Annotated in this window: 32 protein-coding genes and 1 pseudogene (2 of these 33 cut by a window edge); 25 read left to right on the top strand and 8 right to left on the bottom strand. The window is 70.6% G+C overall.

The window, feature by feature from the left end:
* Window positions 1-373, bottom strand: partial view of an ABC transporter permease gene (locus KBZ10_RS09055; protein ID WP_210986994.1) — the start only. Its footprint begins 629 nt before the window's first position; only the first 373 of its 1,002 coding nucleotides appear in the window; its start codon is at window positions 371-373; its stop codon lies off the left edge, out of view.
* Between the two features lie 14 nt (window positions 374-387).
* The gene (locus KBZ10_RS09050) at window positions 388-2,130 is read right to left on the bottom strand and encodes an ABC transporter substrate-binding protein (RefSeq protein ID WP_210986993.1); all 1,743 of its coding nucleotides are present in this window, start codon (window positions 2,128-2,130) and stop codon (window positions 388-390) included.
* A 249-nt stretch (window positions 2,131-2,379) separates the two neighbouring features.
* On the opposite strand from KBZ10_RS09050, the gene KBZ10_RS09045 reads away from it, so the two are divergent.
* Window positions 2,380-3,846, top strand: coding sequence for an aminopeptidase P family protein (locus KBZ10_RS09045; protein ID WP_210986992.1), 1,467 nt, complete (start codon window positions 2,380-2,382; stop codon window positions 3,844-3,846).
* A 162-nt stretch (window positions 3,847-4,008) separates the two neighbouring features.
* On the opposite strand, the gene KBZ10_RS09040 is transcribed toward KBZ10_RS09045, so the two are convergent.
* Window positions 4,009-4,716, bottom strand: coding sequence for a GntR family transcriptional regulator (locus KBZ10_RS09040; RefSeq protein ID WP_210986991.1), 708 nt, complete (start codon window positions 4,714-4,716; stop codon window positions 4,009-4,011).
* 486 nt (window positions 4,717-5,202) lie between these two features.
* Between KBZ10_RS09040 and KBZ10_RS29260 the strand changes: the two genes are divergently transcribed.
* Complete coding sequence (locus KBZ10_RS29260) at window positions 5,203-5,802, top strand: hypothetical protein (protein ID WP_247702062.1); 600 nt, start codon at window positions 5,203-5,205, stop codon at window positions 5,800-5,802.
* Between the two features lie 203 nt (window positions 5,803-6,005).
* Here KBZ10_RS29260 and KBZ10_RS09030 read toward each other — a convergent pair whose 3' ends face one another.
* From KBZ10_RS09030 to KBZ10_RS09010, 5 genes are all read right to left on the bottom strand, one after another.
* Window positions 6,006-7,427, bottom strand: a complete 1,422-nt coding sequence (locus KBZ10_RS09030; protein ID WP_210986990.1) for an aldehyde dehydrogenase family protein — start codon at window positions 7,425-7,427, stop codon at window positions 6,006-6,008.
* The gene (locus KBZ10_RS09025; RefSeq protein ID WP_210986989.1) at window positions 7,424-8,425 is read right to left on the bottom strand and encodes a proline racemase family protein; all 1,002 of its coding nucleotides are present in this window, start codon (window positions 8,423-8,425) and stop codon (window positions 7,424-7,426) included. The genes KBZ10_RS09030 and KBZ10_RS09025 overlap by 4 nt, the downstream gene beginning before the upstream one ends.
* 16 nt (window positions 8,426-8,441) lie before the next feature.
* Entirely contained in the window at window positions 8,442-9,044 is a 603-nt protein-coding gene (locus tag KBZ10_RS09020; protein ID WP_247702061.1) for a dihydrodipicolinate synthase family protein, read from the bottom strand.
* A 468-nt stretch (window positions 9,045-9,512) separates the two neighbouring features.
* The gene (locus tag KBZ10_RS09015; RefSeq protein ID WP_307847301.1) at window positions 9,513-12,092 is read right to left on the bottom strand and encodes a collagenase; all 2,580 of its coding nucleotides are present in this window, start codon (window positions 12,090-12,092) and stop codon (window positions 9,513-9,515) included.
* 337 nt (window positions 12,093-12,429) lie between these two features.
* Window positions 12,430-14,034 (bottom strand): aldehyde dehydrogenase (NADP(+)), encoded by a 1,605-nt coding sequence (locus tag KBZ10_RS09010; RefSeq protein WP_210986987.1) that lies wholly within the window; start codon window positions 14,032-14,034, stop codon window positions 12,430-12,432.
* 108 nt (window positions 14,035-14,142) lie between these two features.
* On the opposite strand from KBZ10_RS09010, the gene KBZ10_RS09005 reads away from it, so the two are divergent.
* The 23 genes and pseudogenes from KBZ10_RS09005 to KBZ10_RS08895 form a co-directional block, all read left to right on the top strand.
* On the top strand, window positions 14,143-15,309 hold the full coding sequence (locus KBZ10_RS09005; protein WP_210986986.1) for an FAD-binding oxidoreductase: 1,167 nt from the start codon (window positions 14,143-14,145) through the stop codon (window positions 15,307-15,309).
* On the top strand, window positions 15,306-15,560 hold the full coding sequence (locus tag KBZ10_RS09000; RefSeq protein WP_210986985.1) for a (2Fe-2S)-binding protein: 255 nt from the start codon (window positions 15,306-15,308) through the stop codon (window positions 15,558-15,560). The genes KBZ10_RS09005 and KBZ10_RS09000 overlap by 4 nt, the downstream gene beginning before the upstream one ends.
* Window positions 15,553-16,983 carry an NAD(P)/FAD-dependent oxidoreductase gene (locus tag KBZ10_RS08995; protein WP_210986984.1) on the top strand — a complete coding sequence of 477 codons (1,431 nt, stop codon included), beginning with the start codon at window positions 15,553-15,555 and terminating at the stop codon, window positions 16,981-16,983. The genes KBZ10_RS09000 and KBZ10_RS08995 overlap by 8 nt, the downstream gene beginning before the upstream one ends.
* A gap of 13 nt (window positions 16,984-16,996) precedes the next feature.
* Window positions 16,997-17,893: a dihydrodipicolinate synthase family protein gene (locus KBZ10_RS08990; protein ID WP_210986983.1), complete on the top strand. Its 897-nt coding sequence runs from the start codon at window positions 16,997-16,999 to the stop codon at window positions 17,891-17,893.
* Between the two features lie 2 nt (window positions 17,894-17,895).
* Entirely contained in the window at window positions 17,896-18,897 is a 1,002-nt protein-coding gene (locus tag KBZ10_RS08985) for a proline racemase family protein (protein WP_210986982.1), read from the top strand.
* 419 nt (window positions 18,898-19,316) lie between these two features.
* Window positions 19,317-20,471 (top strand): branched-chain amino acid ABC transporter substrate-binding protein, encoded by a 1,155-nt coding sequence (locus tag KBZ10_RS08980; RefSeq protein ID WP_247702060.1) that lies wholly within the window; start codon window positions 19,317-19,319, stop codon window positions 20,469-20,471.
* Window positions 20,472-20,546: 75 nt separating this feature from the next.
* Complete coding sequence (locus tag KBZ10_RS08975; protein ID WP_210986981.1) at window positions 20,547-21,446, top strand: branched-chain amino acid ABC transporter permease; 900 nt, start codon at window positions 20,547-20,549, stop codon at window positions 21,444-21,446.
* Window positions 21,446-22,546, top strand: a complete 1,101-nt coding sequence (locus KBZ10_RS08970; protein WP_247702059.1) for a branched-chain amino acid ABC transporter permease — start codon at window positions 21,446-21,448, stop codon at window positions 22,544-22,546. The genes KBZ10_RS08975 and KBZ10_RS08970 overlap by 1 nt, the downstream gene beginning before the upstream one ends.
* Window positions 22,543-23,382: an ABC transporter ATP-binding protein gene (locus tag KBZ10_RS08965; protein ID WP_307847300.1), complete on the top strand. Its 840-nt coding sequence runs from the start codon at window positions 22,543-22,545 to the stop codon at window positions 23,380-23,382. Before KBZ10_RS08970 ends, KBZ10_RS08965 begins: the two co-directional genes overlap by 4 nt.
* The gene (locus KBZ10_RS08960) at window positions 23,379-24,092 is read left to right on the top strand and encodes an ABC transporter ATP-binding protein (protein ID WP_210986979.1); all 714 of its coding nucleotides are present in this window, start codon (window positions 23,379-23,381) and stop codon (window positions 24,090-24,092) included. Before KBZ10_RS08965 ends, KBZ10_RS08960 begins: the two co-directional genes overlap by 4 nt.
* Before the next feature lie 3 nt (window positions 24,093-24,095).
* Window positions 24,096-25,139, top strand: coding sequence for a proline racemase family protein (locus KBZ10_RS08955; RefSeq protein ID WP_210986978.1), 1,044 nt, complete (start codon window positions 24,096-24,098; stop codon window positions 25,137-25,139).
* Window positions 25,136-26,068, top strand: coding sequence for an ornithine cyclodeaminase family protein (locus tag KBZ10_RS08950; protein WP_210986977.1), 933 nt, complete (start codon window positions 25,136-25,138; stop codon window positions 26,066-26,068). The genes KBZ10_RS08955 and KBZ10_RS08950 overlap by 4 nt, the downstream gene beginning before the upstream one ends.
* A gap of 91 nt (window positions 26,069-26,159) precedes the next feature.
* Window positions 26,160-26,358: pseudogene (locus KBZ10_RS08945) on the top strand (IS1380 family transposase); the annotation flags it as partial.
* A 193-nt stretch (window positions 26,359-26,551) separates the two neighbouring features.
* On the top strand, window positions 26,552-27,382 hold the full coding sequence (locus KBZ10_RS08940) for a 4'-phosphopantetheinyl transferase superfamily protein (protein ID WP_210986976.1): 831 nt from the start codon (window positions 26,552-26,554) through the stop codon (window positions 27,380-27,382).
* Between the two features lie 37 nt (window positions 27,383-27,419).
* Window positions 27,420-28,169, top strand: a complete 750-nt coding sequence (locus KBZ10_RS08935) for a thioesterase II family protein (RefSeq protein ID WP_210986975.1) — start codon at window positions 27,420-27,422, stop codon at window positions 28,167-28,169.
* Between the two features lie 192 nt (window positions 28,170-28,361).
* The gene (locus tag KBZ10_RS08930) at window positions 28,362-28,925 is read left to right on the top strand and encodes a DedA family protein (RefSeq protein WP_210986974.1); all 564 of its coding nucleotides are present in this window, start codon (window positions 28,362-28,364) and stop codon (window positions 28,923-28,925) included.
* A 119-nt stretch (window positions 28,926-29,044) separates the two neighbouring features.
* Window positions 29,045-29,368 carry a winged helix-turn-helix domain-containing protein gene (locus KBZ10_RS08925; RefSeq protein WP_247702058.1) on the top strand — a complete coding sequence of 108 codons (324 nt, stop codon included), beginning with the start codon at window positions 29,045-29,047 and terminating at the stop codon, window positions 29,366-29,368.
* Window positions 29,365-29,634 (top strand): hypothetical protein, encoded by a 270-nt coding sequence (locus KBZ10_RS08920; RefSeq protein WP_210986972.1) that lies wholly within the window; start codon window positions 29,365-29,367, stop codon window positions 29,632-29,634. Before KBZ10_RS08925 ends, KBZ10_RS08920 begins: the two co-directional genes overlap by 4 nt.
* A gap of 117 nt (window positions 29,635-29,751) precedes the next feature.
* The gene (locus KBZ10_RS08915; RefSeq protein WP_210986971.1) at window positions 29,752-32,088 is read left to right on the top strand and encodes an MMPL family transporter; all 2,337 of its coding nucleotides are present in this window, start codon (window positions 29,752-29,754) and stop codon (window positions 32,086-32,088) included.
* 191 nt (window positions 32,089-32,279) lie between these two features.
* Window positions 32,280-32,498 carry an MbtH family NRPS accessory protein gene (locus tag KBZ10_RS08910; protein WP_210986970.1) on the top strand — a complete coding sequence of 73 codons (219 nt, stop codon included), beginning with the start codon at window positions 32,280-32,282 and terminating at the stop codon, window positions 32,496-32,498.
* Window positions 32,499-32,592: 94 nt separating this feature from the next.
* Entirely contained in the window at window positions 32,593-53,004 is a 20,412-nt protein-coding gene (locus KBZ10_RS08905; RefSeq protein ID WP_210986969.1) for a non-ribosomal peptide synthetase, read from the top strand.
* Window positions 53,001-54,329, top strand: coding sequence for an MFS transporter (locus tag KBZ10_RS08900; RefSeq protein WP_307847296.1), 1,329 nt, complete (start codon window positions 53,001-53,003; stop codon window positions 54,327-54,329). The genes KBZ10_RS08905 and KBZ10_RS08900 overlap by 4 nt, the downstream gene beginning before the upstream one ends.
* A 132-nt stretch (window positions 54,330-54,461) precedes the next feature.
* Window positions 54,462-57,671, top strand: partial view of a non-ribosomal peptide synthetase gene (locus tag KBZ10_RS08895; RefSeq protein WP_210986967.1) — the 5' portion only. It continues 1,893 nt past the right edge of the window; the window shows 3,210 of its 5,103 coding nt (coding positions 1-3,210); its start codon is at window positions 54,462-54,464; its stop codon lies off the right edge, out of view.

Below are 57,671 nucleotides of genomic sequence, written 5' to 3'. Positions count from 1 at the left end.
CGACGCGGGCGAAGAGGTCCCGCCCGGTGACGGGTTCCACTCCGAGCCAGTGGTCGGCGCCGATCCCGCCGAACGAGCCCTTGGGCAGCCCTCCGAGGTAGGGGTCGATGGCGTGCTTGTCGAACTCGGTCGGAGACCAGCCGCCGAGCGCGCTGATCAGCGGTGCGGCGGCGGCCATCAGGGCGAAGAGGACGACGACACCGAGGGCGAGCAGTGCGCCGCGGTCACGTCGTACCGCGATCCACGCGGCGCGCCAGGGAGCCCGGCCGGCGGGTTCGGGCGCCTCGGGAGTGCCGAACGCACCCGAACCCTCGTGGGCCGGGGCTGGGGACCGCCCGGCGAGGCGCCGGGCGGTCTTCAGCGGGCTGGTCATGGCAGTGCGGCTCCTCAGCCCTGGCTCTTGTCAGGGTTCTTGAGGCCGATCACCGCGTAGTCGAACTGACCGGTCCACATCGGGTGTCCGAAAGCGCCGGCGACGTTGCTGCCGGCCAGAAGGGGCTTGCGCTCCCAGAGCAGGGGGACGGACGGTGACTTGGCCATGATCTGGGCGTCCAGCTCGATCCAGGCCTTGTTGGCCTCGGTGGGGTCCCCCATGTCGGCGATCTCGTCCATCCGCTTCATGACCTCTTCGTCGCGGAACTGGGCGTAGTTGCCCTGGTTGCCCTTCTCCTTGATGGTCCGTCCGTCGAAGATGAACGGCAGGAACGTGGAACCGGAGGGGTAGTCGGGGCACCAGCCGCTGATGGCCATGTCAGGCGCGTTCTTGGTGTCACCGATGGTGTCGTAGTAGACCGACGGGTCCACGGCCTGGATCTTGACCTCGATCCCGGACCGGCTCAGACTCTCCTGCAGCGCCTCGGCCCTGGACTTGTCCCCGGTGGAGACGGTGAGGGTGGTCTTGAAGCCCTTCGGTTTGCCGGCCGCGGCGAGCAGCTTCTTCGCCTTCGCCGGGTCTCCTCCGGGCTCGACCCGGAGCACGTCGGACTTGTTGCCGGCGGTCAGCGACGGGGGCAGGTAGGCGGTGGCGACCTCGTTGAGGGCCGGGCCGCCGTTGGCGGTCATCTGCCCGTCCTTGTCGACCGCGTACTGCATGGCCTCGCGCACCTTGGGGTCGTCGAAGGGAGCACGTGAGGTGTTGAGGTGGAGCATGTCCGTGCACCCGGTCAGCTCCGCGGTGAGCCGCTTCCTGGTCTCCTTGTTGCTCAGCACCTTGGACACGCTCGCCGGCTGCATGTCCGCCCACTCGACGGCTGAGGCGTCCGCGCCCTGACTGGCGATGATCCGGTCGTCGATCTGGCCGCCCTTGAAGCCCATCTTCACCACGATCTTGTCCGGGTACGCCTTGCGGACGGAGTCGGTGCCGGGATCCCAGTGCTTGTTGCGGACCAGCACCATCTGCTTGCCCCTGTCGTAGCGGGCGATCTTGTAGGGCCCGGAGGAGAACGGGCGCAGGTCGTACTGCACGCCCTTCTCCCTGGACTCCGGTACGGGGGAGAACGTCGGCAGGGTCACGGTGTAGGAGAACTCCGCGACAGGGCGCTTGAGACGGAAGACGAGAGTGCGGTCGTCCGGCACCTCGATCGACTTCAGGTGCTTGCCCTTGAGCGGTCCTTGGTACCCCTCCGTGTCAGCGAGGTACTGCTGGGCGTAATCCGGGCCGCCGGTCAGATCGGGAGAAAAGGACCGCTCAACGTTGTATTTGATGTCTTCGGCCTTGACGGGGCTTCCGTCTTCGTACTTCAGCCCTTTCTTCAACGTAAAGGTCCACACCTTTCCCCCCTCGGAGGGCTTGCCCAGATCCGTGGCCAGGTCCGGGACGATCTCGCTGCCCGCCGCGCCCGGCGCCGCCTTGAAAGTGGTCAGGGTCCGGTACAGCAGGCGGACGCCGAAGTCCATGTTGGGCATCACCCAGTTGCGGGCCGGGTCCAGGTGGGAGAAGTCCTGGTTGGACAGGACTGTCAGCGTGCCGCCCTTCTTCGGGGTTCCGCCGATGACACCGGCGGCCCCGGGGCCCCGTCCGTCATCACTGGTTTCTCCGCCGGAGTCGTTGCCGGTGGAACAGGCTCCCAGGCCGAGGACCAGGGAGGTCGCGAGCGACGCCGCCAGGGCGACGTGCATGCGTTTGGTCATATGCCACTCCGTTGTGGATGGACCAGGTGGGTCCCGAATGCGCCCGGCGAGTACGGGCCGGATCCTCGATGTCTGCTCTCGAGGCCTGGCCGGTAACATAGTAATGTAAAATTACACTGGCAAGGGGGGTGAAGGGCTCGTTACGCACCTGTGTCCGGCGCCTCTCCCCCGCCCGTGAACAGGGGCGATGCCGACTTCCGCGGCCCTCTCGCCTGCTACGGGCCACACTCCCAACCAAGGAGCGATCCTATGACCGTGCCTGTTGCCCGCCTGAACACAGGCAGCCACGACATGGCGGTCTCCCCCGCCCTGGAGGCCTTCATGAGCACCGCATGGGCGCCCTCGCCGCTGGCACCGGACATCCGCGTACCCGGCTACAACGTCACCGGCGGACGACGCACGAGCCTGTCCGCGCGCTTTCCCGGGGAGCGGCTGCTGATACCCGCAGGTGTGCTCAAGGTGCGTTCCAACGACTGCGATTACCGCTTCCGTCCGCACAGTGCCTACGTCTGGCTGACCGGCCTCACCGGCGAGGACCAGGCAGGAAACGTCCTGGTCCTGGAGCCCGCCGGAGCCGAGGGCCACGAGGCGGTGCTCTACCTGCGTCCGCGCTCGCCACGCGTGGGAGACGAGTTCTACCGCGACCGCCGGTACGGCGAGTTCTGGGTCGGCCGCCGGCCCGACCTCGAGGAGGCGGCAACCATGACCGGCATCACCTGCCGGCACGTGGACGACTTGACGACACTGCTGGCCGGCGCCCAGCCCCCGACCCGCATGGTGCGGGGGGTCGACGGCTCGCTCGACTCACGGTGCGGGCGCAGTCTCCCGGGAAGCGCCGAGCACGACCGCGACGCCGAACTGGCGACCTGCCTGGCCGAGTTGCGACTGGTCAAGGATCTTTGGGAAGTCTCCCAACTGCAGCTCGCCGTTGACCACACCACCACCGGCTTCGAAGAGGTGGTCCGCGCTCTCCCCCGGGCCCTGCGGCATCCTCGCGGTGAACGGTGGATCGAAGGGGTCTTCAACCTTTGTGCCCGGGCGGAGGGCAACGGCACCGGTTACGACACGATCGCCGCGGCTGGAGCACACGCCTGCGTCCTGCACTGGATCCGCAACGACGGTCCCCTGGCCCCCGACCAGTTGCTGCTGCTCGACGCCGGAGTGGAAACCGACACCCTCTATACAGCCGACATCACGCGGACGCTGCCGCTGTCCGGGCGCTTCTCGAGTGTGCAGCGTGACGTGTACGAGCTGGTACTCGCCGCGCAGGACGCCGGAATCGCGGCGCTGCGGCCGGGCGCCCGGTTCCGCGACTTCCACATGGCGGCCATGCGCGTGATCGCCGAAGGGCTGCACGCATGGGGTGTGCTGCGGGTCCCCGCGGAGGAAGCGCTCGCCCGCGACAACGGTCTGTACCGCCGCTACACCCTGTGCAGCAGCGGGCACATGCTCGGTCTCGACGTGCACGACTGCGCGAAAGCCCGGGCGGAGGTGTACCTGGACGGAGTCCTGGAGGAGGGGCAGGTACTCACCGTGGAGCCCGGCCTGTATCTGCAACCCGATGACGAGACACTGCCCCTGGAACTGCGCGGCATCGGGGTCCGCATCGAGGACGACCTCGTGATCACCGCTGACGGCGCGCACCTGATGTCCGGGGCGCTGCCCCGCAGTGTGGAGGCCGTGGAGGAGTGGATGGGCTCCCTGCTCGACGCATGACGCACACCGGTGCGGCCGACTCCGGCAACAGGCACACCTCATACACCTGACAAGCCGTGCCCGGTCGGAGAGCCCAGACGGCGCCGCGTGAAAACCACTTCTCGCGGCGCCGGCTTCCCCTCCGGCACCCGGCAGTTCCCGTACAGATGTGCCGACGACGTTCTAGCGGCTGGGCAGCCGGAGCGCGCTGCGCTTGTCCGCCTCCTGCTTCCCCGCGGCCCACAGGGTGCGCACGTGACCGAGGTGATGACGCATGAGTTCCTGAGCGCCTTCGGCGTCGCCGCTGAGCATGAGATCCAGTAGCCGGATGTGTTCTTGCGCCGAGTCGACCAGCACCCCGGCCTGGTCGAGTTCCGTCAAACCGTAGAGCCTGGAACGCTTGCGCAGGTCTCCGACCACCTCAACCAAGTGGTCGTTCCCGGTCAGGGAGAGCAGATCGAGGTGGAATCGGCGGTCAGCCTCAAGGTAGCCGATGAGGTCGTGCTCACGGGCGGCAGCCACAATCTCTTCCGCCTCCGGGCGCAGCGCTTCGAGCTGTTCGGGTTCGGCGGTGGTGGTGATCAGTCCGATGGTCGGGATCTCGATGAGTCTGCGGATCTCGGTGTAGTTGTCCAGGTCCCGCTCAGTCATCTCCGTGACGCGGAATCCCTTGTTGCGGATCGCTTCCACCAGGCCCTCACGAGCCAGGTCGAGCATGGCTTCGCGGACGGGGGTGGCCGAGACACCGAACTCCGCCGCGAGGGTTGGAGCGGAGTAGACGACACCGGGGCGCAGTTCCCCTGCGATCAGAGCAGCGCGCAGGGCGTGGGCCACCTGGTCGCGCAGGTGCTCCTGAACCGAAATGATCTTGCGTGGCTTCAGGTGAGCCATAGCAGTCCCCTTCACGGCGTGGCGAGCGGACACGGAGTGCAATGTCACGTTTCCCTGATCTTACCGCGTGTTGTCCAGAGCCGAAGAGGCCGGGCGGGCCGTGTGGAACGGCTCCGGCCCGGGCTGTGTTCCCGATCCGGGTGAGGCGCCGTGGGTTCCGTCCGGCAACGGCCGGCTCGCCCGTCGGGCCTGCCCCGAACGCGATGGCGGCAGCACCGGAAGCGGCAGCCCGGACAGCGTCGGCAGAGCGCGGTCTCCGTCACGACCTCTTCGGCCACCGCTGGCCAGGTCTCAGGAGACGGGCACTCCCGGAGACCCACGGTCAACGCCAAACCGAAGACCCAAGGCTGCACACGGCCGCCGTCCTCGCCGTCCGCCGACCCGTCGCCGGAGACGGGCGCCACCGTGCCAGGACTCATTCAAGATCAGACATCCGCCCACCGGGCGTGACCCCGTTCGCCCACCAAAGCCCCAGGGGGGAAGACCATGCACCACACTCGCACCGTCGCGGCCGCTGCTCTGGCCGCCTTCTTCGCCGGCAGTTGCGCCCCCGCCACCAAGGCCGAGGAGCCCTCGAGCCGCGCAACCGCCAGTGCAGCCTGCACCGACGACGTGTTTGACATGCTCATACGCAGCCTGAACGGCGAGGATGCCGGTGACAGCAGACCTCAGTCCTGTACTGACCTCACGGACGAACAGTGGAGGAAACTCATCAGCGAGCAGGCGGACAAGGCGCTCGACGCTTCCACGGACCGGTCCGCCGTAAACACGCCCTCCAGCGGCCGGGAACGGTCACAGCTTCCAGAGGTCGTCTTCAAGGTGTGGGGCAGCGCGGCATCCGGGGTGACCACCACCTACGGTTCCGACGCCAAGAACCTCGGCAGTACCGAACTGCCGATGACCAAGAGAGTCGCATTCGACCCGGATGCCGTGTATTACCAAGTCAGCGTCCAACTCGCCCACAGTGGGGGAGACATCCGCTGCTCCATCACCATCGACGGCCAGACAACTGCTGACCATGCGAAAGGCAGCTACGAGGTCTGCTCAACCCAGCTGAACAACCTCGGCAGCAAGGGATGGGGATGAGATGCCTCGGCTCGGCCGCGCCCGCGGCGGCAGGGGCGCGCCCGGCCTCGATCGTCTCATCGTCCGATAGGCCCGCTTCACCGCTGGGCCACGCCGGTGACCTGGGCCCGGGCCGGCGGGAAAGACCATTCCCTCGGCCCAACTGGTGAGCCTCCGGAGCGGGGGCCGCCGCATATTCGGACGCCCCCGCCTCGGATCGGCCGTCACCGCTCGGATGCACCGGGCAGCAGGAAGACCGTCTGCTGCCCGGTGTAGAAGTCCAGGGCAGCCCGCCCCTGTTCGCGGGGACCGTGGCCGGGTCCTTCTGTTCCCCCGAGGGGAAAGGGGAGGCCGACACCGCTCGTCGGTGCGTTCACACCGACCATGCTGGTCTCCAAGTGGTCGCTACCGTACAACGCGGACTCCAGGTCGGTGGTGTGCAGTGAGGCGACCAGACCTGGCCGTCCCGCGTTGGCCAAGTGCACCGCCTGCTCAAGGCCGTTCGCCTCCTGCAGCACGGCAATGGGGCCGAAGACCACGTCCTCGAGCAGCTCATGGCCGTCCGGTACCGCTTCGAGAAGCGTGGGATTGACATACCACCCGCTTCTGGGGGCGGCATGCCCGTCGGCACCGCCCGCGAGCACACGCGCGCCCGCAGCGAGAGCGCTTATCCGCATTTCCGCGACCCGGTGGCGGGCGGCAAGGGAGATGACCGGACCACAGATCGTGGAAGTGCAGCCGGGGTCGGCTGCCGGCATGGCGCGAAGCCGTTCGGCCAGGGCCTCACGCAGTGGCTCACGCGCTGATCCGACGGCGATCACCCGGCTGGTCGCCGTGTATTTCTGCCCGGCGTACCCGGCGATGGCCGTCGCTATGTGCTCAGCGGTCCGGGGGATGTCCGCGTCCGGCAGAACAATCGCCGCGTTCTGCCCGCCCATCTCGGCCTCCACCGGGATACCGCATGCGGTCGCGGTGCGGACCACGGCTTTGCCGTCGGCGGTGGACCCGGTGAACGACGCCACGTCGGCCAGGTGCACCAGGGCCTCGCCAACGCGCGGACCGCCCGGAACGACCCGCAGCAGGCCGCCGGGGAGCACCTCTCCGAGGGCTTCGGCCAGGCGGAGCGCACATGCAGTGGCTTCCGGGGCCGGTTTGAGAATGACCGCGTTGCCGGCCGCAAGTGCCGGAGCTGCCTTCGAACTGGGAATGGCCAAGGGGAAATTCCATGGCGTGATCAGCCCTGCCGTGCCGAGGGGGCGCTGCCGGGTCAGCAGCACCCCCGGGCCAGCCGCAGGCTCGTGCAGAGCGCCGGAGGGCTCATGGATCTGGGAGTAGTACCGCCAGATCGACACGGTGTCGGCGAGTTCGGCACGGGCTTCGGCAAGTGGCTTCCCGACTTCCCGGATCACAAGACCGGTCATCTCGTCAGCGGCGCGCTCGATCGCGTCAGCGGCCTTGCGCAATACCTCCGAGCGGGCGGCCGCCCCGGCGGCGAGCCACTCCGCCTGGGCCTCCCGGGCGCGCATCACCGCTTGTATGACGGCTTCCTCTCCACAGCCGGGGAACTCTATGACGATATCGGACGGGTCGGCGGGGTTGCGTGAGGTGAAAACCGCGGGATCCGCCGGGGTCGCCTGGGGGGTCACAGCAGGAAGCCTTCCGGGAAGGGGTCTGTCGGGTCGAGGAAGAACTGGGCGGTGCCGGTGACCCAGGCGCGCCCGGTGATGGTCGGTACGACGGCGGGCAGGCCGGCGACTTCCGTCTCTTCGACGAGCCGGCCGGTGAAGGACGTACCGAGGAATGATTCGTTGATGAAGTCGCGGTGGAGTGGCAGTTCGCCGCGTGCATGCATCTGGGCCATGCGCGCCGAAGTCCCGGTGCCGCAGGGTGAGCGGTCGAACCACCCCGGGTGAATGGCCATGGCATGCCGCGAGCGGACCGCGCCCGAGTTGGGCGCCAGCAATTGCACGTGGTGGCACCCCTTGATGGCGGGGTCCTCCGGGTGAACTGGCTGGTCCACGGCGTTGATGGCGTTCATCACGGCCAGCCCGGCCCGGAGGATGTCGTCCTTGCGAGTCCGGTCGAAGGGAAGCCCGAACTGCTCCAGCGGCAGAATCGCGTGGAAGTTGCCGCCGTAGGCGAGGTCGTAGGTGATGGGGCCGTACCCGGGGACGTCGGCCGTCCGGTTCAGGCCGGCACTGTATGAGGGCACGCTCCGCAGGGTCACTGCCCGCGCAGCGCCGTCTTCGACCCGCACCTCGGCGACGACCAGGCCCGCCGGAGTGTCGAGTCGTACTTCCGTCACCGGCTCGGTCACCGGAACCATGGACGTCTCCACCAGTACGGTGGCGACCCCGATGGTGCCGTGTCCGCACAGCGGCAAGCAGCCGGACGTCTCGATGAAGAGCACACCCCAGTCGGCGTCCTGCCGGGTGGGTGGCTGCAGAATCGCCCCGCTCATCGCGGCATGACCTCGCGGCTCGTACATCAGCAGCGTCCGCAGAGGGTCCATGTGCTGCAGGAAATGGGTGCGGCGCCCGGCCATGGTGGTTCCCGGGATCGTGCCGACTCCCCCGGTGACGACGCGGGTGGGCATGCCCCCGGTGTGGGAGTCGACGACGTGGACGATGCGGCGGCTGCGCACGTGGCGGCTCCTTCTGTCAGCTCAGGCCCTCGGCGAGGAGCTTCTCCGTAACGGCGCGCACGGTGTCCCGGTCATGGGATGGCAACGGGGACCGCGGGGGGCGGCACGGGCCCCCGCGCAGGCCGGCGACGTCCATCGACAGCTTGACGGCTTGGACGAACTCGGGCCTGGAGTCCCAGCGCAGCAGGGGGTGCATGGCCCGGTAGAGCGGAATGGCCATCTCCAGGTTCCCCGCCGCGGCAGTGCGGTAGAGGGTGGAGCATGCCTCGGGCAGGGCGTTCGGGAACCCTGCGATCCACCCGACCGCCCCGGCGGCCTGGTCTGTCCAGCGGCGCGCCTCGGCGCTTCCGTACGCAGCGACGCCCGCCATGACGCGGGCACCGTCGCCCGCGGCTTCCACCGCGGTGGTCACGGGACGTCCGCGTTCATCGTCGCTGAGAGTCTGGTACTCCCCCAGCGAGCCGTTCGGGACGACACCGTCGCAGCCGGAGTCGATCAGTTGCCGCACATGCTCGGCGTACGCCTCGAAGTCGACCGAGAGGTCGGCACGCAGCGGGGTCGCCGTAGCGACCATGACGCCGTGCCAGGGGCGGGTGCGGCTTCGCTGAGGGATGGTCATGACTCGCTCCAGGTATGGGGCAGCAGTTCCCCGGCACCGCTCCGAGAAGGCGGCCGCGGGGCCCTGTGAGGTCGGTGGGGCGGCTCGGAGGTACCGGTGGTCGGATCACCGAGCGGGTCGGGGTACGACAGGGCACGCCGGATTCGGTCCATCGGGCACTTCGCTGCCTCCAGCGGCCGGGCAGGCCATGGGGGAACGCACAGTTGGCCCCGCGCCGGCTCGTACCGACGTGCGCGAGCAGTCCCGCCCGGCATGCGCTGCGTCCTGCGCACACATCGCGCCCAGCGGCACCCGCTACACAGCGTCCACCATCCGCCCCTCAGTAATATGTCACATGTTTCACAGTGGACCAAGGACCCACCCCGGTCGGAGCGCAGCCCGGGCGGGCAGCGGCGCGCCGAGGGCCGCTGCCCGCCCGGGTTCACCGGGCAGGAGTTGTCGTCTTCTCCCGCGCGCTCCGGGCGAGGCTCAGTACTCGGACTTGACCGTCACCCCTCCGAAGTCGTCGACGGCGGCGACACTGATGTAGTTGTAGCCCTCCGGGGGGTTGGCGATGGTCAGTGTCTCGCTGTTGCCGGGACCGGTGGACCTGCTGGTGTAGCTGCTGGTCGTGGCCCAGGTGCTGTTGCTGTAGTAGAGGTCACCGTTGCCCGTGCCGCCCGAAGAGGTGATCTTGAGCTGCTGGGTGCCCGCCGGGACGTAGACGTACAGGTAGGCGTAGTTGCCCGCGGTCGCCGACAGGTTGCTGCGCTTGCAGTTCCGGTCGAGTTGGCGGGTGTCGCCGCCGGTGCACTCGGGGACGGTGTCGCCCCCGCCGACGGCGACGCTCTGCGTTGCGGTGTTCGGAGCACCCTTGTCGTCGGTGACCGTGAGCTTGACGGTGTAGGTGCCGGCCGACGTGTAGGTCTTCGACGGGTTGGCGGCGGTCGATGTGGTGCCGTCGCCGAAGTCCCATGACCGTGAGGCGATGGTGCCGTCGGAGTCGGTGGACTTGTCGGTGAAGGAGGCCGTCATACCGCTGACGGCGACGGTGAAGGCGGCCGTCGGGGCCTGGTTCCCGGGCGGGTTCGTGCTGCCCCCGCAGTCGCCTGCCGCGCACGCCGACAGCCAGCTGTACCAGTCCGCGTCGTAGCGGGAGCCGATACTGCTGGTCAGGTACGTCCGTGCGGCGCTCCAGTTGCCGGTGCGGTAGTAGCCGAGGACGGTGTCCGCCTCCGCGCGGTGGGACTGGAGCATGTAGCGGACGGCGAGGTAGCCCCACCGGTAGATGCGTGTCGTGTCGTGGCTGTAGGTGGTGTCGAACAGGGTGCTCAGCGCGTAGGTCCGGCGGCCCGCCTCGGTGATGGCCGCGTCGTACCGCACGTTGCGGTAGGAGTAGGACACGTACTCGGCGAAGCCCTCGATCCACCAGATGGTGGGTGTCGAGACGTTGGACGTGAAGTCACCGTGCATGTTGAAGCGGCCGTCGAGGTAGTGCGTGTACTCGTGGTTGAGGTTCCAGATCTCGAATGCCGGCCTCAGCCATTCGGCTTCGTAGGCGATGAACCTCGGCTGGTTGCCCGCCGCGGAGGGATCGCCCTCCAGGTACATGCCGCCGTTGTTGGTGTCGATGCCGTACATCGCCCCGGCGTAGGTCTGGTAGTCGGTGCTGGAGTCGAACGCCACCACTTCGAGGGTGGTGTTGCCGTCCCCGGCGACCGGGCCACTGTCCTTGGCGATGTTGTGGAAGAAGGCGTCCTGGCCGGCCAGGCTGCTGCAGGTGCTGCTGAGCTGGCTTGCCGTCATCTCCTGCGCCTTGATGCGCAGGCTGGAGCTGCAGGTGTGGTTGATGGGGAGAACTTCCGCGGCCAGGCGCTGCTGCAGGTTGCAGGTGCCGTAGGAGGAGCAGTTGGCCTTGTCGTAGTAGTCCGTCATCTCCGCGACACCGACCCACAGCGGCGCCGTCCTGCCCGTGATGGAGCTCTGGTTGAGCAGGCTCGTGGCGTGCGGGCGGACCTTGGAGCGGAGTTCCGTGTGCTGCAGGAAGCGTCCGAGTTCGCGTCCCGCGTTGGAGGTGAGGTAGCCCTGGTCGGTGCCCAGCAGACCGGTATGCGAGGACCCGAAGGTGTACACCGTGTCGATCACGCTCGGGTCGGCCTTCACCGCGGTGACGAAGGCGGGCACCTGGTGGCCCCGGAAGAGCACCGTGTAGACGTTGTTGACGGCGTTCAGCATCCACCACGAGGCGTTGTAGGAGCTGTTGTAGTCGTTCAGCAGCCGCTTGACCACGTACAGGTAGCGGGCGTTCTCCTCGGCACTGTCGATCAGCGTGACGGCCTCGGCGAGTGTCTCACCGTTGGCGTCGGTGACGTCCCGGGAATGAGCGCTGGCGAAGAAGGCGTCGAGACCCGACCGTATCGCTGTCTGGAGGCCGGGCCCGTAGGTGCCCACGGTTGAGGCGTGGTACCAGTGCACGTAGTAGCCCGCCCGCAGGTACAGCACCAGCTGGGGCATCCCGGTGCTGCCGTTGCCCGGGTACGCGGAAGAGCCGTCCCTCAGCGCATACGCGACGCTGGTCATCTGCGACTCGCGGAAGGCGTAGTAGGCGTCGCTCCCGGTCAGATTGAACAGCGTGTTGACGCAGTCCGTGGTCGATGCCTTGATCTGCTGGACGAGTGCGGCGCCGGAACGGCTGGTGAAGTCGCCGGTGTTGCACGCGGGCACGGCGGATGGGGAGAGCGACCCCTGCTTCTGCTGCGCCGCCTTCATCGACGGGCTGACCCGCGGTGCCGGCGAGGCCGGATCGTCGTAGTCCCGCTTGAGCGCGTCCTTCGTCGCGGGCAGTGGCGCGCGGTCCGCCGGCTTCAGCGGCGCCTTGCGGACGTGTTCGGCCTCCTCACGGTCCTGCGCAGCCGAAGACGACTGCGGTGGCGGGTCCTTCGGCGCCTTCTCGGACGTGGCCGTCGTTGCCGCCTGGCCGGGCGCGGAGAGCAGCCCGACCCCCAAGCACAGTGTCAGCACCAGGACCAGAATCCTGGCTACGTCCTGTCGCACCTGTTTCGTTCTCACGTGCCGCCTCCAGCGGTGGGTGAGGCCACGCCGATGGCGTGGCTCGAGTAAGGCCTGTCCTGCGCGGTTCCGGGGCGCCGGCCCCGGACGTTTGGCATGAACACGGGCGTGACATGCGACAGTACAATGGCACACGTCACATGTTTCTTGAAGACGTCGCGTGGAGGAAGAAGCCATCAACTCGCAGTGCCACAAGGGGACATGCGCTGATTTTCCGTGAAGGGTCCGGGACACCGACCGGCATCCCGGCCTCCGAGTCCCGCAGGGCGGGCAGCCCCGCCGTGCAGGCCGTACCTCTCTGCGGCGTCCGGTGCCGCGGCAGGAGTCCGGGGCGCCGTTACCTGGACCGCGGCTCCAGTACGCCGTCGACGAGGCGGGTGACGCCCAGCGGGTTGGCGGCACGCAGCTCCTCGGGCAGGAGCGCGTCGGGGAACGACTGGTAGCAGACGGGCCGGAGCCAGCGTTCGATCGCCAGGGTCCCGACACTGGTCGTGCCGGGCGAGGACGTCGCCGGCCAGGGACCGCCGTGCACCATGGCGTGGCACACCTCGACCCCCGTTGGCCAGCCGCCCCACAGGATGCGCCCGGCTCGCTCCTCCAGCACCGGGAGGACGTGCCCGGCCGTCGCCAGGTCGGCGTCGGTCCCGTGCAGGGTGGCCGTCAACTGCCCGTCGATGTGCTCCAGCAGAGCAAGGAGTTCACCGGTCCCGGACCACCGCACAACGAGTCCGGCGGCACCGAAGACCTCACCGGAGAGGTCCTCATGGGCCGCAAAGGTCGCCGCACCGCATGCGAGGACTTGGGGGCTCGGCGCGTACGGGCTCTCACCGGGCACGCCCCGTGCCACCACAGAGACGCCGTCGACGGCCGCCCACCGCTCAGTCCCCCTGGCACAGGCCTCGGCGATACCCGGGGTGATCATGACCTGCCCGGCCGCACCTTCCACGGACCGGGCCACGGCCGCGAGGAAGGCGTCACCCGCCGGACCCGTCGGCAGCAGCAGGAGACCGGGATTCGTACAGAACTGGCCCGCCCCGCTGGTCAGTGACGACACGTACGCGGTGGCAAGCGCCGCGGGATCGGCCAGGGCGCCTTCGAAGACGATCACGGGGTTGACCGCTGACATCTCGGCGTGGACGGGGATGGGCACGGGCCGGGCATTCGCGGCCTCGACCAGCGCCAGTCCGCCGGCCCGCGAGCCGGTGAAGCCCACGGCTGCGATCCGCGGATCGCGCACCAGTGCCTGGCCGACCCCGGTACCACGACCGACCAGCAGCGAGAAGACACCGGCCGGCATGCCGGTGCGCTCGGCGGCGGCGGTGACGGCTCGGGCGACGAGTTCACCCGTGCCCGGATGAGCCGGGTGCGCCTTGGCCACGACCGGACAGCCCGCAGCGAGAGCAGAGGCGGTGTCACCGCCGGCGACGGAGAAGGCCAACGGAAAATTGCTCGCGCCGAACACGGCGACGGGGCCGAGAGGGATCTTGCGCAGGCGCAGGTCCGCCCGGGGAAGCGGCTGGCGCCCGGGGAGCGCGGGGTCGATACGGACACCCAGCGCATCCCCGCTTCGGACCAGGTCGGCGAACATGCGCAACTGGCCGCAGGTGCGCCCGCGTTCGGCGGTCAGGCGGTTCATCGGCAGCCCGGACTCGCCGGCCGCGAGCCGCAGGAGGGTGTCGCCGAGTGCCTCGACCTCCTCCGCGCAGGCGTCAAGGAAGGCGGCCCGCCGATCCACGGGCAGGGCCCGGTAGTCGCGCGCGGCCGAGGAGGCCGCCCGGGCTGCCTGCCCCACCTGGTCCGGTGAGGCATCCCGCAGCTGGGGTCCCTGCGGCTCAGCCGTGGCGGCCACGATGCCCCGCCACGCCTCGCCCGTCCCGGGAACATCCCGGCCGGCCACGATTGAGCTTCCCGTCAGGTTCACAGTTCTCCACCCCTCGCCCATGCAGGACAAAAGTCATATCGGCGCGGTCGTTGTCTCAGCCCGCTCTGACGTATACCCTAGGCAATAACATGTGACATTGCACAGAGGGACTGCACAGAGGGAGAGTCGATGACCCTGAAGGTCCTCGTCGTGGGCGCGGGTGTCGTCGGCGCCGCCTGCGCCTTCCACGCCACCTTGGCGGGCCTCGATGTCACGGTCATCGACCGCGGCCCCGTCGGCGCCGGGACGACAAGCCGCGGAGAGGGCAACATCCTGCTCTCCGACAAGGAACCGGGGCCCGAACTCGCCCTGGCCCGCCTGAGCCGTGCGCTCTGGGACGAGACCGGCGAGGAACTCGGGGCGGAATCCCTTGAGTTCGAGCCCAAGGGCGGCCTGGTCGTCGCGAGCACGGACGAAGGCCTCCCGGCGCTCCGCGCATTCGCGGAGCGGCAGGCAGCGGCCGGCGTCCTCGTCGAGCCGGTCGATCGCGTGCACGACCTCGAACCCCGCCTCGCACCGGGGATCCCCGGCGGGGTCCATTACCCGCAGGACGCCCAAGTGCAGCCCGTTCTCGCGACGGCCGCACTGCTGCGCGCCGCCGTGGCGCGTGGCGCGCGCTTCCGCACAGGCGAGGTCGCCACCGCAGTGACCGGCCGGGACGGCCGGGTCACCGGCATCCGGACGACGGCCGGCGACGTCCTGCCCGCCGATGCCGTCGTCAACGCTGCTGGAACGTGGGGCGGTGATGTCGGCCGCCGGCTGGGTGCACCCATCGAGGTACTGCCACGCCGGGGCTTCGTCCTCGTCACCGAACCGCTGCCACCGATGGTCCGGCACAAGGTCTACTCGGCCGACTACGTCGCCAACGTCGCCTCGTCCGACGCCGGACTGGAGACCTCGTGCGTCGTCGAGGGCACGCGCGGCGGCACGATCCTCATCGGCGCCAGCCGGGAACGCGTCGGCTTCGACGCGACGATGAATCCCGCCGTGGTCGCCGAACTCGCCGCGCAGGCCTGCCTGTTGTTCCCCTTCCTGAGTGAGGTCCACGTGATCCGCGCCTACCGCGGATTCCGGCCGTACTGCCCGGACCACCTGCCGGTCATCGGTCCCGACCCGCGGGTCCCGGGGGTCGTCCATGCCTGCGGTCACGAGGGCGCCGGTATCGGTCTCGCACCCGCAACGGGTGCGCTCGTGACCGCCCACCTGCTGGGGCGCCCCTGGCAGGGCGCCGATCCGGCGGCGCACACCGGCCTCCTGCCCGACCGCTTCTTCGCCTCCGGAGGTGGATCAGAGTGAGCGAGATCGTCGTCGATGGAAGGCCGCTGGCGTTCATCGAGGGACAGACCGTCGCCGCGGCCCTCGTGGCCGCAGGCCGGGTCGCCTGGCGCACCACCCGCATCGGGCACCGCCCGCGCGGCGTGTTCTGCGGGATCGGCGTCTGCTTCGACTGCCTGGTGACGATTGACGGAGCGGGTGGGCAGCGCGCCTGTCTCGTGCCGGCACGTCCGGGCATGACCGTCACGACCGGGGAGGGCGGCGATGAGTGAATCAGCGGATCTCATTGTTGTGGGTGCGGGTCCGGCCGGTATGGCCGCGGCGGTCACGGCTCTGGCCGGCGGGCTGCGCGTCCTCCTCGTCGACTCGGGCACCGCCGTCGGAGGTCAGTTCTGGCGGCATCCGCCCGAGCACGCGCGGTCGGCGATCCGGACAGCGGATCTCCACCATGAACTGCGGGATTACCATGCGCTCTCCCGTGCGCTGTCGGCAGGCCGGGCGGAGGGCCGGCTCGGACTGCGTCTGGCGCACCACGTGTGGTCCGCCGTCCGCGAGGGCGACGGATTCGCGGTCCGCGCGGTCGACCGGCGCGAGACGCCCGAGGAGACCGCCGTGGTCCTGCGCGCGCCAAGACTGCTCGTGGCCACCGGGGCCTACGACCGGCAACTGCCGTTCCCCGGCTGGGACCTGCCGGGTGTACTCACCATCGGTGGCCTCCAGGCGCTGCTCAAGGGTGGAGGAGTCACGGCCGGAAGCCGCGTGGTGCTGGGCGGCACCGGCCCGTTCCTGCTGCCGGTGGCCGCAGGCCTCGCGCAACGCGGGGTCGAGGTGGTCACGGTGTGCGAGGCGGCCCACCCGCTGGCGTGGCTGCGGCACCCGGGAGCGCTGGTGCGCAACCCGGGCAAGTGGGCCGAGGGTGCCCGGTACGCCGCCGCGCTGGCGCGCCACGGCATCCGGGTCCGGCCGCGCACGGCGGTTGTCGCCGCCGAAGGGGGCGACCGCGTCACGTCGGTCCTGATCGCCTCGCTGGCGCACGACGGCAGTCCGCGCCGGGGCACGGAACGACGGGTCGAGGTCGATGCCGTTGGCGTCGGCTGGGGCTTCACTCCCCAGCTCGACCTGCTCCTCCCGCTCGGCTGCGAGCTCAGGGATTCCGAGGACGGTAACGCGGTCGTCGCCGTCGACGACGGGCAGCGCACCACCGTCCCCGGACTCTATGCCGCGGGCGAAGCGTGCGGAGTGGGCGGCGCCCCACTCGCGGTGGGTGAGGGACGCCTCGCTGCCGAGTCGGTTCTCGCCGATGCGGGAGCGGCTCCCGCGCTCGGGAAGAAGCACGTGGCCAGGGTGCGCGCCACGGTGGCCAGGCAACGTGCCTTCGCACGGGCGATGGGCCTTGTGCACCCGGTCCCGCCGGCGTGGTCCTCGTGGCTGACCGACGAGACCGTCGTGTGCCGGTGCGAGGAGGTGACCGCGGGCGCGGTGCGGGCCGCCTGCACCGACGGCGAAGCATGTGATCACCGGCAGGTCAAGCAGCTGACCCGGGCCGGTATGGGCTGGTGCCAGGGGCGGATGTGCGGACCGGCCATCCACTGCCTCGCATCACAGGAGCGGGCCTACGTGCCCGCGGAACGACTCGTCGCGACGCCCGTCACCCTCGGTGCGCTCGCCGACTTCGCAAAACACAGTGAAAACTGACAAAGGAGCATGTATGAGCGAGACTCGCAAGCCCTGGCACGGCGTCATCGTCGCGACGAGCCTGCCGTTCAACGACGACCTCACGGTGGACTTCGGCGCCTATGGGGAGAGCGTCGCCTGGCTCGCGGAGCAGGGGCTGCACGGTGTCGCGCCGAGCGGGTCACTGGGCGAGTACCAGACCTTGACGTACGAGGAGCGCGACCGCGTCGTCGAAACGGCCGTTGCGCAGGCGCCCGAGGGGTTCACCGTGATGCCGGGCGTCGGCGCCTACGGCGGCGGCGAGGCCCAGCGGCATGCCCGGTTCGCCAAGGACGCGGGCTGCCAGGCCGTCATGTGCCTGCCGCCGAACGCCTACCGCGCCGACGACCGAGCCGTCCTCGAGCACTTCGAGCTGGTGGCCTCGGTCGGTCTCCCCGTCACCGCGTACAACAACCCCATCGACACCAAGGTCGACCTGCGCCCGGAGCTGCTGGCCAAACTGCATGCCGAGGGCTTCATCGTCGGCGTCAAGGAGTTCTCCGGTGATGTCCGGCGGTGCTACGAGATCTCCGAGCTCGCACCTGGCCTCGACCTCATGATCGGCACTGACGACACCGTTCTGGAGGTCGGCACAGCCGGCGCCAAGGGCTGGGTTGCCGGTTATCCTCAGGTCTTTCCCCGGGCCTGCCTCGCGCTGTACAACGCCTCGGTCGCCGGTGACCTCGAGACGGCCCTGCCGCTCTACCGTCAGCTGCACGCGGTACTGCGGTGGGACAGCAAGACGGAGTTCGTCCAGGCCATCAAGCTCGGTCAGGAGATGATCGGCCGGCGGGGTGGCGCCTGCCGCCCGCCGCGTCAGCCGCTCGGCCCGGAGACGGAGGCCGTCGTGCGCAGTGCCACCCAGGCCCTCATCGACGCCGGAGTCAACTGACGATGCGCTCGACTGTCTGTTACCACGCCGTCGACTCACACACCGAGGGGATGCCGACCCGCGTGATCACGGGTGGCGTCGGCGTCATCCCCGGGGCGACCATGTTCGAGCGGCGGCAGCGGTTCGTGGCAGAACGGGAGCAGCTGCGCACGCTGCTCATGTACGAGCCGCGCGGGCACGCGTCGATGTCCGGGGCCATTCTGCAGCCCCCGACCCGGCCGGACGCCGACTTCGGCGTGCTCTTCATCGAGGTCTCCGGATGCCTGCCGATGTGCGGGCACGGGACCATCGGCGTCGCGACGGTCCTCGTCGAGACGGGGATGGTCGAGGTCGTGGAACCGGAGACCCTGGTCCGTCTCGACACACCGGCGGGGCTGGTCACAGCCCGGGTGCGGGTCCATGACGGCCACGCCGAGTCGGTCACCCTGGAGAATGTCGCATCGTACTGTCATGCACTCGATCAGGTGGTGGATGTCGAGGGGTATGGGCCGGTGCGGTACGACATCGCCTACGGCGGCAACTTCTACGCCATCGTCCGACTCGAGGATCTCGGCATTCCCTTCGACCGGGCGGAGAAGCAGCGGCTGCTCGATGCCGGGCTGTCCGTCATGAAGGCGATCAACACGCAGAACCCGGTGGCCCACCCGGAAAATCCCGAGATCAATGTGTGCCACCACGTCTATCTTGAAGCTCCCGGATCGACTGCCGAGCACTCGCGGCACGCCATGGCGATTCATCCGGGTTGGTTCGACCGGTCTCCCTGCGGCACCGGCACCAGCGCCCGGATGGCGCAGCTGCACGCACGACGGCAGCTGCTGGTCGGCCAGGAGTTCGTCAACGAGTCGTTCATCGGATCCCGGTTCGTCGGCCGGGTCCTCGGGGAGACGGTGGTCGGGGGCCGGCCGGGCATCCTGCCATCCGTTACGGGACGCGCCTGGATCACCGGAACCGCGCAATACATGCTGGACCCCTCCGACCCCTATCCGGCCGGTTTCACACTCTGAGTGATCTCGTATGCCGCCCACGCGGCATACGAGATGGCCAAAAAGTCACGCGTCCATCACAAGTGTCACCAGAGCTCGCACCTCATGACGTCGACGGCTATCGTTTATGCAATGTCACACATCACAGCATGTGTGCATGACGTCGGCCCGGGCGGGGTTGCGCGCCCACCCCAGCGAAACCCTCGGCCCAACACGCCCGTCTCCATCTGTGCAATGTCACACATTACAGAGGCGTGGTGTTCCGCAGCAGACCCACGCGCCACCACAAGTGCCGGCGCCCCTTCCCTTCCACGACCCCAAGACAGCCACTGTGCAATGCCTCGGATCGCATGCAGGTGCGTGGCATTGCCGCAGCCGAGGAGCGACCTCGGCCAACGGACGGTCCGCCCGTCGGCGGATCACGCGAGATGGAGTAAGGCATGACCCTCATTCGTCGCGGCACCATGGCGGCGGCCGCCATGGCACTCGGGCTCACCACCACCGCATGTGGCGGCGGTCTCACCCAGGACAGTTCCGGAGGTGACAGTTCTTCCGGCCCCATCAAGCTCGGCATGCTCACTCCGCTGACCGGCAGCTCGGCCGCCATCGGCCCCTACATGAAGGACGGAGCCCAGCTCGCAGTCGACGAGATCAATGCCAAGGGCGGGGTCGACGGCCGCAAGCTCTCGCTCACCGTCGAGGACGAGGCGTGCGACCCGAAGACGGCCGCCGCCGGTGCCGCCAAACTCGTCAGTGCCGGCATCGACATCTCGGTCGGTGGCTACTGTTCCTCGGCGACTCTGCCGACACTGAGCATCTTCGGCAAGGCCCACATCCCCATGCTCATCCCGGCCGCCAACTCCGCCGACCTGGTCTCACAGAAGCAGGAGAACGTCTTCCTGCTCAACGGCACAGGCATCCAGCAGGCGGAAGCCGCGGCGCAGTTCATTGAGGCGGCGGGCAGCAAGGGCGTCGCCCTGGTGGATGACAACACCTCATACTCCACCGACATCACGAAGCGCACCGAAGAGGATCTGAAGAAGTCCGGCGTTGAGGTCGTCAACCACCAGTCGGTCACCGCGGGCGAGTCGGACTACTCCGGTGCCATCAACGCGGTGCTGGATTCACGGGCGGACTTCGTCTACTGGACGGGGTACTACCAGGAGGGCGGCCTGCTCATCAAGCAGCTCAAGGCCGCGGGTTACCAGGGCGAGATCATGGTCGCGGATGGTTCGGTCGACGCCAAACTGATCCAGATCGCCGGACGGGAGAACGCGCAGGGCGTCTTCGCGACGATGACTCAGACGCCGCAGACCATTCCGGGGGGCGAGGCCTGGGTCGCCACGTACCGGAAGAAGTTCGGCTCCGAGCCCGGTCCCTACTCGACGCAGGCATACGACGCGGTGCGCGTCGCCGCGGAGGCGGTCAGGAAGGCCGGCTCCACCGACGGTCGGGCCGTCACCAGCGCACTCGAGCAGATCGACGGCCTCAAGATCTTCTCCGGCCCGCTGAAGTTCACGGCCCAGCACACGCTGAGCGCCGGCGGCTTCGACATCCTCGTCGTCAGAGACGACAACTTCGTCCTCAACAAGTGACGTCGGCCGGGTGGCCGGTCACCACCGGTCGGCCACCCGCGCGTCGCTGCTTCCCCTCACGCACCGGGATCGCGCATGGACCACTTCGCCCAACTCGTACTCAGCGGCCTGTTCGTCGGCTCGTTCTACGCCCTGGTCGCACTCGGCTACTCGATGGTCTACGGGATCATCAAACTGCTCAACTTCGCTCATGGCGACATCTACATGCTCGGAGCGTTCGCCGGCTTCACCGTGCTCAGCGTCGGCGCGGGTGCGCTCGGCGGGGGATTCTTCGCACTCATCACCATCATGATCGTCGCGATGATCGCTACCGGTTCGTTCGGCATGGTGCTGGAGCGGACGGCCTACCGCCCGCTGCGAAGCGCCCCGCGACTGTCCGTCCTCATCACCGCTGTAGGTGCGAGTTTCGCGCTCGAGTACGGCATCGCGGTTGCCTTCGGCCCGACCCCGGAGGTGTACCGGATAGGCATCCACGGTGGCACGCTGGACATCGCAGGCGCGCGCATGTCCTATGCCCAGCTCGCGATGACGGCCATCGCGGTCGTGCTCATGGTCGCCCTCGACACCCTGGTCCGCAAGACCCGCTCGGGCCGTGCGATGCGGGCGATCTCGCAGGACCCCAAGGCATGCCTGCTCATGGGCGTCAACGTCGACCGGGTCATCTCGCGGACCTTCTTCCTCGGATCCGCACTGGCCGGCGCCGCAGGTGTCATGGCCGGTGCCTACTACGGGAAGATCGACTTCCTGATGGGTTTCATCATCGGGCTCAAGGCGTTCACCGCGGCGGTCATCGGCGGCATCGGGAACCTGCGCGGAGCCGTTCTCGGCGCGGTCGTACTCGGTCTGCTGGAGTCGTTCGGGGCCGCCTACCTCGGCAGTGAGTGGCGAGACGTCTTCGCGTTCGGCTTCCTCATCCTCTTCCTGACCGTGCGCCCCACAGGGCTGCTCGGCGAGCGTGTCACGGAGCGTGTGTGATGAACGACGAGTCGACTCTGCGCGTCGGCGAGGAGGCCTCGGCCTACGTCAACGCCGTGGAGGAACGCGCGCCTGCCAACAATGCGCTCGCGGGCAAGGGAGTCGGGACGCCGAAGTCGAGCCGTGCGGCCATCGCCGGGGCGGCGTCCGGCATCCTGGCGAGCAGGTGGCTCGGCCTCGGCGTGGCCGCGGCCGCGGTGGCACTGCCGTACCTCGATTCCGGCACCTACACCATCCAGCTCGCCACGGACGCGCTCATTTTCGTGATGCTCGCGGTCGGGCTGAACATCGTGGTCGGCTACTGCGGACTCCTCGACCTCGGGTACGCCGCGTTCTTCGCGGTCGGCGCGTACACCTCGGGCCTCCTGGCGACGAAGTTCGGGTGGCCGCTGATCGCGACCGTCCCCGTGGTCGTGCTCGCCGCGATCGTCGGCGGACTCCTCATCGGCGGGCCGACGCTTCGGCTGCGCAGCGATTACCTGGCCATCGTCACCCTCGGCTTCGGCGAGATCATCCGCATCACGGCGAACAATCTCGACTTCACCGGCGGACCGAACGGCTTGTACGGCATCCCCGGCTTCGGTGACTTCGGCCTGCGTGCCGACATCGCCCTCTACTGGGTCACCGCGGTCGTGGTCTGTGCCGCGGTGCTGTTCTCGAGCCGGCTCGGACGTGGCCGGACCGGCCGGGCGTGGCGGTTCGTCCGCGAGGACGAGGACGCCGCCGAGGCCATGGGGATCCACACCTACAAGGTGAAGTTCGCGGCCTACATCGCCGGCGCGGTCTTCGGCGGTATCGCGGGCGTGCTGTTCGCGGCGCATCAGACGGCGATCTCTCCGCCGAGCTTCAACTTCTTGTGGTCGGCGCTCATTCTGATGGCCGTCGTCCTGGGCGGTATGGGTTCCACGCCCGGTGTCGTGGTCGGGGCTCTCGCGATCTCGCTGCTCCCCGAGCTGCTGCGTGGCGCGGAGAACTGGCGTTATCTCATCTTCGGTCTGCTGCTGATCGTCTTCATGATCTTCCGCCCGCAGGGACTGCTGCCGGCCCGTAGTGGCGAGACCAGGCGGCACGGGCGCCGATCCCCGGGAGGTGCGTCGTGAGCAGGGTGCTCCTCGACGTGAAGGACATGGCGGTCTCGTTCGGTGGAGTACGTGCCGTCGACGGCCTGAGGTTCTGCGTCCACGAAGGTGAGGTGCTCTCGGTCATCGGCCCGAACGGTGCCGGCAAGACAAGTGCCTTCAACTGCATCACCGGCTTCTACCGGCCTTCGGCGGGCTCGGTGACGTTCGGCGGCACCGACATCACCGGGAAGCGGCCGGCCGTGATCGCCGCGAGCGGGATCGCGCGGACATTCCAGAACCTCCGGCTCTTCGGCGACCTGACGGTGCTGGACAACGTGCGGGCCGGCATGCACGTCCGCATCAAGCAGAACGTCCTCGACGCGATGCTGCATACGCCGCGCTACTGGCGCGGTGAGGACGCGGCCACCGCCGAGGCGCACACGTGGCTGGACTTCGTCGGGATGGAGTACGACCGGACCGCGCAGATCCGCAACCTCCCGTACGGCGAGCAGCGGCGCGTCGAGATCGCCCGAGCGCTGGCCCGTGAGCCCCGGATGCTTCTGCTCGACGAGCCGGCGGCCGGACTCAACCACGGGGAGAAGACGCAACTGCTCGACCTCATACGGCGCATCGCCGGCCTCGGGATCGCGGTGGTCCTGATCGAGCACGACATGGGCCTGGTCATGGAGGTGTCCGAACGGATCGTCGTCCTGAGCCACGGCAAGGAGATCGCCGAGGGCACCCCGGCGGCGATCCGGACGAACCCGGCGGTCATCGAGGCATACCTCGGTGCGGAGGACGAGGAAGCACATGCGGAGGCCGCGCGTATCGCGGCCGAAGGGGGCCCGGGTGGCACGGCGGAGGTGGAGTGGTGAAGACAATCCTTGACATCAAGGGCCTTGAGGTCGCCTACGGCAAGGTGGAAGCCCTCGGGGGGCTCGACCTCACCGTCGGCGAGAACGAGATCGTCGCGCTGCTGGGCAACAACGGCGCCGGCAAGTCCACGACGGTCTCCGCGATATCCGGCGTGGTGCGGTCCCGGGCCGGGACCGTCACGGCGTACGGAGAAGACATCACGGCGGCGACGCCCTGGTCCATCGTCGAACGCGGGATCGTGCACGTGCCCGAGGGCCGGCGGATCTTCTCACGGCTGACGGTCCATGAGAACCTTCAACTCGGCGGCTACACCGTGCGCGACAGCTTGTCGATCGACCAACGGATCGATCAGGTCTACGAGTTGTTCCCGCGCATGGCCGAGCGCCGCAACCAGCAGGGCGGCACCCTCTCCGGCGGAGAACAGCAGATGCTGGCGATCGGCCGGGCGCTGATCGCCGGGCCCCGGCTGGTCATGCTGGACGAACCGTCGATGGGACTGGCCCCGCTGGTCGTGGCCCACGTCATGGACGCCATCGTGTCGATCAACCGGGCAGGCACGTCGGTGCTGCTCATCGAGCAGAACGCACGGGCCGCCCTCAAGATCGCCCACCGCGGTTACGTCATCGACTCCGGCCGCGTCACGGTGACCGGGCCGGCCGCCGACCTGCGCGCCGACCCTCAGGTCGTCGAGGCATACCTGGGAGCGTGAACGATGAGAAGAACGGACCCGATCGAGACGATCGACTGGCATACCGGCGGCGAACCGTTCCGCATCGTGCCCTACAGCCCCGCCGCGGTGACCGGTGCGGGACTGACCGTCGCCGAGCGCCGGATCGTCGCGATGGAGAGCGGGGACGTGCAGTGGCTGCGGGCGCTGCTGTGCAGCGAGCCCCGCGGTCACGCGGACATGTACGGCGGTTTCCTGGTTCCACCGGACGACGCCGACGCCCACCTCGGTGTCCTCTTCTGGCACAAGGACGGGTTCTCCACGGCATGCGGACACGGGACGATCGCCCTCGGCGCCTGGGCAGTCGCCTCCGGCCGGGTTCCGGCTCCCGCCGACGGCGTGACGGACGTCGTGGTCGACGTCCCCTCAGGGCGTGTCACGGCGAGCGTCCGCACCAGCGGAGGGCTGGTCGATGAGGTGACGTTCACGAACGTCGCCGGCCATGTCCACGCCGGCGGCGTCGAGGTCGCGACTTCACACGGGACGGTCTGCGTCGACATCGGGTTCGGCGGTGCGATGTATGCCGTGCTGCCGGCACAGGCGGTCGGCCTGCGGGTGCGGCCGCAGGAGGTCACGGAGCTCATCACGGTGGGCCGCGAGATCCGCAGTGCGCTGAACGCTGCCGGTGCCGCCGAGCACCCGGGCGATGCCCGGCTGTCCGGGATCTATGGCACGGTCTTCACGGAGGAGGTCTCCCCTCCGCGGCTGCGGGCCGACGGCAGCCGGGAGTTGCACCAGCGCAACATCACGGTGTTCGCCGATGGTGAGGTCGACCGATCCCCGTGCGGTTCGGGCACGTCGGCCAGAGTCGCGCTGCTCGCGGCCACCGGGGAACTGCAGCCGGGTGACGAGCTGCGGCACGAGTCCGTGGTGGGCTCCGTGTTCCGCGCGCGGATCGCGGAACAGACCACGGCACACGGACTTCCGGCGGTCGTCACGGCGGTGACGGGCACGGCCCATGCCGTCGGGACGTGCCGATTCACCGTCGATCCCCGGGACGTGCTCGTTCCCGGATTCGTGCTGCGGTGAGCGCGATTCTCGATGCCGAGGACGTCTTCGCGCTCGGTTACGCCGCCGCCGTGGCCGCCGTCCGCGACGCACTGGCCGCGGGGCTCGATCCGGACCACGACGCACCGCGCAGCGTCCTTGGTCTGGCCAGCGGCCAGGGGCTGCTCATGCCGTCGGAGGCCGGCGGCTGGTTCGGGGTGAAGGTCGCGACCGTCGCTCCGGGCAATGCCGCACGTGGCCTGCCACGGATCAACGCGACGTACCTCCTGCACGACAGTGGGACGCTGGCTCCCGCCGCGATCCTCGACGGGGTCGCGCTGACGACCCTGCGCACCCCCGCAGTCTCGGTGGGGGCCTGTCTGGACCGGCTGCATGTTCTCGCGGACCTCTCCCCCGGCGGGCTGCGGCTCGTGGTCTTCGGGGTGGGCCCGCAGGGCGAGGGGCACGCGCGCACGATCCGGGCACACGTGCCCCTCGCCGATGTCACGGCCGTGACGCGGCGCGGCGGTGCGACCCCGGTGTGGGCGGATCGTCACCTGGCCGCGGAGGACGCGGCGGTCACCGGTTGCGTTGGCAAGGCCGACGTCATCGTCACCGCGACCTCGGCCCGCCGGCCGGTCGTGGACGGACGTCTCGTACGCGACTCAGCCCTTGTGCTGGCCGTCGGTTCTCATGAGCCGTCGGTGCGTGAGCTCGACGGTGTGCTCATGGGCCGTGCAACGGTCATCGTCGAGAGCCGGGGCGTCGCGCTTCGCGAGGCTGGGGACGTCATCCTCGCGGTGCAGGAGGGCAGGTTCGACCCGACTTCCCTGGTGACCATGGCCGACCTGCTCGGCGCGGGGGGCACGGCTCTCCCGGGTGACCGCCCAACCGTCGTGAAAACATCCGGGATGGCGTGGGAGGACCTGGTCGTCGCCGTCGCGGCCTACCGGCAGTGGCGTGCGGCGTGAACCGCCCTCGACGAGCCCGTGCTGTGCAAGCGGTGCGGCGAAGCGGCGAGGGGGCCGGCACACGCGTGGATCTTCCCGGCGGGCCGGGGGCGTGCTGCCGGCCGGGACCGTCCGCAAGGCCGGCTTGGACACCGCGACAGCGGCGGCGCCGGCGCCGTGGCGGAAGGCCCGAGCGGTACACGATCCGGGGCAAGATCCTGCTGGACGTGGCCCTGGCGGTCGCGCTGGGCGGGGACTGCCTCGCGGATGTCGCCATCCTGCGGGCCGAGCCGGCCGGGTCCGGGCGGGTGACGCCGGCCGCAAGCACAGCCTGCCCCGACAGCACCGGCCCCGCGACCAGGCCGGACTCTGCCGCCGAAACCCGCCGAAGAGGTATAGCGCGGGTATAGCCGGGCGTCCCAGGGTGGGGGAAGGCCGTGCTGTGGCCGTCGCGGCATGGACGGGACGGCCGCCGCGGGCCCTGGTTTCCGCTGCCCTCTACGTATGGAGTCGACCGTGCACCCCGTCGATTCGAGCGACCGGACGGTCCGGGGCCGCCGCGGCCGCCTTGCCGGAACAGGCACGGTTCACATCTGGCACGGCCGGGTCGCGGACGAACTCGTCCCGGACGACCTCGCCCTCCTCGATGACGAGGAACTCCGGCTCACTCGCGGGAGGCGGCCTCCGTTCGACGCCCATTACGCGGGCGCCCACGCCGTGCTGCGCCGTCTGCTCGCCGATCACTACCTCGGCCGGTCCCCCGGCGCGATCCAGTTCGGCCGGCACAGCTGCCCGGCCTGCGGGGACCGCACACACGGCCGGCCCCGGATCGTCCGGCCCGCCACCAGCCTGGAGTTCAGTCTCTCCCGGTCGGGTCCGCTCTGGGCCCTGGCCGTCACGGCGGGGGCGGCTGTCGGTGTCGACATCGAGAGCAGCCACGGCTCCCCGCCGGACGGCGTGTCGGAACTGGTGTTGTCCGACCGTGAACTGGCCCGGATGCGGGCGATGAGGCACGCGGACGGCCGGCAGGAGTTCCTGCTCCGCTCCTGGACCCGGAAGGAAGCGGTTCTGAAGGCCGTCGGGACCGGCATCGTCACCGATCTGCGCGGTCTGGACGTGCTGCCCGCCGATGCGGATCCGGTGGTCGTCGAGCACACCGGTCCGGGCCGCCGGGGCAGTTGGCTCGTCGAGGAGGTAAACCTGGGCCCGGGCCTCGTCGCCGCGCTGGCCAGGGAGGCGGGACGGGCCACCGGTCCCGTCGAACTGCGGGTCCTCGGCGACCCGCCCCGGCATGGCCGTGGGCATCGCGTGCAAGCAGGCGAAGAACAGGATTGACGGTGTTTTGGCCGTCCTCGAGTGGTCAGGAGCGACCATGACGACGCACAGTCCGTTCCGGTGTTTTCTGCCGCGTCCCCGGGCACGGATCCGGCTGTACTGTTTCCCGCACGCGGGGGGAGCCGCATCCGTCTTCCACAGCTGGGCCCGTTTGCTCCCGGAGACGGTCGAGCTGATCGCCGTCCAGTATCCCGGGCGGCAGGACCGTTACCACGACTCCATGCCCGGCTCGTTGCCCGAGCTGGCGGAGGAGATCGTACGGGCCTTGGAGACGCCCTTGGACCGTCCCACCGCGTTCTTCGGACACAGCATGGGGGCCATGGTGGCGTTCGAAGCGGCCCGCCGGCTCCAGCCGCGATTCCCCTCGCCCTTGCGCGCTCTGTTCGTTTCCGCGTGCAAGGCACCGGCGGAACGCGTGCCCCGGAGCCTGCCACTCGAGGAGGACGCGCTGCGGGCCTACCTCCGCGAGCTGGGAGGAGAGGGCGCACGGGCGCTGGAGGAGGACGAGGAGCTGTGGCAGCTCGCCCATCCCGTCCTCTCCGGGGACCTGCGGGTGATCGAGAAGTACGAGTACAGCGCGGGTGCTCCGCTGACGTGCCCGCTGGTCGCCATAGGCGGCAACGGGGACCCGTCGGTCACGCCCGCCGACCTGGAGCGGTGGAAGGACTACGCCATCGGCGGCGCCACCGTGCACGTGGTCGACGGCGGGCACTTCTACTTCGACGATGCGCTGCCCCGGCTCACCGGAATCCTGACCGGGGAGCTGGCCCGGCTGCCGGCCCGGTGAGCCGGGTCCGGTCACGGCGGCGTTCCGGTCGTCTCCTCTCCGGAGCTCCGGGGCCGCCGGCCCGCGACCCCTAGGGGTCGACTCGCAGATTTCCCTGGTCGCTCCCGCCAGCTGTTGCCTCCCGGTTTGGCACCTGCCAACATTTTCATGCAGGTGCAGACGGGAGCACAACACCAAGGGGAGTTGGTCGGCATGGACAGCGCGCACTGGATGTACGCGCTCCTCATCGTCGTCACCATGCCGCCCATGGTGCCGAACTCGGCTCTGCTGACAGGGGCGGGCGCCCTCGCCGCGACGGGCGGTCTCAGTCTCGCCCCTCTTGCCGCCATCCTCCTGGCCAGCGCGACCCTGGGGGACCTCGGGGTCTTCTGGCTGGGCCGCAGGTCGCGCGGTCGCGCGCTGGCCTGGATGTCACGGAACGCCCGGCGCCGCTCGACACTGGAGTGGACGGCGCAGCGGATCCAGCGGTACGGAGTTCCCTCCGTGATCGCGATACGCTTCGTGCCCACCGGGCGCGGGACGGGCGGTGTGGCTGCCGGCATCATGGGTTACCCCCTGCACAAGTACCTGGTGGGGGCGGGGATCGCCGAGGCTCTGTTTCTCTCGTACACCATCGGCTTCGGCTACCTGGGCGGCCGGGCGCTCCCGGACGTCCCCCCGTTCCTGATCGGGCCCGCGCTGTCCCTGCTCGTCGCGGGCAGCGTCGTGATCGTGCAGGGCTTCTTACGGCCTCGTCCCAACACGTACGCATCATGAGCGAGTTGGCGATCGGAGTGCCTGACCGACATGACCGGAAACCCCCTCACGCACCTGCCGGCGCCTCCCGGCATGTTGGGTGCGCCGCTGTGAGAACCTCCTTCCGCGACGGAGACGACATGGTGCATGTGTTGGCCACGCTGGCCAACCCGCACCGCCTTCGGGTCGTGGCCGCCCTGTCCCGTCGGCGCAACTACGTGAGCCAGCTGGCCCGTGAGCTGGGCATCAGCCGTCCCCTGCTCCAGGCCCACCTGAGGAAGCTCGAGGCCGCGGGTCTCGTCTCGGCCCACCTGGAGATATCGAGCGATGGAAAGGCCATGAAGTTCTACGAGGTGACCCCTTTCACGCTCGATCTCACACCGGAAACCATCGCGGCAGCCGTGGCGACGCTCAGCTCGCCCGACACCGTCCAGCCGGACGGTGAGAAAGGATCTCCGTCATGAACTCCCGAGGCTGGCAAGAAGTCATCGGAGCTGTCGGCATTTTCGGCATGGTCATCGTGATCGTCACGATCGTCGTCTGGAACATGGCAGCGACTTGGCGCGCCAGAGCCATTCTTGCCCGCGATTACGAGTACCGGACACTCGCCGAGAAATCGACGCGGAGCCAGGATGCCATCGAGCAGAAGCTGACCGAAATCGACGAGCATCTCGCCGATCTTCGGACCCGCGTGCAGTCGGTCGAGCGCGTCCTCAAGGAGATCGAGTGACGGGATAACAGAACCGTGCCGCCAAGCGGCAACTTGACGGCACGGCGAAACAGAAGCAACGCCTCACCAACGGTGAGTTCCTCAGCGCATCGCTCCTTTCAGGAAGGACCCTAGTTCATGCCGCGCAAGCGCAAGCACGTCACTACGGAGAGAGACCGCTCCGTCACCGGGCCGCGGGACCGCCGGACACCGGAAACACCCGCGAAGGGTGACTTATCCTCCGGTGGGGGTCAGGGCGCGTTCATCGAACGGATCGCCGGCTGGTCGATGCGGCACCGCGCGCTGGCGATCGGCGGCTGGCTGGCTCTCGTCATCGTGTCGCTGCTCGCCGGCGCCGTATTTTCCGGGTCCAGTGCCATCACGGACGATCCGGGTGAGTCCGGCGACGTCAAGCGGGTGGTGGAGGCACAGAAGAATTACGAGCCGATCCTGGAGAACGTCCTCATCCAGCCGCGCGACGGCGGCGGGGAGTTCACGGACAACCCTGCGCTCGTCAAGGCCACCGAGGACCTGGTGGCCGAGTTCCGCAAGACGCCGGGAGCGGTCACCGGCTTGCGCACCCCGCTGAATCCGGGCTCGGAGCAACAGATCTCGGAGGACGGCCGCTCCGGCCTGGTCACCTTCTTCGTGGCAGGTCCGAATGACAAGATGACCGCGCATTTCGATTCCGTGACGGAGGCGGTGGAACGGGTCGCCGCCCGCAACAAGGACGTGCGCGTCGTGCAGGCCGGTGACGTCAGCCTGTCGCGCGCCGTCGACGAAGCCGTCAAAAAGGACTTCGCCAGCGCCGAGAGCACCTCCCTGCCGGTCACCCTCGTGATCCTGCTCTTCGTCTTCGGTGCCCTGGTCGCGGCGGCGATCCCGCTGCTGCTGGCAGCGACCACCGTCGTGGGCACCTTCGGTCTCATCGCGGTCCTGGAACGGTGGGTCGCCGTCAACAGCGCCGTCACATCGATGATCCTGCTCATCGGCATCGCGGTCAGCGTCGACTATTCCCTGTTCTATCTGCGGCGTGAGCGCGAGGAGCGGGCCGCCGGACGCAGCGTGTCCGAGTCCCTGCACATCGCCTCCCGCACGTCCGGCCACGTCGTCATCGTGTCCGGCATCACGGTGATCCTGTGCCTGTGCGGGCTTCTCCTCAGCGGCCTCGACGTGTTCCGCGGGCTGACGCTCGGCACGGCTCTCGTGGTGGGCCTGGCGATGACCGCCTCCGTGACGGTGCTGCCGGCCCTGCTCGCCGCTCTGGGACACCGCGTCGACAAGGGACGCGTCCCCTGGCTCGGCAAGCGCCGCACGACCGTGGCCGAGTCCCCCGGCTGGCAGCGGCTGGCGCGTGCCGTGGTCAAGCGTCCGAGGGTGTGGGGCGGCGCCGCGGTGGTCGCGCTGCTCGTCATGGCGGCCCCTGCGGTCGACATGCGCCTCCAGGACGCCGCCGTCGTCAACAGCCTGCCCCGCAGCTCTCCGACGGTGGACGCCGCGATCCGTATGCAGGAGGCTTTCCCGGGCGCTCCGACCCCCGCACGGATCGCGGTCTGGGGAATCGACGGCGGGAGGCCGGACACCCCCCGGGTGGAGGCGGCGGTCGACGAACTCCACCAGCAGATCGCCGGCAGTGACGGTCACCTGGCGGGCCCGGTCTCGACGGTCCGGGTGGACGACGTCCTGATGGTGCGCGTTCCGCTGGCGGGCAGCGGCACCGACGAGGTCTCCCATGCCGCACTCGAGCGGCTGCGCGAGGTCGCCCTTCCGGCCACCCTCGGCGAGGTCGAGGGCATCGACTACGCGGTCGGCGGACGGACCGCGTTCGCCGAGGACTTCAAGGACCAGCTCACCTCGCGGTCGGCGCTCGTCGTCGGGTTCGTCCTCCTGCTGGCGTTCGCGCTGCTGCTGGTGGTGTTTCGCTCGCTGGCCATTCCCCTCGTCTCGATCGCGCTGAACCTGCTCTCCATGGGTGCCGCCTACGGAGTGCTCACCTGGGTGTTCCAGGACGGCGCCTTCAGCTCGCTGCTCGGCTTCACCCCGTATGGAGGCGTGGCCGGCTGGCTGCCGCTCTTCATGTTCGTCGTACTGTTCGGCCTGAGCATGGATTACCACATCTTCATCCTCAGCAGGATCCGGGAGCGCAAGCTGGCCGGAGCCGGCACGCGGGAGGCCGTCGTCGGCGGCATCGCCGCCAGCGCGGGCGTCGTCACCAGCGCGGCCGCCATCATGACGGCGGTGTTCAGCGTCTTCATCACCCTCTCCGCCATCGAGAACAAGATGATGGGCGTGGGGATGGCGGTGGCGATCCTCATCGACGCGACCATCGTGCGCGGTGTGCTGCTCCCCGCCGCCGTGGCCATGCTCGGCGAGCGCGCCTGGACCCTGCCGGGGCCGCTCAACCGACTGCCCGGCGAGGGCGAGCAGCCTCAGCCGGCCCCCGTCACCGCCGGCAGCGGTGCGCACACCGGCTAGGCGATCCGCCCGCAGGACGCACGTCCGAAGCCCTCCGGCCCGGAACCCGACATCGATCGGTTTCCGGGCCGGAGGGCTTCCCGGCCGGATAGCTCCGGTATAGACGGAGTATCGGATCGCCGAGAAAACTCATCGACCGGATATGGAATACCCGTATGCCGTTTCCCGGCGACTTCTTGAAAGGGTTTGTCATGGCTGACGAGCAGGACGACGGCCAGATCTACCGTGTCGTGGTCAACGAGGAGGAGCAGTATTCCATCTGGTGGGCGGACCGGGACCTCCCTGCCGGCTGGCGGTCGGAGGGGACCGAGGGAAAGCGCTCGGAATGCCTCGCGCATATCGGTGAGGTGTGGACGGACATGCGTCCGCTGAGCCTGCGCCGTCGTATGGAGCAGGCAGCGGGGAACTGACCTCTCGCTGTTCCGGCACATCCAAGAAAACCCCGGCCTTCGCCGGAAACCCATGGGTCACTCAACAGCGGCGGCAGCGGAAGGACTGGAAGAGATGAGCGTCGGAAAAGAGCAGCGGACAGACGTCGACGCCCTTCAGGAGAAGCTCCTCCGCCGACGGCTCGGCGGTGGACGTCCCCGCGGCCGCCGCCCGGCCATCCCCCTCGCCGACCGGTCCGGGACGCTGCTGCTGTCGTACGGACAGCAGCAGATGTGGTTCCTCAACCGGCTCGACCCGGAGAGCGCCGAATTCCTGGTACCGCTCGCCTTCCGGCTACGGGGCACGCTCAACACCTCGGCGCTGGAACGGGCATGGAGCGCACTGATCGAGCGGCACGAAGTGCTGCGCACCCGCTACGAGTCGGTGGACGGTGAACCGGCCCAGGTCATCGACGCGCCCTCGGCCGTCGAACTGCCCGTGGACCAGCGGCCCACGGGGTCCGCGGGCGAACGGGATGCGCACGCCGCCGAGTTCGTGACGCGGATGTCGGTCCTCCCCTTCGACCTGGAGCACGAGTGGCCCGTGCGGGCACACCTGCTGCGGCTCGCGGACGATGACCACGTCCTCAGCATTGTCGTCCACCACATTGCCTTCGACGCGTGGTCGACGAACGTCCTCATGCGGGAACTCGGGGCCCTGTACGAAGGGTTTACGAACGGGCGGGACCCGTCCCTGCCGGACCTTCCCGTCCAGTACGCGGACTACGCCGCATGGCAGCGCGCCGAGGAGAGCGGCCGGGCCTTCGCCCGGCACCTGGACTACTGGCGGGAGCAGCTCGCCGGCACGACCCCGCTCGACCTGCCCACCGACCTGCCCCGTCCGGCCCACCGGGGACACCAAGGCGCGGATGTGCCCTTCGTCCTGCCCGACGGGCTCTCCGAGAAGGTCCGCGAACTGGGTCTCCAGCACAACACGACACCCTTCGCCGTGCTGCTCCCCGTCTTCCAGGCCGTGCTCGCCCGCTACACCGGCCGGAGCGACATCCCCGTCGGCACGGTGGTCTCCGGCCGCACCCGTCCCGAACTCCAGGGCCTCATCGGCTACGGCATCAACAACCTCGTCATGCGTACCCGTTGGGAGGGCGACCCCTCGTTCGCCGAGCTGATCGAGCAGGCCCGCGAGAACCTGGTCACTGCCTATGAGCACCAGGCCGTCCCCTTCGCCCGCCTGGTGGACGAGCTCCAGCCGGAACGGGACATGTCCCGCACCCCGCTGTACGAGGTGGCGTTCACCCTCCATGAGCGCGGCGGCGAGAGCGTGAAGCTGCCGGGGCTCGGTGTCGAGCCCGTCACGGCCACCGGCGGCGTGGCCAAGTGCGACCTCGAACTGCAGGTCAACTCCACGGCCGACGGCACGCTCGAGGGTCAGATGGTGTACGCCACCTCGCTCTTCGAGCGGGACACCGTGCAGCGGATGGTCCGGCACTTCATCCGCTTCCTGGAGCAGGTCATCGAGGACGAGACCATCCGGCTGTCGCGTGTCGGCATCCTCGACGAGTCCGAGTACGCCCTGGTCTCCGGGGCACCTCGGACCGAACGCCCGGTGACGCGGACGGTGCACGAGCTGTTCGAGGAGCAGGCGGCGCGTACCCCGGACGCGGTCGCGGTAACCGCCGGAGGCGAGTCCCTGACCTACGCCGAACTCGACCACCGCGCCAACCGCCTCGCGCACCACCTGCGCACCCTCGGCGCCCGACCCGAAACCCTCATCGGCGTCTGCCTGCCCCGCGGCACCGACCTCATCCCCACCCTCCTGGGCGTCCTCAAATCCGGCGCCGCCTACCTCCCCCTCGACCCCGCCAACCCCGCCGACCGACTCGCCTACATCCTGCGCGACGCCAACGCCCCCATCGCCGTCACGACCCCCGACACCCTCCCCCTCCTCCAGGACATCCACGACGGCACCCTCGTCATCCTCCACCCCGACCAGCAGGAACCCACCACCCGGCCGGCCACCACCCCCACCCCCGCACCGGACCCGAAACCGAACCCGAACCCGAACCCGAACCCGGCCCCGAACCCGGCCCCGGGACCGGACAACACCATCTACGTCATCTACACCTCCGGCTCCACCGGCCGCCCCAAAGGCGTCACCCTCACCCACACCAACGTCGCCCGCCTCATCACCACCGCCCAGGAGCACTACGCCTTCGACCACACCGACGTGTGGACCATGACCCACTCCTACGCCTTCGACGTCTCCGTCTTCGAAATGTGGGGAGCACTCCTGCACGGCGGCACCCTCGTCGTCGTCGACCACGACACCGCCCGCTCCCCCGACGACCTCCTCGACCTCCTCACCGAACACCACGTCACCGTCCTCAGCCAGACCCCCTCCGCATTCCGCTCCCTGGTCACCGCAGCCGCCGACAACGACCAGCGGATCGCCCGGCTCGCGCTGCGGCACGTCGTCTTCGCCGGAGAAAGACTCGAACTCGCCGAACTCACCCCCTGGACCGGGCGACTGGGCCTGGAAGCGCCCGCCCTGGTGAACATGTACGGCATCACCGAGACCACCGTGCACACCACCTACCACCGCATCACGCCCCGGGACATCGCCGGCGCGGGCAACCCCATCGGCCATCCTCTCGGCGACCTCACGGTGCGCCTCCTCGACCCGTACGGGAACCTCGTCCCGCTCGGCGTCCCCGGCGAGATCCACGTCGGCGGCCCCGGCGTGGCCCGCGGCTACCTGAACCGCCCCGAACTGACCGCGGAACGCTTCGTACCCGACCCGTTCGGCCCGCCCGGCGCCCGCCTGTACAAGTCGGGCGACCTCGCCCGCCGCCGCCCCGACGGAAGCCTCGACTTCCTCGGCCGCGCCGACGACCAGGTCAAGATCCGCGGCTACCGCATCGAACTCGGCGAGATCGAGACCACCCTCACCACCCACCCCGGCCTCCGCGACGCCGTCGTCATCGCCCGCGAGGACACCCCCGGCGACAAACGCCTCGTCGCCTACCTCGTCCCCACCGGCGACACCACCCCGGACACCGCCGAACTGCGTGAGTTCCTCGGCCATACGCTGCCCGACTACATGGTCCCGGCGGCATACGTCACCCTGGACGCCATCCCCCTCACCGCCAACGGCAAGCTCGACAAGCGCGCCCTGCCCGCCCCCGGCCAGGACGCCTTCGCACGCTCGGCCTACATCGCGCCGCGCACCCCGGTCGAGGAGCAGCTCGCCGCCGTCTGGGCCACCGCCCTGGAGGTCGACCGGGTCGGCGTCCACGACAGCTTCTTCGACCTGGGCGGCGACTCCATCCGCGCCGTGGCACTTGTCGGCGCCCTGCGTGACCAGGGCTTCGGGCTCTCCGTGCGCGATGTCTTCGACCGGCGTACCGTGGCCGAGCTGAGCGAGTTGCTGACCGGCCGCTCCGCGATGCCGGCGGAACAGCTCACGCTGGTCGAGCCGTTCGAGCTGATCTCCGACGAGGACCGGGCCGCGCTGCCCGACGGGATCGCCGACGCCTACCCGTTGTCCCAGATCCAGACCGGCATGGTCATCGAGATGCTGGCCGACGAGGACGAGAACCACTACCACAACTGCAGTTGCTTCCGGATTCTCGACGACCGGCCCTTCGACTTCGCCGCCTTCCGGAAGGCCGTCGCCCTGGTGGTGGAGCGTCACGAGATGCTGCGCACCTCGGTCCATCTCACGGACTTCTCGGTGCCGCTGCAGCTGGTCCACGAGCGGGCGGAGGCAGCCGTCGGGGTCCGCGATCTCGGCAACCTCGGCGAGGAGGAACTCCAGGCCGCGCTCCGGGAGTTCGTCGAAGCCGAGCGCGCCGACGCCTTCGACCTGAGCGTGCCGGCCCTGATGCGCTTCCACGCCCATGTCACGGGCGGCACGGCCTGGTGGATCTCGGTCACCGAATGCCATCCCATCATGGAGGGGTGGAGCTATCACTCGCTTCTCATGGAGCTCCTGAGCTGCTATCGGCGCATACGGGACGGCTTGGATCCCGAGCCGTACGAGCGGCCCGCGGTGCGCTTCGCCGATTCCGTCGCGGGGGAGCTGGCCTCGCTCGCCTCCGCCGAGGACCGCGCCTTCTGGCGCCGGATCACCGGAGACTACGAGAAGCTCACCCTGCCGTCCGGCTGGGGCGACGACACCGGCGCGCCACGCGTCAAGCACCATGTGCAGGTCTCCTGGGCGGATCTGGAACCGGCGCTGCGGGCGCTCGCCACCAAGGCCGATGCCTCACTGAAGAGCGTCATGCTCGCCGCGTACGGCAAGGTCATGAGCGGGCTCACCGACGCCCGGACCTTCCACGCCGGGCTCGTCTTCGACGTGCGGCCGGAGGTCACGGGAGCCGACCGGGTGTACGGCATGTACCTCAACACCCTGCCGCTGGCCTTCGACCGGACACCGGCCACCTGGCTGGAGCTCGTCCGTGCCACCTTCGCCCGCGAGGTCGAGACCTGGGAGCACCGGCGCCACCCGCTGCCCGCTGTGCAGCGCGAGATCGGCGGCACCCAGCGGCTCATCGACGTGTTCTTCAACTACCAGGACTTCCGGCAGGTCGACGCCTCCCTCGTGGACGACCGGGTGGGCATCGACGACAGCCCCACCGAGTTCCCGCTGACCATATCCTCGCGGGTCAAGCACATCTTTCTGACCGCCGACTCCTGGTCGCTGACCCTGGAGAACACCGAGCGCATCGGGGCGATGTTCCGGGCCGCGCTGGAGGCCATGGCCGCCGATGCCGAAGGCGACGCCCGCGGACCGCTGCTGCCGGCCGAGGAGCACGCGCGCCTGGTCGGCGAGTGGGCGGTCAACCCCGCCGAGCCCGTCACCGGGACCGTCTTCGAGCTCTTCGAGGAACAGGCCCTGCGCTCCCCCGACGCTCTCGCGCTCGTCGCCGGCGCCGAGCGGCTGACCTACGCGGAACTCGACGCCCGCGCCAACCGTCTCGCCCACCGGCTGCGGGAACTGGGGGTCGGGTCGGAGTCCGTGGTCGGTGTACTGCTCGACCGCGGCGTGGATCTGGTCGTCGGTCTGCTCGGGGTGTGGAAAGCGGGCGGCGCCTATCTGCCGATGGACCCGGTCTTCCCGGCCGAGCGCGTCGCGCACATGCTCACCGATGCCGACGCCGAGGTGCTGCTCACCCAGTCCGTCCACCGGGAGCGGCCGGGAGAGGGCTTCAGCGGCCGTACACTGCTCGTCGACCGGGACCGCGCGTCCGTCGACGCCCAGCCGTCGTCGGCTCCGGAGCGCATCGCCGATCCGGACCGGTTGGCGTACGTCATCTACACCTCGGGGTCCACCGGGCGGCCCAAGGGCGTGCTCGTTCCGCACGGCGGGCTGGCCCAGCACGTCCGCTGGGCGGCGCGCGAACTCACCGGTGCCGGCGGCGGCGCTCCGCTGTTCTCCTCGATCGCCTTCGACCTGGTGGTGCCCAACCTGTGGGCACCGCTGCTGACGGGGCAGCCGGTGCACGTCCTTCCCCAGGATCTGGACCTGGGCCGACTCGGCGAGGTGCTGGCAGCCGGTGCCCCGTACGCCTTCGTGAAGCTGACGCCGGCCCACCTCGAAGTGCTGACACACCAGCTCTCCCCGGCTCAGGCACAGCGGCTCGCTCCGCTGCTCGTCGTCGGGGGCGAGGCGTTCCGCCGTCAGACCGTGCGCTCCTGGAACGAGCTGGCGCCGGACACCACGCTGATCAACGAGTACGGCCCGACCGAGAACTCCGTCGGCACCACCACCTGGCAGGTGCCCGGAGCGGAGCGTACGGGCACGCTGCCCGATGTGATGCCCATCGGGCGCCCGCTGCCCGGCGTGGCGATGTACGTGCTCGACGAGCGTCTCCAGCCCGTACCGGCCGGTGTCGCGGGAGAGTTGTACGTCGGCGGGGGCGGCCTGGCCCGCGGTTACCTCCGGCGTCCCGAGCTCACCGCCGGGCGGTTCGTCCCCGATCCCTACGGCCCTCCGGGCGGCCGGCTGTACCGGACCGGGGACATCGTGCGGTTGCTGCCCGACGGCAGCGCCGACTTCCTCGGCCGCGGCGACGGACAGGTCAAGATCCGCGGCTACCGCGTCGAACTCGGCGAGATCGAGGCCGCGCTCGGCGACCATCCGCGCGTTTCGGACGCCCGCGTGCTGCTCCGCGAGGACGTCCCGGGGGACAAACGGCTCGTCGCCTACCTCGTGCCGGACGGGGAGAGCGCCCCCGACCCGGCCGGACTGCACACCCTGCTCGGCCGCACCCTGCCCGACTACATGGTGCCGTCCGCGTTCGTGGTCCTGGACTCCATCCCCCTCAATGCCAACGGCAAGGTGGACCAGCGGGCCCTGCCCGCCCCGGGCGGGGACGCCTACGCCCGGGCCGGGTACACCGCACCGCGCACCCCACTGGAGGAACGGGTCACCGCGGTGTGGAGCCAGGTGCTCGGCCACGGCCGCCTCGGTGTGCACGACGACTTCTTCGACCTGGGCGGCGACTCCATCCGCGCCGTGGCCCTCGTCGGCGCCCTGCGGAGCGAGCGCCTCGACGTGGCCGTCCGCGACGTCTTCGCCCACCGCACCGTGGCCGGACTGTGCGAACTGCTGGCCGGCCGGACGGCGCTGACCGCCGGGGAGCGGGAATCCACCGCGCCCTTCGAGCTGATCTCCGACGAGGACCGGGCGAAGCTGCCGGAAGGCGTCGTCGACGCCTATCCGCTGTCCCTGGTGCAGACGGGCATGCTCGTCGAGACGCTGGCCAACCGGGAGCGCGGCAACTACCACAACGTCAACGTCTACCGGGTCCCCGACGACCGGCCGTTCGACGCCGAAGCCTTCACGGCGGCGGTCCGTACCGTGGTCACCCGCCACGAGGCTCTGCGCACCTCGGTGGCGCTGAACGGCTATTCCGTACCGATGCAGCTCGTCCACGCGGACGTGGATGTGCCCATCGCCGTGCGCGACCTCGGTGAACCGGCCGAGGAGGAGGAGCGGCGGTCCATGACCGCGTACGTCGCCGGCGAACGGACGCGCGTCTTCGACCTCGCCGGCACCGAGCCCCTGCTGCGCGTGGCCGCGCATGTCACCGCCGCGGGCTGGCTGTGCACCTTCACGCAGAGCCATGCGGTCATGGACGGCTGGAGCAACCAGCTGTTCCTGGTGGACCTGGTCCGGGTCTACCGGCGGCTGCGCGACGGCCTGGAACCGGAGCCGTACGAGACCCCGGGTGTGCGCTTCGCCGACTCGATCGCCGCCGAACTCGCGGCCCTGGCGTCGGCGGACGACCGTGCGTACTGGGAGACGGCGGTCGCCGAGCACGCCAAGGCCGGGATCCCCGCCGGCTGGCACGGTGACCTGTCCGCGCCGGCGGAGACCATCCGCGCCGGGGTGCGCTTCGGCGACCTGGAGGAACCGCTGCGCGCCCTGGCCGGGGCAGCCAGGACATCGGTCAAGAGCGTGCTGGTCGCGGCGTTCATGAAGGTCATGGGACAGCTCACCGACGAGCCCGCCTACCACGCCGGCCTGGTCACCCACTGCCGCCCGGAGGTTTCCGGCTCCGACCGGATCTACGGCACCTTCCTGAACACCCTGCCGTTCCCCATCGACCGTTCCGCCCGCACCTGGCGCGAACTGGTGCGTCAGGTGTCCGACCGGGAGATCGAGGCCTGGCCGCACCGCCACTTCCCGATGCCGGCCATCAAGCGGGACGAGGGCGGCCGTCTGGTCGATGTCTTCTTCAGCTATCTCGACTTCCACCGGATGGATGCCGAGGAGGCCGAGGACGGCTGGGGCCTCAACGATGCCCCCAACGAGTTCGCCCTCACCGTCACGGCGCTCGGCGGTGTACTGAGCCTGCGCTCCACCTCCCATACGCTCAGCCAGGCCAACGCCGACCGGATCGCCGGGATGTTCCGTGCGGTGCTGGAGGCCATGGCCGCCGACGCCGACGGCGACGCGCGGGCGGTGTACCTCTCCGAGGGCGAGCGGGAACGACTGCTCGCGTGCCGGCCGGCGGCCCCCGCGGCACCGGTGACACGGACGGTGCACGAGGTGTTCGAGGAGCGCGCGGCGCAGACCCCGGACGCGGTCGCGGTGGTCGCCGGGGGCGAGTCCCTGACCTACGGCGAGGTGGACGTCCGGGCGAACCGTCTCGCCCACCATCTGCGCGCCCTGGGGGCGGGCCCCGAGCACCTCATCGGGGTCTGCCTGTCCCCTGGCGCCGACCTGATTCCCACCCTGCTCGGCGTGCTGAAGTCCGGCGCCGCCTATCTGCCGCTCGACCCCGCCAACCCCGCCGACCGGCTGGCCTACGTCCTTGACGACGCCGGTGCCTCCGCGGTGGTCACCGAAACGGAACACCTGCCGCTCGTCGGCGACCTTCACGACGGTCCCTTGGTCGTCCTCGACCGGGACCGGGGGGAACTGGCCGCCCAGCCGGCCACCGCCCCCGTACCGGGTCCGGGTCCGGACAACGCGGTCTACGTCATCTACACCTCCGGTTCCACCGGCCGCCCCAAGGGCGTCATCCTCACCCACTCCAACGTCATCCGCCTCTTCACCGCCCTTCGGGAGCGCTACGCCTTCGACCACACCGACGTGTGGACGATGACCCACTCCTACGCCTTCGACTTCTCCGTCTGGGAGATGTGGGGAGCGCTCCTGCACGGCGGCACGCTCGTCGTCGTCGACCACGACACCGCCCGCTCCCCCGACGGGCTGCTCGATGTCCTCGCCGAGCACGGCGTGACGATGCTCAGCCAGACGCCGACGGCCTTCGGGTCGCTGGTGGCCCTGGCCGCCGAGGGCGACGAGCGGATCGCCCGGCTCGCGCTGCGGCATGTCGTGTTCGGTGGCGAGAAACTCGAGTTCGCCGATCTCCCGCCCTGGACCGAGCGGCTGGGCCTTGAGGCGCCCGCCCTGGTCAACATGTACGGCATCACCGAAACCACCGTCCACACCACCCACCACCGCGTCGCCGAGGGCGACTTGGCACCCGGCGCGGGAAGCCCGATCGGCCATCCTCTCGGCGACCTCACGGTGCGCCTCCTCGACCCGTACGGGAACCTCGTCCCGCTCGGCGTCCCCGGCGAGATCCACGTCGGCGGCCCCGGCGTGGCCCGCGGCTACCTGAACCGCCCCGAACTGACCGCGGAACGCTTCGTACCCGACCCGTTCGGCCCGCCCGGCGCCCGCCTGTACAAGTCGGGCGACCTCGCCCGCCGCCGCCCCGACGGAAGCCTCGACTTCCTCGGCCGCGCCGACGACCAGGTCAAGATCCGCGGCTACCGCATCGAACTCGGCGAGATCGAGACCACCCTCACCACCCACCCCGGCCTCCGCGACGCCGTCGTCATCGCCCGCGAGGACACCCCCGGCGACAAACGCCTCGTCGCCTACCTCGTCCCCACCGGCGACACCACCCCGGACACCGCCGAACTGCGTGAGTTCCTCGGCCATACGCTGCCCGACTACATGGTCCCGGCGGCATACGTCACCCTGGACGCCATCCCCCTCACCGCCAACGGCAAGCTCGACAAGCGCGCCCTGCCCGCCCCCGGCCAGGACGCCTTCGCACGCTCGGCCTACATCGCGCCACGGACGCCCGCGGAGGAACGGATCGCGGCCGTCTGGCGCGACGTGCTCGGCGTGGACGCGGTCGGCGTCCACGACAGCTTCTTCGACCTGGGCGGCGACTCCATCAAAGCCGTCGCCCTCGTCGGCGCCCTGCGCGAGGAACTGCTGGACATCTCCGTCGGCGATGTCCTCACCCACCGTACGGTCGGTGAACTGGGCGAACTCCTCGCCGGACGGGCCGGACTGGCGTCGGGCGACGAACCGGTACGGCCCTTCGCGCTCATTTCCGACGAGGACCGGGCCGCGCTGCCCGACGGTCTCGCCGACGCCTACCCGATGTCCCGGGTACAGGTCGGCATGACCGTGGAGATGCTGGGCGGCGGCGCCTATCGCAGCTTCATCTCCTACCGGGTCTCCGACAGCCATGCCTTCTCGGAGGCGGCGCTGCGCGAGGCGGCACGTATCGTCGTCGGCCGGCACGAGATGCTGCGTACCTCCTTCGACCTGCGTTCCTGCTCGGTGCCCATGCAGCTCGTGCACACCGAGGCGGAGGCACCGGTCACCCTCCACCGGCTGTCCGCCACGGCCTCCGGGGCCGACGGTGCCCCCAGCGCGGAGCTGATGAGTCTGCTCGGCGCGGAACGCGACGCCGGGTTCGAGCTCGGCCGCGCTCCGCTGCTGCGGATCGCCGCCTACGTCGGACAGGACACGGAAGCGGGCTGGTGGCTGTCGATCGCCCGGCCGCACGCCATCACCGAGGGCTGGAGTCACAACTGGCTGCTCACCGAACTGATCGGCCTCTACCGCAGACTGCGCGACGGCCTGGAGCCGGAGCCGTACGACGCCCCCGCCGTCCGGTACGCCGACTACATTGCCGCCGAGATGGCGTCCCTGCGGTCGGAGGACGACACGGCCTACTGGCGGCAGGTGGTGGACACGCACACCCCGTTCGTCCTGCCCGACGGCTGGCGTGGTGAGGCGGGCGCGGGCGAGAGCCGTGATCTGAAGGTGCCCCTCGACGACATCGAGGACTCCCTGCGGGACCTGGCCACCCGGCTGCGGGTCTCGGTGAAGAGCGTGCTGCTGGCCGCGCACGTCAAGGTGATGAGCCAGCTCACCGAGTCCCCGGCCTTCCAGGTCGGTCTGGTGTGTGACGCCCGGCCGGAGCTGGCGGGCGCGGACCGGGTGTACGGCATGCACCTCAACACGGTGCCCTTCCCGGTGGACCGCTCCGCCCGCACCTGGCGGGAGCTGATCTCCCGGGTCTTCGACCGCGAGGCCGAGCTGTGGCCGCACCGGCGTTACCCGTTCCCCGCCATGCAGCACGACTGGCACGGCGGCCGGCTGGTCAACGTCGCCTTCAACTACGTCGATCTGCCGCGGCTGGAGGGCCCGGCCCCCGGTGGCGCACCCGCCGACGCCCGTGCGGACGCCCGGTTCGGGGTCTCACAGACGGAATTCGACATCACGCTGCACGGCCGCGGCGACCGGCTGAACCTGACGACCAACACGGCCGTCGTGAGCCGTGCCGACGGAGAGCGGCTGCGCGGCATGTACCGGGCCGTGCTGGAGGCGATGGCGGTCGACGCCGACGGCGACGCCCGCGCCACCTACCTGCCCGACGGCGAACGCGGCCTCCTGCTCGACGAGCTGACCGCGACCCGGTGTGACCCCGTCGGCCTCCGCGTACCGGAGGAGTTCCAGCGCCGGGCGGCGGCCACTCCGGACGCCGTCGCGGTGGTCACCGACACATCGGTGACCACCTACCAGGAGCTGAATGTCCGGGCCAACCGCCTCGCCCGGCGTCTTCAGGAACTCGGCGTGGGCCCGGACGTCGTCGTGGGCATCTGTCTGGAACGGTCCCCGGAGCTGGTTCTGGCCGTACTGGCGGTCCTCAAGTCCGGCGGTGCCTGGCTGCCCCTCGACCCGGAGGCGCCCGCCGACCGGCTCGGCTTCATGCTGGACGACGCCGCCGTACGCCTGGTGCTGACCCGGCGCGACCTGACGGCCGCGGTGCGGCGGGACGACGGGCCGGAGATCGTCCTGCTGGACGACGAGCGGACATGCTCCGGACAGCCGTCCACCGACCTCGGCCCGACGGCCGCGGACGACGACCTGGCCTATGTGATCTACACCTCGGGTTCGACCGGCCGGCCCAAAGGTGCCATGGTCCGCCGGGACGGCATGGGCAACCATCTGCTGGCCAAGATCGAGGACCTCGGTCTCGGCCCGGCGGACGGCGTGGTGTTCAACGCCCCGCCGGCCTTCGACATCTCGGTGTGGCAGATGCTGGCGGCCCTGGTCACCGGTGGCCGGGTCCGTGTCGTCGACGGCGACGCCGCGCTCGACCCCGGCGGCCTGTTCGGGCGCGTCGCCGAGGAGGGGATCAGCGTCCTGGAGGTCGTGCCGTCGCTGCTGCGCACCGGCCTGGACTTCTGGGACGCCGGGGCTCCCGCACCGCGGCTGCCCCGGCTGCGGCGGCTCGTGGTGACCGGCGAGGCGCTGCCCGCCGAGCTGTGCCACCGCTGGCTGGACCGCTACCCGGACATCCCGCTCGTCAACGCCTACGGCCCCACCGAGTGCTCGGACGACGTCACGCACGCCGTCGTGTCCGGTCCTCCCGGCGATGACCGGGTGCCCATCGGCACCCCGGTCAGGAACACCCGGCTGTACGTACTGGACGAGTGGCTTCAGCCCGTTCCCGTCGGCATCCCGGGCGAGCTGTACGTGGGCGGCGCGGGCGTCGGACGCGGCTATCTGGGCCGGTCCGCACTGACCGCCGAGCGCTTCCTGCCCGACCCGTACGGACCGCCCGGTGCCCGGTTGTACCGCACCGGCGACCTGGCCGCCTGGCGCGCCGACCGCGCCCTGGACTTCCTCGGCCGCGTCGACGACCAGGTGAAGATCCGCGGCCACCGCATCGAACTCGGCGAGATCGAGGCGGCGTGCACTGCTCACCCGGAGGTGCGCCAGGCGGTCGTGGCGGTGCGTGACGAGCGGCTCGTCGGCTACTTCACCGCGCGGGACGAGCGGCCCCTGCCCCCGGAGGAACTGCGCGAGCGGCTCGCCCGGACCCTTCCGGACTACATGCTGCCGGCCGCGTTCGTCCAGCTCACGGCGATCCCGCTCACGCCCAACGGCAAGGTCGACAAACGGGCCCTGCCCGCGCCGGACGACGAGTCCTTCGTCCGGGGCGAGTACGTGGCTCCGCGCACGGAGAGCGAGCGACGGGTCGCGGAGGTCTGGCGGGACGCGCTCGGCATCGAACGGGTCGGCGTCCGGGACGGCTTCTTCGACCTCGGTGGCGACTCCATCCGCGCCGTCGCCCTGGTCGGTGCCCTGCGCGCGGACGGCGTCGACATCGCCGTACGGGACGTTCTCGAAGCTCGTACCGTCGAGCGGCTGTGCGAGCTCATCGCCGACCGGGACGGTCTGACGCCGGCCGACCAGACCTTCACGGAGCCCTTCGCGCTGATCTCGGGCGAGGACCGGGCGAGGCTGCCCGGGGGCATCGTCGACGCCTACCCGCTGGGCCGGACCCAGCTCGGCATGATCATCGAAATGTCCGACGGCGACCGCGACCGGAACCCGTACCACATCATCAACACGTTCCGTGTCGTCGACGACAAGCCACTCGACCCCGACGCGCTGCGGGCCGCGGCGGCCGTCCTGGCCGCACGCCACGACGTGCTGCGCACCTCCTTCCACCTGACCGGCTATTCCGTACCGATGCAGCTCGTCCACGCCACCGCCGAGATCCCCGTCCACGTCCACGATGTGCGCGGCCTCGACGAGGAGCAGCTCACCGAGGCGCGCTTCGCGCTGCTGCGCGAACAGCGGGCGGAAACCTTCGACGTGGAGCGGGCGCCGCTGTTCCGGATCCTCGCCCACGAGGAGAGCGACGAGGCCTGGTGGGTGACGTTCACGCAGTCGCACGCGATCACCGAGGGCTGGAGCTACCACCAGCTTCTGGTGGAACTCCTCGACTGCTACCGGGCGCTGCGCGACGGTGCGGAGCCCGAGCCGTACGAGCGGCCCGACGTCCGGTTCGCCGACGCGATCGCCGCCGAACTCGAGTCCCTGGACTCCGCCGACGACCGGGCGTACTGGCGGCGGATCACCTCTGAGCACGCCCCCGTGGCGCTGCCGCCGGAATGGGCCGGTGAGACCGATGAACTCCTGTACAACGAAGTGCCGTTCGACGACATCGCCGACCAGCTCAGGGAACTCGCCGCAGCCGCCCGCGTGTCGCTGAAGAGCGTGCTGCTCGCCGCGCACATGAAGGTGCTCGGCCAGATCACCGACGAGCCCGCTTACCACGCGGGACTCGTGGTCGACACCCGTCCGGAGGTCGCGGGCGCCGACCGGGTGCTCGGCATGTACCTCAACACGCTGCCCTTCGCCGTCGACCGCTCGGCCCGCACATGGCGCGACCTGGTCGCGCGCGTCTACGACCGCGAGGTCGAACTGTGGGCGCACCGCCGCTTTCCGATGCCCGTCGTCCAGCACGAGTGGGGCGGCGGTCGGCTCATCAACGTCTACTTCAACTACATCGACTTCCACCAGGTCGACACCGACCGGGTCGCCGGCGAGACCCGCATGACCAGCGCGACCAACGAGTTCGACCTCACCGTCTTCAACCGCGGCAACCGGCTCCACGTCAACACCAGAGACAGCGTCATGACCCGCGACCACGCCAAGCGGCTGGCCGGCATGTACCGCGCGGTCCTGGAGGCGATGGCCGCCGACCCCGACGGCGACGCGCGCACCACCTGTCTGCCCGCCGGCGAGCGGGAGGAGCTGCTCGCCCAGGCCACTGCTGCGGCCGGCACCACGGCCGCCTCCCGCACCGCCGTCGAGAAGTGCGTCCACGAGCTGTTCGAGGAGCAGGCGGCGCGTACCCCGGACGCGGTCGCGGTAACCGCCGGAGGCGAGTCCCTGACCTACGCCGAACTCGACCACCGCGCCAACCGCCTCGCCCACCACCTGCGCACCCTCGGCGCCCGACCCGAAACCCTCGTCGGCGTCTGCCTGCCCCGCGGCACCGACCTCATCCCCACCCTCCTGGGCGTCCTCAAATCCGGCGCCGCCTACCTCCCCCTCGACCCCGCCAACCCCGCCGACCGACTCGCCTACATCCTGCGCGACGCCAACGCCCCCATCGCCGTCACGACCCCCGACACCCTCCCCCTCCTCCAGGACATCCACGACGGCACCCTCGTCATCCTCCACCCCGACCAGCAGGAACCCACCACCCGGCCGGCCACCACCCCCACCCCCGCACCGGACCCGAAACCGAACCCGAACCCGAACCCGAACCCGGCCCCGAACCCGGCCCCGGGACCGGACAACACCATCTACGTCATCTACACCTCCGGCTCCACCGGCCGCCCCAAAGGCGTCACCCTCACCCACACCAACGTCGCCCGCCTCATCACCACCGCCCAGGAGCACTACGCCTTCGACCACACCGACGTGTGGACCATGACCCACTCCTACGCCTTCGACGTCTCCGTCTTCGAAATGTGGGGAGCACTCCTGCACGGCGGCACCCTCGTCGTCGCCGACCACGACACCGCCCGCTCCCCCGACGACCTCCTCGACCTCCTCACCGAACACCACGTCACCGTCCTCAGCCAGACCCCCTCCGCATTCCGCTCCCTGGTCACCGCAGCCGCCGACAACGACCGGCGCGTCAAGCAGCTGTCGCTGCGTGCCGTGATCTTTGCCGGCGAGAGGCTGGAGACCGGCGAACTGCGGCCGTGGACCGAACGCCTCGGCCTGGCCCGGGTGGCCCTGGTGAACATGTACGGCATCACGGAGACGACCGTGCACACCACGTACCACCGGATCACCCGGCGCGACCTGGAGCCGTCTGCGGGGAACCCGATCGGCCGGCCCCTGAGCGATCTCACCGTGCACCTCCTCGACCCGTACGGCAACCTCGTGCCGAACGGCGCGCGGGGCGAGATCCACGTCGGCGGCCCCGGCGTGGCCCGCGGCTACCTGAACCGCCCCGAACTGACCGCGGAACGCTTCGTACCCGACCCGTTCGGCCCGCCCGGCGCCCGCCTGTACAAGTCGGGCGACCTCGCCCGCCGCCGCCCCGACGGAAGCCTCGACTTCCTCGGCCGCGCCGACGACCAGGTCAAGATCCGCGGCTACCGCATCGAACTCGGCGAGATCGAGACCACCCTCACCACCCACCCCGGCCTCCGCGACGCCGTCGTCATCGCCCGCGAGGACACCCCCGGCGACAAACGCCTCGTCGCCTACCTGGTGCCGTCGGGCCGCTCCGCGCCCGACCCGGGAGGACTGCGCGACCTGCTCGGCCGGACCTTGCCCGACTACATGGTCCCGGCCGCCTACCAGTTCATCGACCGGGTCCCGCTCACCCCGAACGGCAAACTCGACAAGCGCGCCCTGCCCGCCCCCGGCCGGGACGCCTTCGCACGCCCGGCCCACATCGCGCCGCGCACCCCGGTCGAGGAACGGGTCGCCGCCGTCTGGCGCGACGCGCTCGGCGTGGAACGTGTCGGCGTCGAGGACGGTTTCTTCGAGCTCGGCGGCGACTCGCTCAAAGCCGTCGTGGTCGCGGGCGAGATGCGTGCCGCCGGGGTCGACGTCACCGCCCGCGCGGTACTGGAGCACCAGACCGTCGCGGCCCTGTGCACCCTGGCCGCGGGAGGAGCCGTGCCGGCCCCGCCCGTCCCGGCCGTCGAGCCGTTCGCGCTGCTCGCCGCGGCGGACCGGGATCTCGTGCCCGACGGGGTGACCGATGCCTATCCGCTCACCCGGACCCAGACCGGCATGCTCGTGGAGATGCTCGCCGGAGACGGGCCGCGCGCCTACCACCGGGTGTCGTCGATGCGTGTCGACCCCGGCGAACCCTTCTCCCGCGAGCCGTTCGAGCGGGCCCTGCGTGAGCTGATCCGCCGACACGAGGCCCTGCGCACCTCCGTGGACACCCAGACGTACTCCGTCCCCGTCCAGTTGGTGCACGCCACCGCGGAGGTGCCGCTCCGCGTCGTCGATCTGACCGGCGCCGAGGACGACGAGCGGGACCGTGCCGTGCGCGACCTGGTCGACGCCGAGAGCCGCACGCTGCTTCCGCACGACACCGCACCGCTCCTGCGTCTCGTCGTGCAGCGGTTCGCCGACGGCGGCTGGCAGCTCACCGTCACACAGTCACACCTGGTCGTCGACGGCTGGACTTTCGCGGTGTTCCGCGCCGAACTGCTGCAGCTGTACCGGGCCTTCCGCGACGGCGCCGAACCGCCGCCGTACGACGCGCCGAGCGTGCGGTTCGCCGACACCGTGGCGGCCGAACTGCGGGCCCTGGAGTCCGAGGAGGACCGGGCCCACTGGCGGAACGTCGTCGAGCGGCACACCCGCTTCACCCTTCCCGAGGGCTGGGGCGAGGACCCGGGGACCGTGCCGCGGACCCACCGGGTGACCGTTCCGCTGGAGGCGCTGCGGCCGCGGCTCCGGGAACTCGCGTCCGCGGCCGCGGCACCGTTCAAGAGCGTGCTGCTCGCCGCGCATCTGGCCGTGCTGAGCCGGCTGACGCCCGAGCGGTACTTCCACTCCGGTGTGGTCACCCACTGCCGGCCCGAGGCACCGGGCGCCGAGCGGGTCCACGGCACTCACCTCAACACCCTGCCGTTCCCGGCGGGCCCCTCCGCCCCGACCTGGCGCGGCCTGGTCCGGGAGGTCTTCGAGCGCGAACTCGCCCTGTGGCCCCACCGCCACTTCCCGATGCCGGAGATCCAGCACGCCTTCTCCGGTGGCTCCCGGCTCATCGACGTCTACTTCAGCTACGAGGACTTCGACGGCCCCGGCGACGGCTCGGGATCCCCGCACGGCACGGCCGCCCAGGGCTTCAGTCACGACGAATTCCCCTTCACCGTCACGGCGCACGACACCGATCTGGTGCTCGACTTCGACCGTCACGTCGTCGGCCGCGCGGCCGGGCAGCGCGTCGCCGCGCTCTACCGGGGGGTGCTCGAGGCGATGGCGGCCGGCCCCGACGGGGACGCCAGGGCCGAGGTGCTGCCGGCGCGGGAGCGGGAGCTGCTGCTGACCGAGTGGGCGTCCCGCCCGGGCGTCGAGCCCGCGTGGGCCGCGCTCGACCGGTTCGAGGAATGGGCGGGCCGCACCCCCGGCGCGCCCGCCGTGACCGTGGACGGTGAGACCCTGTCGTACGCCGGACTCAACACCCGAGCCAACCGCATCGCGCACCGCCTGCGCGCGGCGGGCGCCGGTGCCGGGACGACGGTCGCGCTGCTGCTGGGCAGGGGCGCCGACCTCCTGGCCGCCCTGCTCGCGACCTGGAAGGCGGACGCGGCCTACGTACCGCTGGACCCCTCGTTCCCGGCCGACCGGCTGACGCACATGCTCGCCGACTCCGGTGCGGCCGTGGTCGTCACCGACACCGCGGGCGCGGAGACGGGCTGGACGTTCGAAGGGTCGTGTGTCCTGCTCGACCAGGAGCGGGAACGGATCGCCCAACTGCCGGACACCGCGCCCGCCCGGCAGGGCGCGGACCGGGACGCCACCGCCTATGTGATCTACACATCCGGGTCCACGGGCCGCCCCAAGGGTGTGGAGATCACCCACCGCGGTCTGGCCAACTTCCTCGCCCACGCCCTGGACGCCTACCTGGCGGGCGGCACCGACGGCGCCCCGCTGTTCTCGTCACCCGCGTTCGACATGGTCGTCGCCACCATGCTCACCCCCCTGGTGGGAGGAGCCCCCGTCCATGTCTTCCCACAGGGCCGGGACCTGGGGAAACTCAACGACTGGCTTGCCGCGCACGCACCGTTCGACTTCATGGAGGTCACCCCCGGCCATCTGGACCTCATCTCCTGCCCCCCGTCGGGGGCCCTGGCCCGGACGCTGGTCGTGGGCGGAGAGACGGTCACCCCGCGCCACGCCGAGCAGGCCGGGGAGCTGGCCGGCGGCGGCCGGGTGCTGAACTCCTACGGCCCGACCGAGACCACCGTCGCCAGCAACGAGTTCGCCGTCGGCACCGCGCAGGCGGGCGGTGCCGTCCCGGTCGGGCGGCCGCTGCCGAACGTGACCGCGTATGTGCTCGACGACCTGCTGCGGCCTGTTCCGCGGGGCGTGGCCGGCGAGCTGTACGTCGGCGGGGCAGGAGTCGCCCGGGGCTACCTGGGCCACCCGGAGCTGACCGCCGAGCGGTTCGTCCCCGACCCGTACGGGACGCCCGGGGCGCGGTTGTTCCGGACCGGTGACCTGGCCCGCGTACGGCAGGACGGCAACGTCGTCTTCCTCGGGCGCGGGGACGGCCAGGTCAAGGTCCGCGGCCACCGCGTCGAGCTCGGCGAGGTCGAGGCCGCGCTGACCGCGCTGCCGGGGGTCGCCGACGCCCGGGTGGTTCTCCACCGGGACGGCGGTTCCGGGGACGCACGGCTCGTCGCCCACCTGGTGGGTGACGCGGTGCCCGTTCCGGCGGACCTGCGGAACGCGCTGGCACGGAGCCTGCCCGACTACATGATCCCGGCCGCGTTCACGACCCTGGAGGCCCTGCCCCTCGACGCCAACGGCAAGCTGGACCGGCGCAGGCTGCCGTCACCGGACGACGCGTCCTTCGCCCGCCGCCCGTACGAGGCACCGGTGACCGCCACCGAGAAGTGGCTCGCGGGGGTATGGGCCCGGACGCTGAGCGTCGGACAAGTCGGCCGCACAGACCGCTTCTTCGCGCTCGGCGGCCACTCGATCCTGGTATTCCGGATCATCGCGGAGGCGCGCCACGCAGGGCTGCCCCTGTCGCTGCTGACGCTCTACCGGGACGACAGCGTGGCGGCGGTGGCCGCGGCGATCGACGAGGCCGCGGCGGCCCGCGCAGCCGCCGGGCCCGTCCGTACCGGGCTCGCCGGGCGGCCGGAGCCGGCACACCGGTCCGCACGGGCGGCCACCGGAGGCGATCTGGCGGACGACAAGGTGCCCGGCGCGAGCCTGGCGGTGATCGAGGGCGGAGAGCTGGTGGCCGTCGAGCACCACGGCGTTCGCACCTCGGGCGGGGACGAGCCGGTCACCGACGGCACGGTCTTCCAGGTCGGCTCCCTGAGCAAGCTGATCACCGCGGTCGGCGCCGTACGGCTCGCGGAGCAGGGCCTGGTGGATCTCGACGAGGACGTCACCCGGTACCTGCGGAGCTGGACCGTGCCGGACGGCACGGTGATCACGCTGCGCGGGCTGCTGGGACACACGGCAGGGCTCGCGCCGACCCCGAGCGCGGGACAGCCGCGCGGCGACACACTGGCGGACCTGCCCGGACTGTTGTCCGGCCGGCGCCCGGACCTCCACCCGCCGGTCCGTGCGGAACTCGCCCCGGGGAGCGTCTTCCGCAAGGCCAACGTCCACTTCTCGGTCGTGCAACAGGTGCTCATGGACGTGACGGGCGAGCACTTCGACGCCCTGATGCGGCGGACCGTTCTCGACCCGTTCGGCATGACGGCGAGCAGCTTCGACCAGTCCTTCCCCGAACAGCCGGACCGCCCGGCCGCGTCAGGGCACGACGAGGACGGCCGGCCGCTGCCGGGCGGCTGGCGCCTGTGGCCCGACACGGCGGCCGCCGGCCTGTGGACGACGGCGACGGACGTGGCCAAAGCGCTGCTGGAGGTCCGCCGCGCGTATCTGGGCAGGCCGGCGGCGCTCATCGGCCGGGACACCGCCCGCGGGCTGCTGGCCCCGCAGCACCCGCACAGCGGCTACGGGCTCGGCACGGTCGTCGACGACCTCGGCGACGACGTCCAGTTCGGCCACGGTGGCGCGGGGGCCGGCTATCACGCCCTGGCCATGTGCCGGATCGGCGCGGGCACCGGCTTCGTCGTCCTCACCAACGGGGAAGCGGGAGCCGGCGTGGCCCGGCGCTGCGTGCGGTTGCTGGAGCCCGTCCGGACCGCGGACCGGACGTCGTGAGCGGCGTGGGCGGACCGGACGGCGCGCCGTTGCCGCGGCCGCCGGTCCCGCCACTGCGCAGGAACCGTGACTTCCTCCTGCTCTGGCTGGGAGCGGGCGTATCGGTGCTGGGAGACAGGGTCGCCACGGTCGCCTTCCCGCTGCTGATGGTGTGGTACGGCGGGTCGACCACCGACGCCGGCCTCGTCGGGTTCGCCGGACTGCTGCCCATGCTGCTGCTCCAGTTGCCCGCCGGCGTCGTCGTGGACCGCCTCGACCGCCGCCGCACGATGATCGTCTGCGATCTCGCCGGATTGCTCGCCATGGCCAGCGTCGCGGTCGCCCTGGCCTGCGGCGCTCTGTGGCTCCCGCACATGCTGGCGGTGGCGTTCGTCGAGGGCACGGCCGCGATCTTCTACCGGCTCTCCGAGCGGGCGGCGGTCCGCAACGTCGTCCACGAGAGCCATCTGTCCGCGGCCCTCTCCCAGAACGAGGCGAGGGCCAGGGCGGCGGCCCTGTTCGGCCAGCCGCTGGGCAGTTCCCTGTACGGCGTGGCCAAGTGGTTTCCGTTTCTCTTCGCCGCCGCAAGCCACGTCGTCGCCCTGGCCGGGCTGTTGATGATCCGCAAGAAGTTCCAGGCGGAACGGGCCGCGGACACACCGTGGCGACTGCGCGCCGAGGTCGCCGAGGGCTTCGGCTGGCTCTGGGGGCAGCCCTTCCTGCGGGCCGCGATCTCCCTGGTGGCGGTCACCAACATCCTCTTCCAGGCGCTGTCGCTCGCCCTGGTTCTCATCATCAAGGAAAGCGGAGGATCACCCGCCACCATCGGGCTCATCGGGCTGGTGTCCGGGATCGGCGGCATCGCCGGCGCCCTCACCGGCTCCCGGTTCGTCCAGCGGCTGAACCCCGGCACCGTCATGATCGCGATCTTCGCGGTCTGGGCGGCCCTCATGCCGCTCGTCGCGCTGACCTCCCAGGTCCTCCCGCTGGCCGCGGTGTTCGCCGGGACCTCCTTCGCCGGAGCGATCCTCAATGTCATGGCCGGCGTCTACCAGGTGCGGACCACACCCGACCACATGCAGGGCCGGGTCGGCGCCGTCGCCGGTCTGCTGAGCTCCGGCGCCAGTTCGCTGGGCGCACTGGCGGGCGGGTTCGCTCTGACCGCCGTCGGGTCGACCACCACGGTGCTCGGCGTCGCCGCCGTGATGCTGGCGACCCTCGTGGCCGCGGTGCTGATCCCCGCCGTGCGCGGCGCCCGGCGCGTCCCCGACCAGGACGTACCGGCCGGCAAGTCCGGGGAGGGAGCGGCGGAACCGGCGGGTTCGTCGTCCGATTCCGCTCGATAACCGCGATATAGCCGCAGTATTGGCCGGTTCCGCAAGATCCTCGCGTGGCGGGGAGCGGGCAGCGGGCAGCACGACGCAGCCGTGTCCGCGGGTGCGCCCGGGCCGAGCACTGCCGACCCCTTGGGAGAGTTGATGTACCACTCGACGGATCCGTCCGCGGCGGGGCCGCTCCACGAAGTCATCGCGCACCGGGCCGCTTCATCCGCCCACGCCCTCGCGGTCGTGGCCGGGGAACGGGCGTTGACCTACGGCGAACTGGACCGCCGCGCCAACCGGCTGGCCCACCTGCTGCTGCGCTCCGGTGCCGGGCCGGGCGCGCCGGTCGGCGTCCTGCTGGACCGCGGCACACGCCTCGCCGTCGCGCTGCTGGCCATCTGGAAGGCGGGCTCGGCCTATGTGCCGCTCGACCCCGGCCATCCGGAGCCCCGCACCGCCGCCATCCTGGCGGACACGGGGGCCGCGGTGGTGGTGACCGGGCCGGACAGGGCGGCGCGCTTCCGGGACGCGGCCGTGCGGACGGTGGAGCTGGACGCCGGCGCACGGGCGCTGGAAGGGCTGCCGCAGGAGGCGCCGGCGGTCGAGGTGTCCGGTGCGCATCCCGCATACGTGCTCCACACCTCCGGTTCCACCGGACGGCCGAAAGGCGTCGTGGTCAGTCATGAGGGCCTCGCCAACCAGGTCGGCTGGCGGGTGCGCACCCACGGCCTCGGCCCCGGTGACCGGGTTCTGCACAAGACCCCCCTGACCTTCGACGCCGCCGGCTGGGAGATCTTCGCCCCGCTGGCCGGCGGCGGCACGGTGGTGATGGCGCCGGCGGATGCCGAGCGGGACACCGCCCTGCTGGTGCGCACGGTCAACGAGCACCGGGTCACGGTCCTGCAGGTGGTGCCATCGGTGCTGCGCATGCTGGCCGACGAACCCGCCTGGCGGGACTGCACGACCCTCAGGCTGCTCTCCTCCGGCGGCGAACAGCTGCACGCCGAACTCGTCCAGCGCTTCCTGCGGGCCATGGGGGATCACGGGGCCGGGGTCGAGGTGTGGAACACCTACGGTCCCACCGAGTGCACCAACGAGGTCACCGCTCACCGTTTCGACCCGGTCCAGCGTTCCGGTCCGGTGCCCATCGGAACCCCTCTCGACGGAATCCGCACGGTCGTCGCCGGTCCCGACGGGAACCCCGTGGAACCCGGCGGGCAGGGGGAGCTGTACCTCGGTGGCATCGGGCTGGCCCACGGCTACCTGGGCCGGCCCGGGCTCACGGCCGAGCGGTTCGTGCCCGACCCCTGCGGCCCGGCGGGGGCACGGCTCTACCGGACGGGCGACCTCGTACGCCGGCGGGCCGACAGCAGTCTCGAGTACGTCGGCCGGACGGATCACCAGGTCAAGATCAATGGCGTCCGGATCGACCCCGCCGAGGTCGAGGCCGCCCTGGCAGGTCACCCGGAGGTCGGGGAGGTGGCCGTCACCTCCTACCGGGCGCCGGAGGGCGGTCTGCGGCTCGCGGCGTACGTGCTCCCTCGTCCGGGATCCGGACCCGCGGCGCCCGGAGCGCTGCGGGAGTTCCTCGCCGGGCGCCTGCCGGAGAGTCATCTGCCCGCCGTGTACGTCGCCGTGGAGTCGTTCCCCAGGACGTCCAGCGGCAAGCTGGACCGGTTGGCGCTTCCCGCGCCCGGTCCGGCGGGCGCACGGCGGGTCGTGCCCGCCACGGAGGCGGAGCGGCTGGTCGCCGGGTTGTGGCGGGAGCTGTTGCGCACCGAGGACATCGGGGTGCACGACGACTTCTTCCGGCTCGGCGGCTCCTCCCTCCAGCTCACCCGGCTCGCCAACCGGCTGCGCGCCGCGACCGGCCGGGACGTTGAACTGCACCGGCTGCTGCGCGCGACGACCGTCGCCGCCCAGGCCCGCCTGATCACGGCTGAGGACCACGGCGCACGGCGGCCGGCGGTGCCGGCGGTGCGGCCGGTGCCGCGCACCGGCCGTCTGCCGCTCTCACTCGGTCAGCGGCGGCTGTGGCTGCTGGAGCGGATCCAACCGCGCAGCCGTGAATGGGTGACGGGCCTGTTCCTGCGGGTACCCGTGACCGACGGCGAAGCACTGGTGCGACAGGCCCTCGATGAGCTGATGGCCCGTCACGAAGCGTTGCGCACACGGTTCGTGGCCGACGGCGGCCAGGACGGTGAGCCGGCGCAGATCATCGACCCGCCCGGCCCGATGGCGCTGCGCACCGCCACGGCTCCGCGGGCAGATGTCGGCGGACTCGTCGAGCGGGACGCTGCCCAGGGTTTTGACCTGGAGCACGGCCCCGTCGTCCGCGCGCTGCTGATCAGCGAGCCCGGGACCGGCTCCGCCGCCCGGGTCGCGGACCGCACGCTGGTCCTGCTGATGCACCACATCATCGGCGACGGCTGGTCGGCGACGGTCCTCCGCGACGAGTTCCACACCGTCCTCGGCGCCCTGCGCGCCGGCCGTCGCCCCGAACTGCCCGAGCTGCCGGTGCAGTACGCCGACTACGCGGTCTGGCAGCGCGAGCGGCTCACCGAGGAGGTCGTGGCACATGAGCTCGACCACTGGAAGAGGGTGCTCGACGGCGCCGTCCCGCTGGCCCTGCGCACCGACCGGGCGCGGCCCGCCGCCCGGGACGCCCGTGGCTCGGTCGTCACGTTCACCGTCCCCGCCGGTGTGGCGCACGCGCTCACCGAGGTGGGGCGGCGCGGCGACGCGACCCCGTTCGCCGTGCTGCTCACGGCGTTCACGACCCTGCTGGCCCGGTACACAGGGCAGTGGGACGTGGTGATCGGGACCCCGGTGGCCGGGCGGGAGCGGCCCGAGATCGAAACGGTCGTCGGGTTCTTCCTCAACAGTCTCGTGCTGCGCTGCCCACTGGACGGAACGCTCGCCTTCGAGCAGGCGCTGACGCGGGTCAGGGAGGTCTGCAAGGACGCCTTCGGTCACCAGGAACTGCCCTTCGAGGAACTCGTCGCCGAACTCGCGCCCGAGCGCGATCTGTCGCGCACGCCGCTCTACCAGGTGGCTTTCGACTACCACGGCGAGGAACTCACCGGCTCGGCGGCCGACGTGGAGGAGCTCGACGCGGTGACCGAGGTGTCGTCCGTCGCGAAGACGGACCTCACCCTCTATATGCGCAGGCAGCCCGACGGCACCCTGATCGGCGCCCTGGAGTACGCCACCTCGCTGTTCGAGCGCGCCACCGTGGAGCGGCTCGCGGGGCACTTCCTCCAGTTGCTGAAGTCGGTCGCCGCCGAGCCGCTGGGTCGCCTCGGCGCCCTGAATCTGCTGCCGGACGAGGAGCGACGCGCCCTGGCCGCTCCGGGGCCGCACAAT

The sequence above is a fragment of the Streptomyces sp. F63 genome, from assembly GCF_018070345.1.
Taxonomy (GTDB): Bacteria; Actinomycetota; Actinomycetes; order Streptomycetales; family Streptomycetaceae; genus Streptomyces.
Note: the sequence above shows the minus strand (reverse complement) of the source record. Positions and strands in the feature narration are given on the sequence as shown.

What these genes read in the sequence shown, in the direction of transcription:
- KBZ10_RS08920 (WP_210986972.1), top strand. Translation starts at nt 29,365, where the DNA reads ATGAACTCCCGAGGCTGGCAAGAAGTCATCGGAGCTGTCGGCATTTTC.
- KBZ10_RS08990 (WP_210986983.1), top strand. Translation starts at nt 16,997, where the DNA reads ATGAGCGAGACTCGCAAGCCCTGGCACGGCGTCATCGTCGCGACGAGC.
- KBZ10_RS09045 (WP_210986992.1), top strand. Translation starts at nt 2,380, where the DNA reads ATGACCGTGCCTGTTGCCCGCCTGAACACAGGCAGCCACGACATGGCG.
- KBZ10_RS08975 (WP_210986981.1), top strand. Translation starts at nt 20,547, where the DNA reads ATGGACCACTTCGCCCAACTCGTACTCAGCGGCCTGTTCGTCGGCTCG.
- KBZ10_RS08935 (WP_210986975.1), top strand. Translation starts at nt 27,420, where the DNA reads ATGACGACGCACAGTCCGTTCCGGTGTTTTCTGCCGCGTCCCCGGGCA.
- KBZ10_RS08905 (WP_210986969.1), top strand. Translation starts at nt 32,593, where the DNA reads ATGAGCGTCGGAAAAGAGCAGCGGACAGACGTCGACGCCCTTCAGGAG.
- KBZ10_RS29260 (WP_247702062.1), top strand. Translation starts at nt 5,203, where the DNA reads ATGCACCACACTCGCACCGTCGCGGCCGCTGCTCTGGCCGCCTTCTTC.
- KBZ10_RS09020 (WP_247702061.1), bottom strand. Translation starts at nt 9,044, where the DNA reads ATGACCATCCCTCAGCGAAGCCGCACCCGCCCCTGGCACGGCGTCATG.
- KBZ10_RS08930 (WP_210986974.1), top strand. Translation starts at nt 28,362, where the DNA reads ATGGACAGCGCGCACTGGATGTACGCGCTCCTCATCGTCGTCACCATG.
- KBZ10_RS08970 (WP_247702059.1), top strand. Translation starts at nt 21,446, where the DNA reads ATGAACGACGAGTCGACTCTGCGCGTCGGCGAGGAGGCCTCGGCCTAC.
- KBZ10_RS09005 (WP_210986986.1), top strand. Translation starts at nt 14,143, where the DNA reads ATGACCCTGAAGGTCCTCGTCGTGGGCGCGGGTGTCGTCGGCGCCGCC.
- KBZ10_RS08940 (WP_210986976.1), top strand. Translation starts at nt 26,552, where the DNA reads ATGGAGTCGACCGTGCACCCCGTCGATTCGAGCGACCGGACGGTCCGG.
- KBZ10_RS08955 (WP_210986978.1), top strand. Translation starts at nt 24,096, where the DNA reads ATGAGAAGAACGGACCCGATCGAGACGATCGACTGGCATACCGGCGGC.
- KBZ10_RS08980 (WP_247702060.1), top strand. Translation starts at nt 19,317, where the DNA reads ATGACCCTCATTCGTCGCGGCACCATGGCGGCGGCCGCCATGGCACTC.
- KBZ10_RS08915 (WP_210986971.1), top strand. Translation starts at nt 29,752, where the DNA reads ATGCCGCGCAAGCGCAAGCACGTCACTACGGAGAGAGACCGCTCCGTC.
- KBZ10_RS08995 (WP_210986984.1), top strand. Translation starts at nt 15,553, where the DNA reads ATGAGTGAATCAGCGGATCTCATTGTTGTGGGTGCGGGTCCGGCCGGT.
- KBZ10_RS09040 (WP_210986991.1), bottom strand. Translation starts at nt 4,716, where the DNA reads ATGGCTCACCTGAAGCCACGCAAGATCATTTCGGTTCAGGAGCACCTG.
- KBZ10_RS08985 (WP_210986982.1), top strand. Translation starts at nt 17,896, where the DNA reads ATGCGCTCGACTGTCTGTTACCACGCCGTCGACTCACACACCGAGGGG.
- KBZ10_RS09010 (WP_210986987.1), bottom strand. Translation starts at nt 14,034, where the DNA reads ATGGGCGAGGGGTGGAGAACTGTGAACCTGACGGGAAGCTCAATCGTG.
- KBZ10_RS09050 (WP_210986993.1), bottom strand. Translation starts at nt 2,130, where the DNA reads ATGACCAAACGCATGCACGTCGCCCTGGCGGCGTCGCTCGCGACCTCC.
- KBZ10_RS08910 (WP_210986970.1), top strand. Translation starts at nt 32,280, where the DNA reads ATGGCTGACGAGCAGGACGACGGCCAGATCTACCGTGTCGTGGTCAAC.
- KBZ10_RS08925 (WP_247702058.1), top strand. Translation starts at nt 29,045, where the DNA reads ATGGTGCATGTGTTGGCCACGCTGGCCAACCCGCACCGCCTTCGGGTC.